This window comes from Escherichia sp. MOD1-EC5433 (assembly GCF_002966005.1).
In the GTDB taxonomy this organism is placed as follows: domain Bacteria; phylum Pseudomonadota; class Gammaproteobacteria; order Enterobacterales; family Enterobacteriaceae; genus Escherichia; species Escherichia ruysiae.
Genome location: NZ_PTRL01000001.1, coordinates 1 through 57,671, shown reverse-complemented (window position 1 = coordinate 57,671; position 57,671 = coordinate 1). Strand labels below are relative to the sequence as shown.

Sequence of the window (57,671 nt, the reverse complement as noted above, 5' to 3'; positions counted from 1 at the left end):
TCCAGTCGAGCATCGGGGCAATGGAGAAACGGTATGCGGGATAAGCGGTTTGTGATTCTGCTGACATGGCGTTTTTTTAAGCACCTGGTGAATTGGGGGCGCTACTATAGCATAACGAATATGCGATCAGGCAATACGGCAGCTATGACGCCCTGTTCTCGGCGTTTAAGTGAGAACTATGGTAAAGTAAGGACATTCTTAACCCCACTTTGAGGTGCCCAATGGAAAAGACCACAACGCAGGAGTTATTAGCGCAGGCTGAAAAACTCTGTGCGCAGCGTAATGTGCGCCTGACCCCGCAACGCCTTGAAGTGTTGCGCCTGATGAGTCTGCAGGAAGGAGCAATCAGCGCCTACGATCTGCTTGATTTACTCCGTGAAGCAGAGCCGCAGGCCAAGCCGCCAACGGTTTATCGCGCGCTCGATTTTCTGCTTGAACAAGGTTTTGTGCATAAAGTTGAGTCCACCAACAGCTATGTGCTCTGTCACCTGTTCGATCAACCAACGCATACTTCAGCGATGTTTATTTGCGATCGCTGCGGCGCAGTGAAAGAAGAGTGTGCGGAAGGTGTGGAAGACATCATGCATACGCTGGCGGCAAAAATGGGTTTTGCCCTGCGGCATAATGTGATTGAAGCGCATGGATTATGTTCAGCATGTGTAGAAGTAGAAGCGTGTCGTCATCCTGAACAGTGCCATCATGACCACTCTATTCAGGTGAAAAAGAAACCTCGTTAAGAGGGCGTACATCCTTGTACACGTCGGGCAGGAGGGATTAATTACCAGCGGTATTCATTGCGGGTTTCCCAGTCCACGACCTCTTTCTCTGCCTGATCTTTCTGGTAACCGTAACGTTCCTGGATTTTACCCACTAACTGATCACGTTTACCTTCAATGACCGTCATATCATCATCGGTCAGTTTGCCCCATTGCTCTTTCACTTTACCTTTGAACTGTTTCCAGTTACCGCCGACTTCGTCTTTATTCATATTCAAGTCCTCATCGTTAGGTGGTGAATGAGAGTACGCTCGCTTTTCTTCTGAACGTGGGATTAAGTGTAGTCAGGAATTTGGCTTAGGATTATTTATTCAGAATATTTAACCGTCACGCTCCGGCAAACCAGGTTCCGTTGCGCCAGTGACGCCGCCAGATAGCCGCCAGAGAAAGCCCGCGCAGCGCCAGAAAGACGGTTAACGCCAGCCACAAACCATGATTACCCAACCACGGCAGCGTGAGGAGCGTAAGAGCAAACCCTGCTGCTGCCACCGCCATACTGTTTCGCATTTCGGCGGCGCGCGTTGCACCTATAAACATGCCGTCCAGTAGATAACACCAGACACCAACCAGCGGTAAAATGACCTGCCAGATAAGATAGCCATCGGCCAGCTGCTGAATCTGGGTTAATGACGTCAGCAACGCAATAATGTGTTCCCCTGCCAGCAGATAACTCACAGAAAACAGCAACGCTACGATCCCCGACTGGCGGCACGCTGCGCGCCAGACATCCAGTAACTGGCTCCCGTCGCGCGCACCGTACGCCTGACCTGAATGCGCTTCAACCGCGTAGGCAAAACCATCCAGCGCATAGGCGGTAAAGGTGAGTAGCGTCATCAGAACCGCGTTAACGGCGATTATGTCACTCCCCAGTCGCGCGCCAAGTACCGTTATTGCACCAAAACAGAGTTGCAACAGCAGTGAGCGCAGCATGATGTCGCGGTTAAGCGCCAGCAAGCGACGGAAGTTCCCCCGCCAGGCTGTTTTCAGCATTTCGCCAGAAATTCCGCGTAGTTTGAGGATTTTACGCACCATTAGCAGACCGATCAGCAACGTCGCATATTCTGCGATGACCGTTGCCAGCGCCGCGCCCTGCACGTTCATATGCAGCCCCATCACCAGCCAGACATCCAGCACAATGTTGAGGATATTACCCACCACTAACAGGACAACCGGCGCACGGGCATATTGCACGCCGAGCAACCAGCCAAGTAATACCAGGTTTGCCAGTGACGCCGGTGCGCTTAGCCAGCGAATTTCAAGAAAGCGCCGCGCCTGTTCCAGCACGGCTTCGCTGCCACCAACAATATGCAGCGCCAGATCGATAATCGGTGTACGCAATAGCGCAATTAACGCCCCAGCCCCCAGCGCCAGCAGCAACGGCTGCACCAGCGCACGGGCTAATGCCTGAGGATTTTTGGCACCATACGCCTGCGCAGTAAGCCCGGTGGTGCTCATGCGCAAAAATAGCAACAGCATAAAGAGAAAGCTGGTCGCCGTTGCGCCAACCGCCACGCCGCCCAGATAAACCGGACTGTCAAGATGACCAATGACCGCCGTATCAACCAACCCCAGCAACGGAACGGTGATATTGGAGAAAATCATAGGTAAGGCGAGATGCCAGAGAGCTTTATCAGATGAAGTGAGGAATGCCATGCAGACAAGCCTGATGAAGAGAGATGAAAAACAAACCGCGACGCCAGGCGGCATCGCGGTATCAGAGATCTGTTACAGCCAGTCGCCGTTGCGAATAACCCCAACCGCCAGCCCTTCAATGGTGAAGCTCTGCTGACGAAGGTCAACGACAATCGGTTTAAACTCGCTGTTTTCTGGCAATAATTCGACTTTATTGCCCTGTTTTTTCAGACGTTTAACGGTAACTTCGTCATCAATACGTGCGACAACGACCTGACCATTACGTACATCCTGAGTTTTATGCACTGCCAGCAAGTCGCCATCCATAATGCCGATATCTTTCATCGACATTCCGCTGACGCGCAGCAGGAAATCGGCATTCGGCTTGAACAAGGAAGGATCAACCTGATAATGACCTTCAATATGCTGCTGCGCCAGAAGCGGTTCACCGGCAGCCACACGACCTACTAATGGCAACCCTTCTTCCTCTTCCTGCAACAGACGAATCCCACGCGATGCGCCGGAAACAATTTCAATCACGCCTTTGCGTGCCAACGCCTTCAGATGTTCTTCAGCCGCGTTTGGGGAACGGAACCCCAAACGCTGCGCGATTTCCGCACGCGTCGGCGGCATACCTGTCTGGCTGATGTGATCACGAATGAGATCAAACACCTCTTGTTGCCTGGCCGTTAACGCTTTCATTCCGCCCCCTGGGTGTATATACAGTTATGCTGTGAGTATATACAGCAAAAGGCGATTTTGGAACCATAAACTACACAATAAACCAGAGATTTATCGAATTCTGGAAGGGTTATCCAAAATGTGACCATAACAGAATGACCCAGGTTGCCACAGCGACGATAATCGCGATCAGCACCGCTGCGGAACCCATATCTTTTGCCCGCCCGGAAAGCTCGTGGTATTCAGAGCCAATACGATCAACCACCGCTTCGATGGCGCTATTGAGAATTTCCACAATCATCACCAGCATCACGGAGCTGATAAGCAGCACGCGGGTAATCGCGTCCACATCCAGCCAGCAAGCGATGACCACCGCCAACAATACCGCCACGCCTTCCTGACGGAATGCCGCTTCGTTGATCCATGCAGCGCGTAAACCTTTCCAGGAATAGCCAGCGGCTTTGATAATTCGAGTGAATCCAGTGGTATTATTGGCCATTGAAAGAACCTTTTTACATTATGAGCGTCAATATCAGTGTACCGTTGAATCCGATGATTCCGGTAGCGTAGCGCCGCGCGAAACATAAGCGGATACCACAGAATTTCCCATGACTTTCTGCTATCCTTCCCGCGCATTTGCATTATTAACCAGAGGCTTTACATCGTTTATGTCCGGCTGGCCACGAATTTACTACAAATTACTGAATTTACCATTAAGCATCCTGGTAAAAAGCAAGTCTATTCCGGCAGATCCTGCCCCGGAATTGGGGCTCGATACCTCTCGTCCAATTATGTACGTTTTACCGTACAACTCAAAAGCGGATTTGCTGACGTTGCGCGCCCAGTGTCTGGCGCATGACCTGCCTGATCCATTAGAGCCGCTGGAGGTAGACGGCACGCTACTGCCGCGCTATGTGTTTATTCATGGCGGGCCGCGTGTTTTCACCTATTACACGCCGAAAGAAGAGTCTATCAAGCTGTTCCACGACTATCTCGATCTGCACCGTAGCAACCCAAATCTGGATGTGCAGATGGTGCCGGTATCGGTGATGTTTGGTCGTGCGCCAGGACGTGAAAAAGGCGAAGTAAACCCGCCACTACGTATGCTCAACGGCGTACAGAAATTTTTCGCCGTACTGTGGCTTGGTCGCGATAGCTTTGTGCGTTTCTCGCCGTCAGTTTCGCTACGCCGCATGGCTGATGAACACGGCACAGATAAAACTATCGCCCAAAAACTGGCGCGTGTGGCGCGTATGCACTTTGCCCGTCAGCGTCTTGCTGCCGTGGGTCCACGCTTGCCTGCTCGTCAGGATTTGTTCAATAAGCTACTCGCCTCACGTGCAATTGCCAAAGCGGTAGAAGATGAAGCACGCAGCAAAAAAATCTCCCATGAAAAAGCGCAGCAGAACGCGATTGCGCTGATGGAAGAGATTGCGGCGAATTTCTCTTACGAGATGATCCGCCTGACTGACCGTATTCTGGGCTTCACCTGGAACCGGCTCTATCAGGGCATCAACGTCCATAATGCCGAACGCGTTCGCCAGCTGGCTCATGACGGTCATGAGCTGGTGTATGTGCCATGCCACCGTAGCCACATGGACTACCTGCTGCTCTCCTACGTGTTGTATCACCAGGGGCTGGTGCCACCGCATATCGCCGCCGGGATCAACCTGAACTTCTGGCCTGCCGGGCCGATTTTCCGCCGTCTGGGTGCGTTCTTTATTCGCCGTACTTTTAAAGGCAATAAACTCTACTCTACTGTCTTCCGTGAATATCTCGGCGAACTGTTCAGCCGTGGTTATTCCGTTGAGTACTTTGTGGAAGGCGGTCGTTCGCGTACAGGGCGTTTGCTTGATCCGAAAACCGGCACGCTGTCGATGACCATTCAGGCGATGCTGCGTGGCGGTACACGTCCGATTACGTTGATTCCGATCTACATCGGTTATGAGCACGTCATGGAAGTGGGTACTTACGCCAAAGAGCTGCGCGGCGCGACGAAAGAGAAAGAGAGCCTGCCGCAGATGCTGCGCGGTTTAAGCAAGCTGCGTAATCTCGGTCAGGGGTATGTCAACTTCGGTGAACCAATGCCGTTGATGACCTATCTCAACCAGCACGTGCCAGACTGGCGTGAATCTATTGATCCCATCGAAGCTGTACGCCCGGCCTGGTTAACGCCGACAGTCAATAACATTGCTGCCGATCTGATGGTGCGCATTAACAACGCAGGCGCGGCTAACGCCATGAACCTGTGCTGTACTGCGCTGCTGGCGTCACGTCAGCGTTCACTCACTCGCGAGCAATTGACTGAGCAGCTTAATTGTTATCTCGATTTGATGCGCAACGTGCCTTACTCCACGGACTCTACCGTTCCTTCAGCCAGCGCCGGTGAGCTGATTGATCACGCGCTGCAAATGAACAAGTTTGAAGTCGAGAAAGACACCATCGGCGACATTATTATCCTGCCGCGCGAGCAAGCGGTGCTGATGACCTACTATCGCAACAACATTGCGCATATGTTGGTTCTGCCTTCGCTGATGGCAGCAATTGTCACCCAGCATCGGCACATCTCCCGCGAAGTGTTGATGGAGCACGTCAATGTGCTTTACCCAATGCTAAAAGCGGAGCTGTTCCTGCGCTGGGAGCGTGACGAGTTGCCGGGCGTTATTGATGCGCTGGCGAATGAAATGCAACGCCAGGGGCTGATTACGCTGCAAGATGATGAGTTGCATATCAATCCGGCGCACTCCCGCACGCTTCAGTTGCTTGCCGCAGGTGCGCGCGAAACGCTGCAACGTTATGCGATTACTTTCTGGCTGTTGAGCGCCAACCCGTCGATCAATCGCGGTACGCTGGAGAAAGAGAGCCGCACTGTGGCCCAACGTCTTTCCGTACTGCACGGCATCAACGCGCCGGAGTTCTTCGACAAAGCGGTGTTCAGTTCTCTGGTGCTGACGCTGCGTGATGAAGGGTATATCAGCGACAGCGGCGATGCAGAACCGGCAGAAACGATGAAGGTTTATCAGTTGCTGGCGGAGTTGATTACGTCCGATGTGCGCTTAACGATTGAGAGTGCGACGCAGGGCGAAGGGTAACTGGTGAGCGTTGCCGGATGTATCCGGCCTACCATGGCCTGCAAATTCAATAAATTGCGATGTGTTATGTAGGCCTGACAAGCGCAGCGCATCAGGCAGCTTTTCCCAGAAAAAAGCCGGATGACCATGACCATCCGGCTTTTTTACATCATCAGAAATGCCAGTAACTCATTGCCAGCCCTAAAAACAGTACCAGGCCAACATAGTTATTATTCATAAACGCTTTAAAACAGGCTTCACGCTCGCGATTGGCAATCAGTTTTTGTTGATAAACAAACAGCGCGCCCGCGACCAGAATTGACCAGTAATATCCCCAGCCTAATCCATTTAACTCACCAATAATTGCCATCAGTACCAGTACGCCAACCTGCAAAATGCCAATAATCAATTTATCGTATTGACCAAACAGAATCGCAGTGGATTTAATGCCAATCTTCACGTCGTCGTCACGGTCAACCATCGCATACTGCGTGTCGTAAGCCACCGCCCACAGAATATTGGCGAGGAACATTAACCAGCAGCTTAACGGCACCGATTCACTCACAGCGGCAAAAGCCATTGGAATCGACCAACCAAACGCCGCCCCCAGCACTACTTGCGGTAGATGGGTGTAACGCTTCATAAACGGGTAAACCCACGCCAGCACCAGCGCGGCAATCGACAACAAAATAGTCATCGTATTCAGCGTCAGCACCAGTAAGAACGAAATTAGCACCAGCACGACAAACAGCGCGCGCGCCTCTTTCTCCGTCACCGCGCCACTGGGAAGCGGTCGGTTTGCCGTGCGCTTAACATGACCATCAAACTTACGGTCAGCATAGTCATTCACTACACAACCGGCGGCACGCATCAGCCAGACGCCAGCGACAAACACCGCCAGGATCCAGAGTTGAGGAACACCGGGGGTCGCCACCCATAGCGCCCATAAAGTTGGCCAGAGCAGCAGTAACGCACCAATTGGCTTATCCGTACGCATTAAGCGGTGAAACGCCAGCAGCTTATTTTGCGTCAGACTCCACTCCATATTTTTTTCCTCTTAGTACAACGGTGATGCCGGTAAAAACAGTTCGGTCAGCAGCAGCGGCTTACCGCTTAATCGCAGGCGGGAACGTCGCCCCCACAGTCCGGCATCACGGCCTATCTCAATAAAGTCCCGGGTTAATGTCGATGATGTGAACAGATAGCGACCTAACGGCGTTTTACCCAATTTTTGTAACGCCAGCTCAGGGCCGCTTAACGTTGACACAGGAACGACGGTACGCCCGGCGAGCCAGGGTTCTCCATCAGCGCATAACAAAATCTCACGTAACCAGTAACGGGATTCTTTCGGCAACAGCGGTAATTCTTCGGGGATTTCATTCTGCTCGACAAACCCTTCGCGGATCATCGTCACGCTCACCGTTTTTCCCTGCTGTTCAAAACGTTTGGTCATGGAATCTTCCAGCAACAACCAGTCGAGCAGTTGCGGTTCCAGCGCAGGGATCTCTGCAAAATAGCGCAGCGCACGCAGTTGCGTTAACGCGGGGTGTGACATGCCGAACTCTCCGTTACATAACGTAAAGGCATTGTATCGCAGAAAAGCGTTAACGGGAGATGTAAAGCATATTAAGTGATCTAATACGCAACAATAACGCAACAATCACAGGAAGGAGAGAAAAAAAGGTGCGCCCGAAGACGCACCAGTTGTTGCAAAATCAGCACTGTGGGGCGTAATTACCCCTTGCCTTTTACACTGCTGATAAAGGTGGAACGGGCAGATGTCGAGCCCAGGCGTTCAGCTTCATCAAGCAGTTTTAACGCCTTATCAACATCACCTTTCGCGACAGCGTTTTTAATCGCGGTATTAAAATAACTTTCCGTGTCGTTGAGCATAGGTTCACTTTTCTTCGCCGGTGCCGGAGCAGGTACGGCTGCGGCTGGTGCCGCCGTGTTGCCTACCGTAACCGGAGCCGGAGCGGAAGAACCAAATAGAGGCCCCACCAACACGCTGGAGCTGGAGTTGGTTTTCACTTTCAGTTTCAGCAGACCATCAGTGGTATGACGGGCAACCGGGTCTGGAATATCCGGCACCGAGTTACCGACGCCTTTGGCATAGGCTTTTGCCGGATCGAGCAGTTGCGTCGTCTGCTGGAGATCTTTTTCAGTGGTAAAGACCAGTACATAAAGTTTCTGCTGCCCCAACGCCGGTGTCAGGCGCATAACGCCTTCCAGACGATCTGCACTCATCACACCAGGTTCCTGGTAGGTGAAATAACTGCTGGGAAAGAAGGCCGATGGTGTCATGTTCTGATCAAGAATCAGCACGTTCGGTGCAAATACGCTGGTTTGTTTGTTCACTTCACTGGTCAGAGTCAGGGTCAGCTCGCCAATGTTTGCCGGGACGCTGTATGCGGCGACTGGACCGCTGATGCCAGGGACGTTCAGTTGTTGCCCGCCAGTCGCCAATTGGGTGGTCTGGGTTTTAGATTGATCGACTGGCGTCCAGGTTAATTGTTGCAGCGCGGCAGATGGAATGGCTGGCGCATCGCTGGTGTTTTGCGGCACGTAGTTAACATCGGCAAGGCTGATTCCAGGCGCGCTTGCCAGCAACCCTGCTGATAAACAGAGGGCGATGAGACTTTTATTCATTTTCATTGTTTTTACCTCAAAATCTGGAGTTCAGCGGTAGCCAGGCAATAGCGCGCTTAACCCGATAATCAGAGGGGCTTACGCCCCTTATAGATAATGACAACCTATTTTTATGCCGGATGCGGCGTGAACGCCTTATCCGGCCTACACATTGCTATTACCACCAGATTTCCATCTGGGCACCGAAGGTCCACTCATCGCTATCACCGCGACCGAAGCTACCGCCTTCGAAATTCGCCGGAACAGCTTTGCCGTAGTTCGGGTTGGAAGAGGAGCTACCGTTGTAGTCATAACCCCATTTCTCATCCCACTTGGCGTAGGTTGCGAAGACACGAATAGCCGGGCGTGACCAGATGCTGTCGCCAGCCTGCCATTGTTGTGCGAGGGTGATTTTGTACTGATTGTTCTTGTCGCCAGTACGCTGGGATTCGACGTTGTCGTAGCCCACTTCCAGCAAGGTACTCATGATAGGCGTCCACTTGTACATTGGACGAATACCGACGGTCCACCATTTGGTGCCGTTGTCGTTATCCCAGTTGATATCCTGGTACATACCCACGTACATCATGTCCCAGTTGTCGCCCATGGAGATCGCACCGTGATCGAGGATACGCAGCAGGTGACCGTTATTGTTGATATTGTAGGCAAATTTTTCGTTATCAAACGCAACGCCAGAACCCTGCGACAGACCTTTACCCTGCGAGGTCATCGAGTCAGTAGCGTACTGAACAACAAACTTGTTGAAGCCTTTCAGGATGCTCTGGGTATGCTCGGCAGTGAACATCCAGCCATCTTTCGATGCGCCATCAACCAGACGATAGTTATCACGCAGGTTAGCGCGACCGTAGTCAACACCCAGCTCCAGGGTGCCGCCGGGGTTAATTTCCATCTGCGCTAAACGCACGTCGAAGACGTCGTTCGCAGTCTCATTGGTATAGTCATAGATATTGTTGCTGGCGAAAGAAGAAGAACCGCCCGCTTCAGAAGAACGCGTTGCTGCCAGAGAAAGTTTACCGAAGCCAACGTCGATGTTTTCCAGACCGGCACCAGGACCAGAAATATCCCAGTAGTAGAAGTCGATCATATGAACGTCATGACGCTGATAGAAACGCTTACCGGCCCAAATGGTGGCACCAGGCAGCCATTCAATCAGGTTTTTCCCCTGCACGTTCGCTTCACGGAAGGCCGGATCGGTGGCTTCCCAGTCATTCTGTTGTGCTACGGAATAGGCCACGTTAGTGTCGAAATAGAAGCTCTTATCGCCCTCTTTCCACACTTCCTGACCCAATTTTAATTCAGCATAAGTTTCACATTCGTTACCAAGACGGTATTTACTTTGAGCGCCAGTGGTCTGGAAACACTGTTGTTCACCGCCGCTCCCTGTCCAGCCGATCCCGGAACGAGCGTAACCGTGGAAATCCACGGCCATTGCCTGAGCAGACATTACGCCTGCTGCGACGGCAACCGCCAGAGGAAGTTTGCGCAGAGTAATCATCATTCTATCTCCTGAGTCATTGCTTTTCTTTTTTCACATCGCCTGTTACAGGCTTTGTGTCTTTTGTAGGGGTGCTTAAACGCCCGGCTCCTGATGCAGTCGACGACATGCAGTGCCATCCTCACGGAACAGATGGCAACGCTCTGGCGGCAGGCCGATAGCGAATGTGGCACCTTCTTCTACCAACACCACGTCAGACTGGCGGTACACCAGGTTTTGACGAATGGAAGGGATCTGGATATGAATTTGCGTTTCGTTGCCGAGCTGCTCGACCACCTGAACTTCACCCTCAAGGATGACGTCGGCGATATCGCTTGGCAGTAAATGTTCTGGGCGAATGCCCAGCGACATGTTGGCGCCGACCTGAACGTTATGGCTTTCAACCGGCAGCCAGACCTGCTGGAGGTTTGGCATCGGCAGCTCAACCTGGACTTGATCGATTGCAACGGCGGTTACTTTCACCGGCAAAAAGTTCATCTTCGGTGAACCGATAAAACCGGCGACAAAGCGGTCGGCCGGATAGTGATACAACTCAAGCGGCTTCCCGACCTGCGCCACGCGACCGGCGTCCAGCACCACGATTTTGTCGGCCAACGTCATCGCTTCGACCTGATCGTGGGTGACGTAAATCATCGTGCGCCCCAGGCGTTTATGCAGACGGGAAATTTCGATACGCATCTGTACACGCAGCGCAGCATCGAGGTTGGAAAGCGGTTCATCGAGTAAAAACACGCTTGGCTCGGCCACCAGCGTACGACCAATCGCCACACGTTGACGCTGTCCGCCGGAGAGCGCCTTCGGTTTGCGATCCAGCAAATGCGCCAGTTGCAGCACTTCCGCCACCTGGTTAACACGCTGGTTGATGACCTCTTTCTTCGCGCCTGCCAGTTTCAGGCCAAAAGACATATTTTCTGCCACAGACAGATGGGGATAGAGCGCATAGGACTGGAACACCATGCCGACGCCGCGTTCTGCTGGCGGGGTGTCATTCATTCGTTTTTCATCGATGAACAGGTCGCCGCTGGTGATCGTCTCAAGACCGGCAATCATGCGCAGTAAAGTAGATTTACCGCAGCCAGATGGTCCGACAAACACCACGAACTCACCTTCGTGGATGTCGAGGTTGATATCTTTCGATACCACCACATCCCCCCAGGCCTTCGTTACATTTTGTAGCTGTACGCTCGCCATGCCCTTCTCCCTTCGTTACAACCTGTCATCGACAGCAACATTCATGATGCAGTGACTATGCGTCATCGGAAGATGGCTTAAATCCTCCACCCCCTGGCTTTTTTATGGGGGAGGAGGCGGGAGGATGAGAAGATGGGCTCTGCATACTAATCCGAGGGAAAGTAAGGAAATTCGTGATATTGCTTGCAAAAAACATGGCAATTTTGTGTGCGCCTTCCCGCAATACTGCTGTTTCTGCGATGCAGATCACATAAAACGAAGGTGGGGCGTAGGGGCAAGGAGGATGGAAAGAGGTTGCCGTATAAAGAAACTAGAGTCCGTTCAGGCGTTTTCACAAGCACTTCACCAACAAGGACCAGAGATTATGAAAATAAAAACAGGTGCACGCATCCTCGCATTATCTGTTTTGACGACGATGATGTTTTCCGCCTCGGCTCTCGCCAAAATCGAAGAAGGTAAACTGGTAATCTGGATCAACGGCGATAAAGGCTACAACGGCCTCGCAGAAGTGGGTAAGAAATTCGAGAAAGATACCGGAATTAAAGTCACCGTTGAGCACCCAGATAAGCTGGAAGAGAAATTCCCTCAGGTTGCGGCCACTGGCGATGGTCCGGACATTATTTTCTGGGCGCACGACCGCTTTGGCGGCTATGCCCAATCTGGCCTGTTGGCTGAAATCTCCCCAGACAAAGCGTTACAGGACAAGCTGTATCCGTTTACCTGGGACGCTGTACGTTATAACGGCAAACTGATTGCTTATCCGATTGCCGTTGAAGCATTATCGCTGATTTATAACAAAGACCTGCTGCCGAACCCGCCAAAAACCTGGGAAGAAATCCCGGCGCTGGATAAAGAACTGAAAGCGAAAGGTAAGAGCGCGCTGATGTTCAACCTGCAAGAACCGTACTTCACCTGGCCGCTGATTGCTGCCGACGGTGGTTATGCGTTCAAGTATGAAAACGACAAATACAATGTGAAAGACGTTGGTGTGGATAATGCTGGCGCGAAAGCGGGTCTGACCTTCCTGGTTGATCTGGTTAAAAACAAACACATGAATGCGGATACTGATTACTCCATCGCAGAGGCGGCCTTTAACAAAGGTGAAACGGCGATGACCATCAACGGTCCGTGGGCATGGTCCAACATTGACACCAGCAAAGTGAACTACGGTGTGACGCTGCTGCCGACCTTCAAGGGACAACCTTCCAAACCGTTCGTTGGCGTTCTGAGTGCAGGCATTAACGCTGCCAGCCCGAACAAAGAACTGGCGAAAGAGTTCCTCGAAAACTACCTGCTGACTGACGAAGGGCTGGAAGCGGTAAATAAAGATAAACCGCTGGGCGCCGTGGCGCTGAAGTCTTACCAGGATCAGCTGGCGAAAGATCAACGCATTGCCGCCACTATGGATAACGCCAAGAACGGTGAAATCATGCCGAACATCCCGCAGATGTCCGCCTTCTGGTATGCCGTGCGTACCGCAGTGATCAACGCCGCCAGCGGTCGTCAGACTGTTGATGCCGCGCTGAAAGATGCACAGGGTCGTATCACCAAGTAATGCTGCTAAATGCCGGATGCGGCGTGAACGCCTTATCCGGCCTACGAAACCGAAACATATGTAGACCTGATAAGACGCCTCAGCGTCGCATCAGGCGGTTATTGTCGGGTACGGCGTAAATGCTTCATCCGACATACAAAACTAAATGCCGGATGCGGCGTGAACGCCTTATCCGGCCTACGAAACCGAAACATATGTAGGCCTGATAAGACGCGTCAGCGTCGCATCAGGCGGTTGTTGTCGGAGCGGCGTAATGCTTCATCCGACCTGGAAAAACGAACTGTACGTAAGCCTGATAAGACGCGCCAGCGCCGCATCAGGCAGTTGTTGCCGGATGCGGTGTAATCATTTATCCGTCCAGGAATGAGGAAGAACCCCATGGATGTCATTAAAAAGAAACATTGGTGGCAAAGCGACGCACTGAAATGGTCAGTGTTAGGTCTGCTTGGCCTGCTGGTGGGTTACCTTGTTGTTTTAATGTACGCACAAGGGGAGTACCTGTTCGCCATTACCACGCTGATTTTAAGTTCTGCGGGACTGTATATTTTCGCCAACCGGAAAGCCTACGCCTGGCGCTATGTTTATCCGGGAATGGCAGGAATGGGGCTGTTCGTGCTCTTCCCTCTGGTGTGTACCATCGCCATTGCTTTTACCAACTACAGCAGCACTAACCAGCTAACTTTTGAACGCGCCCAGGAAGTTCTGTTAGATCGTTCCTGGCAAGCGGGCAAAACCTATAACTTCGGGCTTTATCCGGCAGGTGATGAGTGGCAACTGGCGCTCACCGATGGCGAAACCGGTAAGCATTATCTCTCCGACGCCTTTAAATTTGGCGGCGAGCAAAAGCTGCAACTGAAAGAAAGCGCCACACAGCCTGAAGGCAAGCGTGCAAATCTGCGCGTGATTACCCAAAATCGTCAGGCACTGAGCAACATTACCGCCATCCTCCCGGATGACAACAAAGTGATGATGAGCTCCCTGCGTCAGTTTTCTGGCACTCAACCGCTCTACACACTGGGCGATGACGGTACGCTGACCAATAACCAGAGTGGCGTAAAATATCGTCCGAATGACCAGATCGGCTTTTACCAGTCCATCACCGCCGATGGCAACTGGGGCGACGACAAACTCAGCCCGGGTTATACCGTGACTACCGGCTGGAAAAACTTTACCCGCGTCTTCACCGACGAAGGCATTCAGAAACCGTTCCTCGCGATTTTCGTCTGGACCGTGATGTTCTCACTGATCACTGTCTTTTTAACGGTTGCAGTCGGCATGGTGCTGGCCTGTCTGGTGCAATGGGAAGCGTTGCGCGGCAAAGCTATCTACCGCGTACTGCTGATTCTGCCCTACGCGGTGCCATCGTTTATTTCAATTTTGATTTTCAAAGGATTGTTCAACCAGAGCTTCGGTGAAATCAACATGATGCTGAGCGCGCTGTTTGGCGTGAAGCCCGCCTGGTTCAGCGACCCGACTACCGCACGGACGATGCTGATTATCGTCAACACCTGGCTGGGTTATCCGTACATGATGATCCTCTGCATGGGCTTGCTGAAAGCGATTCCTGACGATCTGTATGAAGCCTCAGCGATGGATGGCGCAGGTCCATTCCAGAACTTCTTTAAAATCACGCTGCCGTTGCTGATCAAGCCGCTGACGCCGCTGATGATCGCCAGCTTCGCCTTTAACTTTAACAACTTCGTACTGATCCAACTGTTGACCAACGGTGGCCCGGATCGCCTTGGCACCACCACGCCAGCCGGTTATACCGACCTGCTCGTTAACTACACCTACCGTATCGCCTTTGAAGGCGGCGGAGGTCAGGACTTCGGTCTGGCGGCAGCAATTGCCACGCTGATCTTCCTGCTGGTAGGCGCGCTGGCGATAGTGAACCTGAAAGCCACGCGAATGAAGTTTGATTAAGGGAGATAACAAAAATGGCAATGGTCCAACCGAAATCACAAAAAGCACGTTTGTTTATTACTCACCTGCTACTGCTACTTTTTATCGCGGCGATTATGTTCCCGCTGCTGATGGTCGTCGCAATCTCGCTGCGCCAGGGGAACTTCGCGACAGGCAGCCTGATCCCGGAACAAATCTCGTGGGATCACTGGAAACTGGCGTTAGGCTTTAGCGTTGAACAGGCCGATGGTCGCATTACGCCACCGCCATTCCCGGTACTGCTGTGGCTGTGGAACTCGGTAAAGGTCGCCGGGATTTCCGCGATTGGTATCGTGGCGCTCTCCACCACCTGCGCCTACGCCTTCGCCCGTATGCGCTTCCCTGGCAAAGCGACGCTGCTGAAAGGAATGCTGATTTTCCAGATGTTCCCGGCGGTACTCTCACTGGTGGCGTTGTATGCGTTGTTTGACCGTCTGGGTGAGTACATTCCGTTTATCGGTCTGAATACCCACGGCGGCGTTATCTTTGCTTACCTGGGCGGGATTGCGCTGCACGTCTGGACGATTAAAGGTTATTTCGAAACGATCGACGGCTCGCTGGAAGAAGCGGCGGCGCTGGACGGTGCGACACCGTGGCAGGCCTTCCGCCTCGTACTGCTGCCGCTGTCAGTACCGATTCTGGCGGTGGTGTTCATCCTGTCGTTTATCGCTGCCATTACTGAAGTTCCGGTCGCATCGTTGTTACTGCGTGACGTGAACAGCTACACCCTGGCCGTGGGAATGCAGCAATACCTCAACCCGCAAAACTACCTGTGGGGCGATTTTGCCGCCGCTGCCGTAATGTCTGCATTACCGATCACCATCGTCTTCTTGCTGGCTCAACGCTGGCTGGTCAACGGCCTGACGGCAGGTGGTGTGAAAGGTTAAAGATGTTGTTCTGCCAATGTTATGCCGCTGCACCCTCAACTTACGTTATCCCAACTTGTGACTGTTATTCGGCGCTCCCTGGAGCGCCTTTTTTTACTCCCGCTTCAGCCGTTTCGAATTACACAACCACAGGGTGATCACCAGTAGCAGGATCGCTGCCGAGTAGATCAACACATCCAGTGGCGATTTATGATCGACGATGATCAAGCGCACAATGGCGGTGATCCCGATATAGACAAAGTAACGTAGCGGGAAGTGAAAACCGGACTGGAAGTACTTCACAATCAGGGCGATAAATTCGAAATAGAGAAAGTAAACCACCAGCCCTTCCACCAGCTCATATTTGCTGGTGTGTTCTGGCGCGAACAGCACATCAGCCAGATGCACCGTTTCTTTGCCGAGGAAGACAACCAGAATCAGGCCGAGGCACAACAGGCCAAGATTGAGTACGGTCTGCAAAATGGTGGAGATAAACTCCACGCGCGGACGAGATAACGACGTCATAACAGCTCTCCAACTCAGTGGCGAGCTTCCTGTATAACGCAAAAATGTGACGGGGATCTATATTTTTTGTGTATGTTTTGTTCAACCTGGTGTTAGGACGCCCCCACCAACATCGGATGTGCCTACCCGTAGGCTGGATAAGCCGCGCCTGGCGGCGCATCCGGCAAGACAAACCGCACCATAGCCTGTACTGCAAAAATCACCCATTCTGGTGATTCCCAGCCACCAGCAATACGCGAAAAATCGACAATGTTCCTCTGGAACAAATGAAACGTAACCTGATAAAGGTGGTAAAAATGAAGCCTTATTTTGCTGCTTTGTTGTTATCAGCCTCTGTTCTTCCTGCTTTTGCCGGTCCGCTCGGTACTGCTGATAAAGCCGACCTACCGCAAAGCAATGTCTCCAGCCCAATGATGGCCCAGTCGCTCAGGCAACCAGACCTGCAACCAATATCGACGGACAGGAAGACAGAATGTTTTCGCCTTTACACACCAGATCGCAAACCGGGGGTGAACTGCGTTCCTGATGGCTCGACAGGCCATTAAGAATAAAGGTGCCAGTGAGTGCGAAAACTGGCACCTTTCCCATGACTTAGCGGAAATTGACGCTACGGTCGCTGGTCATGTCATACAACTGGAACTTACGCCCAAGTTGCTGACCACCGTCACGCGTCAGCGGCGTCCAGCCAATTGCCGCACGGCTGCGTGTCGGGCCAGACGAGAAGAGATCCAACGGTATAGAGACATACACGCCTTTGGTGAAGTCCCCTTCGCCGTACTCCTCTTTCGAAACATTCGTGATCGTGGCATAGCCACCCACCACCACGCCGCTATCAAAGCGTTTGGCGATCTCCAGCGTGCCGCCTTTATCCCCTGCCAGATACTGCCCGACGCTGGCTTTCACTAACACATCCTGAGCGAAAGATGGCGTCCAGTATGCGGTCAGATGTCCGGTTTTCACGCTGTAATCAGTAAACTTCATCATATCTTTCGCACTACGCCAGTCGCGCTGTTTAACGTAGTTGGCATCCAGACCAAACGCCCAGTTGCTGTCCAGCGGGCGATACAATACTTCTGCCCCCGCACCGCCAAACATGGTTTCGAGATAACCGCCATAAACCTGCCCGTAGAAGCCGTTGCCCAGATGCTGGAAGTAGTTGGCTTGCAGGTTATTCACATAGACATCGTTCTGCACATACTCGCGCACATGGGTACGAACGCGCGGTAAGTGTGAGTCCTGCGGTGGATTGGTGTAGTTAAACTTGTCGTAATTGTTGGCAAGGTTAGCAAACAGGCTGCCGGTGGTGAGCAGATGGTCCGTCAGCCACAAATCCGCCGTTCCCATCACGCCCAGTTGGTACATGTAAAAGTTTTCCGGGCCACCGACTGACTGGTTCAGCACAGGATCGATATGGAAATCAAAGCGCGATTTGTCGATATACCAGCCCTGCTCGGTGGACTGCGGAACCACCGGCTCGACACGTTTTTGCGCCAGCTTCGTTTCATGCCCAAGCGGCTCGCCGGCGAGATGGTTTTTCAGGCTGGCGACATCGGTTTCCGTCGTCACCTGCGGCATGTTAAGGCGATTTTCCGTAATGCGGATCGTTTTGATCCCATCCGGCAGATCGTTCATCACGATCCGATTAGCACGGATGATCCCTTCGCGCGAATCACGATATTTCACCTGCTCGCCGGTAACATACAGCGTATCGCCTTTCGCCTGGATCTGCGGATCGGCAAGTCCGGCGTTATATTTCAACAGCGTTAACTGATTCGCCACCACCGAATGCTGCAAAATGGCATCCTGCGGCTGCGGTTGATATTGCGGTCGGGCGTTATCGTTGTACGAAGGACGTAGATCGTTAAAGTTGGTGCGCAGCGTAACGCCAAACATAAAGGTGTTACCGCGTTCATAGCTAAGGTTAACGTCGGCCCAATCGGTAACGCGATAAATCGCCCCGACGTTAAACTTACTTTTTTGCTCCAGCTTCCCGGCAAAATCCTGCTGATAATTATTGCCTTCATACTCCAGTTTCAGGCGCAGCGGCTGCCAGGGGGTCTGGTATTCCACGCCGCCAAACAGTGAGGCTGGGCCGTGGAACATCTGGCTGCCGTCGATAGATCCCGCCTGTTTATAGCTGTTATCGCGATAGCAATATTTATCACTGGCTGAACAGAGCGGATTTTTCACATTACCGCTGGTGCCCAGATATCCCCAGCCCAGGCCGAGTGTAAAATCGAACGGCCCCCAGGCTTTGCTGGCGACCAGATATTCCGCATCAAACAGCCCCGTACCGCCGATATCCCGCGCACCAACCGCCACTTGCGGCAGCCAATAACTCTCTTCCCACAAACGCAGTTTGAGATCGAAGGCTTTATCTTTATATGTTTGATCACCAGAGAACGCTTCGACGCTGCTGTACTGCCGGGTGCGCACGTCGGTGTAGCGCAGCGTTGTTTCCAGCCACGGGAAGAGTTGCACTGAAGCAGAGTAATAACGGTACTGATCGTTATCACGATAGTTCAAACTCAACTCCCCTTCCCGCGCCATACGGGCGGTAGGCGTTTGTAACAGACCGACGCCGCCGAAGTCCGATTGCGATGGGCCAATAGGCGCAGGATACGTTTCGCCGTAGCAGGCCGTGCTAATGCCCAGCGCCAGTAAGCTAAGCAGATGTCTTTTTTTCATTATTGCGGTATCCGCTGCGTCAGGGTCTGAAGAATGTCGGCGTTCAGGGCATCAGGCGTCTTACTCCAGGCGGAGTCCGCCAGGCCAACATAAATAATGCTGCCGGGCATCGGCTCTACGTGACGCTTGTTCCAGTAAGCCACCGGCGCTTTTTGCGTGCGTCCATCCGGGTAAACCACCCACGCGTAGCTGCGATCTGCACTGCTAAGCAGCTTCTGACCGGAGAGATAGCTCGCCACATCGCGACCTGGAGTGAATGGCTGCTTGCCAGGACGGCTGATAAGCCCGAACAACGTGACCGTGGACGGCGCGGAACCCACCCACAGCGTGTAATTACCCTGCAACGGCGGGTTGCCGCGTTCGGCAACGCGGACGATATCGGGATCAAGATTGATTTTTTGCCTGCCCGTCACTTTCAACGCCTGAATTTGCTGGCGTAAGGCGTTGATCGCGGCTGCATCGTCGGCGCTGGAATCTGCGGCCTGTTCTGCCAGCCGCGTCAACAACGCCTGCTGCTGCCGCAATGCTGCCGCCGTTGCCCGCTCTTCGCTAATCACCGCACCAGGCCACCAGCTATTCGCCAGCCGTGGTTGGCCTACCAGATCGATTAAATGCTCCGCGCCCGTCAGCGTTTTGGCCTCACTACTACCATTGCTGAACACCTTGACGGTGCCTGCCGCAAAGACCGATGACGCTCCCACGCTCAAAAGCAACGCGACAATAGTTTGTTTAATCATTGTTTTGCCGCCTTGATGAGAGTGGTTTTCACCGGGAAGTAATCCGCGCCGAGATACTGTTCCGACTGGCGAATTTGCCCTTCGCTGTCGATCCAGTAGCGGTTATGCCATCGCGCCTGGTCGGTGGAGACTTCTTCGTCCAGCACGCGAACCGGGGTTTCATCGCTGCCGACTTTGACGGTATCGGTGCCAGCCCATTTGAAGACCGAGCGTGCGGTGGCGTAGCGCACCTGCTGGTACTCGGTCCAGCCCATCGTGCGCGTCCAGGTTGCGCCATCAACGATTTGTGCAGGTTTGAGCAGCGGATCGGCAGCAAGGTTATTCACCTCAATCAGGTTGTCGCCGCCGAGCAGAGTCTTCACCAGACGGCCATGTTGGGTAACGAGAGTGGCCTGATCCTGAGTGACCCATTTTTGTTGTCCGTTTTCAGCGAAGGCCAGCACCACAAATAACTGCGGCCCGCCATTAAGCTGCATGTACTGGCTGGCGTAGGGCATATTTTGAATATCATCGTCAGTCAGCTGTACGCCTGGCGTGCCGAACAGACTGTCCCACAGTGAATTGCCCAGCTCTTTAGTCGTGGCTGAACACGCCTGTAATAACAGGCAGATAAGAATGAGTGCAGGTCGCTTCACGACTCTTCTCCAGAGGGGCAGAATAACCACACCGGAGTGTGGTTATGGTAAATCCCTTCATACTTCAAGCCACAGATGCAATGACTCGAATTATTTTGGGGATACATACGTTATTACTGGGTACTGGTGGTCGTGGTTGTGGTGGTCCCGGTATTAGAACCATCGCCGCCACCGGTTGCCGCGAGCGCGACACCCACCGCCGAGCTTACGGTGCTGACGCTGGTCGCGGAGGAACTACCCGCCGAAACCGACGTTGCTGCCGACCCTGCCGCTTCGCCCACCTGTACAGGTGCAGCCCACGCAGAAGTCGCCGCAAGCGCAGATATGGCAAAAATGCCATACAGAACTTTTTTCATAACAATTTCCCTTCATTGAATGAATGGAGATTTACCCAAAAACATTTCGGGCGGAATCGAGTATACACAACTAAAGCATGTGGATTACGGCGTGGGGAATTAGTTATGGGGTTTTAGGATAATTGGAATGAATAGCAATTATATATTTTTTATTATATATAAATAATCATGTTAATCATGAGGTTAAAATAAATACAAAAGCGATTAACCTGCGTATATTCCGAAATGATTACAGACTGAAAATCTATTTTAGGATTAACCTCACGGTATGATTTTCGTTAAATCACAGACAAGAGGATTTATCTGATAAAACAATGCCGACTTATAGTCGGCATTGTTATTAAGGTTATTTAATCAATCGTGCTATGTATTAATTGCCGAATACGATGTACATATCGGCATCGACCTGTAGGCCTGATAAGACGCGACCGCGTCGCATCAGGCACCGGTTGCCGGATGCGGCGTAAACGCCTTATCCGGCCTACGTAGCGACATCAGGTATGCACGATGATTAACCGCGCCACGCTTTATAGCGGTTAATCAGACCATTGGTCGAGCTATCGTGGCTGCTGATTTCTTTGTCATCTTTCAGCTCCGGCAGAATGCGGTTAGCCAGCTGTTTACCCAGCTCCACGCCCCACTGGTCAAAGGTGAAGATGTTCAGGATCACGCCCTGAGTAAAGATTTTGTGCTCATACAGCGCAATCAACGCCCCCAGGCTGAACGGGGTGATTTCGCGCAGCAGGATGGAGTTGGTCGGACGGTTACCTTCGAACACTTTAAACGGCACTACATAGTCGAGCGTCGCCGGATCTTTACCCTGATCGCGATATTCCTGCTCTACCACTTCGCGGGATTTACCAAAGGCCAGAGCTTCGGTCTGAGCGAAGAAGTTAGACAGCAGTTTCTGGTGGTGATCAGAGAGCGGGTTATGGGTGATAGCTGGCGCGATGAAATCGCATGGCACCATTTTGGTTCCCTGGTGGATCAGCTGGTAGAACGCGTGCTGACCGTTAGTACCTGGCTCACCCCAGATAATCGGGCCAGTCTGGTAATCCACGACGTTACCGTTACGGTCAACGTACTTACCATTAGACTCCATATTGCCCTGCTGGAAGTACGCCGCAAAACGGTGCATATACTGGTCATACGGCAGAATCGCTTCAGTTTCTGCGCCAAAGAAATTGTTGTACCAGATGCCAATCAGCGCCAGCAATACAGGCAGGTTTTTCTCTGCTGGAGTAGTGGAGAAATGCTTGTCCATGGCATGTGCGCCGGAAAGCAGTTCAACGAAGTTATCAAAGCCGATGGAGAGAACAATCGACAGGCCAATCGCTGACCACAAAGAGTAACGACCGCCGACCCAGTCCCAGAACTCGAACATGTTGGCGGTATCAATACCAAACTCGCCAACGGCTTTCGCATTGGTGGAAAGCGCCGCAAAGTGTTTCGCAACGTGCTTCTCATCACCTGCCGCTTTCAGGAACCAGTCACGTGCGCTATGGGCATTGGTCATGGTTTCCTGAGTGGTGAAGGTTTTAGACGCCACCAGGAACAGCGTCGTTTCTGGGTTCACTTTTTTCAGCACTTCTGCGATGTGAGTTCCGTCAACGTTAGAAACAAAGTGCATGTTCAGGTGATTTTTGTACGGACGCAGTGCCTCAGTCACCATGTACGGGCCGAGGTCAGAACCGCCGATACCGATGTTCACCACGTCGGTGATTGCTTTGCCGGTATAACCCTTCCACTCACCGGAAATAATCGCTTGCGAGAAGGTTTTCATCTTCTCCAGCACCGCGTTGACTTCCGGCATTACGTCTTTGCCATCAACCAGAATCGGCGTATTGCTACGGTTACGCAGTGCCACGTGCAGCACGGCACGGTTTTCGGTGCGGTTGATCTTCTCGCCAGAGAACATCGACTTAATCGCGCCCGCCAGATCGCACTCTTTCGCCAGATCCTGCAATTTCGCCAGCGTTTCTTCGGTGATGCGGTTTTTGGAGTAATCCACCAGCATCTGATCGTCGAAGGTTGCGGAGAACTTAGAAAAACGATCGCCATCTTTAGCAAAAAGATCGGCGATCGTAACGTCTTTCATTTCATCGAAGTGTTTCTGTAGTGCCTGCCAGGCAGCGGTCTGCGTTGGATTGATGTTTTTCATTAGCAATACTCTTCTGATATTGAGAATTGTGACTGTGGAAGATTGTAGCGCCAGTCACAGAAAAATGTGATGGTTTTAGTGCCGTTAGCTCAGCTAACTACTGAAGAGGATAAAAAGTATAGACGTTATAAGCACAATTTCTGACCACGCCCGCTGCATGAATAATCCGCATAATCCCAGCGTTGACACACTCCCCTACACCTTTTATTTATAAATACGGTCTGCGCCTGCACCGGTTTCTATTTTGCCTTTGTGCCAAGGTCGCTTCTTTCATTCCCTGACACGAGGTTGTTATGCCCGATATTGTTGTCTCCAAATTTGGTGGTACTAGCGTGGCTGATTTCGACGCCATGAACCGCAGCGCCGACATTGTGCTTTCTGATGTGAATGTTCGTTTGGTTGTGCTTTCTGCTTCTGCGGGGATTACTAACCTCCTTGTCGCACTGGCTGAAGGTCTGGAACCGGTTGAGCGTTTCGAAAAACTCGATGCTATTCGCAATATTCAGTTCGCCATTCTGGAGCGTCTGCGTTACCCGAACGTCATCCGTGAAGAGATTGAACGTTTGTTGGAGAACATTACTGTTCTGGCCGAAGCGGCGGCACTGGCAACATCTCCGGCACTGACGGATGAACTGGTCAGCCACGGCGAACTGATGTCTACTCTGCTGTTTGTTGAAATCCTGCGCGAACGCGATGTCCAGGCGCAGTGGTTTGATGTGCGTAAAGTGATGCGTACCAACGACCGTTTTGGTCGTGCGGAGCCAGATGTTGTTGCACTGGCGGAACTGGCTGCGTTGCATCTGACTCCACGGCTCAGTGAAGGTTTAGTCATCACCCAGGGCTTTATTGGTAGCGAAAGTAAAGGGCGTACAACAACACTTGGACGTGGCGGCAGCGATTATACGGCAGCCTTGTTGGCGGAAGCCTTACACGCATCTCGCGTTGATATCTGGACTGACGTCCCTGGCATCTACACTACCGATCCACGCGTGGTGCCGGCAGCAAAACGCATTGATAGAATCGCTTTTGAAGAGGCCGCTGAAATGGCGACCTTTGGCGCGAAAGTGCTGCATCCAGCGACGTTGCTGCCCGCAGTGCGCAGCGATATTCCGGTGTTTGTCGGTTCCAGCAAAGACCCACGTGCTGGCGGTACGTTGGTGTGTAATAAAACCGAAAATCCACCGCTGTTCCGTGCACTGGCTCTGCGCCGTAAACAAACGCTATTAACCCTGCACAGCCTGAATATGCTGCATTCCCGTGGCTTCCTCGCGGAAGTTTTCGGTATCCTCGCGCGGCATAATATTTCGGTGGATTTAATTACTACGTCCGAAGTGAGCGTGGCATTAACTCTTGATACTACTGGTTCAACTTCTACCGGCGATACATTGTTGACGCAATCACTGCTGATGGAGCTTTCAGCACTGTGCCGTGTAGAAGTGGAAGAAGGCCTGGCACTGGTGGCGCTGATTGGTAATGACCTATCCAAAGCCTGCGGCGTCGGCAAAGAAGTATTTGGCGTACTGGAACCGTTCAACATCCGCATGATTTGCTACGGCGCTTCCAGCAATAACCTGTGCTTCCTGGTGCCAGGTGCTGATGCAGAGCAGGTAGTGCAGAAATTGCATAGTAATTTGTTTGAGTAAACGACCAGTACAGGTGAATAGCGACCCACGTCGCTATTCACCATGCCGGATCAATTACGAATTACTACGGCGCTGTTGCTTTTCCGCATGTACGCGTTTCACTATCTTATAAATCCATTGCAACGTCAGATTATATTTCTTCGCTAATTCGGCGTAGTTGCGACCATCGCACTCGCTATAGATTTGGTAGTCACGCTCCGACGCCCGTCCGGAGATCCCTTTCGGGAAATAAATGCTTTGCCCACCCCAGTTACGCATCATTCGGTCGGCAATGGCAAAGCCCACATTTTCCGCCGATGAACTGTCGAGATTGATGCTCTCAATCAGAACTTGCGATGCATGAAACGCCAGGTCGTTAATGATCTCCGGTGTCCGGGCCATCTCTTTTGATTTTCGTATCATTTTTCATCTCCATATATCTTGCATCCTGTATAAGACCCGATGCGTGTAAAACCACGGATATACGCTAAGCAGTTGTCATTACTGCTACTCAATACATTCAACAAACAAATAAACAATCACCAAAAATATAAATTTTTAATATCAATGAACGTCATAAATTCACAAAATAAATATATTGTTTGCGTTATGTTTCTTGTCAACTGGAGTATCATTTTACACGATACTGTATGTGCATACAGTATTATTTTTACCTGTAGTGTAAAAAGATCGTTTCCCTCACAGTCGCTGACTTTCTTAAACAAACTTTAAAAATCAAATGACTATGGGCTATTCCTACGATTCACCATCCTCTTTTCCCTGCATAATGACGCGCTTATTCTCCAGGACACCTTTTGCTCTTTTATTAATGGGTGGATTTATTAGCAAGCATGTTCATTTATAGAGGATCTATTTTTTAAAGTTATTTATTAAAGCTTTTTTCATTCTTCACTGGAGGGATCTGGCAACACTAAACGCTCACTTATCAGGAGATATCGTATGAAAAAAGTCACTTTTCCCCGTCTTTCCGGCTGGCTGGTCGCTTCCGTCGCGCTGTTTGTCGCGATCGGCTGGACATCTTCCGCACAGATCCCGGTTGTCATTTATAAACTAAGTCTGGTTTCGCTCGCCGCTGTGCTGGGATACTGGCTCGATCGCAGTCTGTTTCCCTGGGCGCGGCCTGACTCATTTTGCCCCTGGGAAGAGGCGCGATGCTGCGCGGCGGCAATGATTCGTCGGGCTATCATCGTTGCAGCCGTCTGCCTTTCCGTCGCGTTAGGACTTTAGTGATGCAGGTAAAATTTCTCGCGCTAATTACTCTGTTCGCGTTCTTCCCGCTTAACGCATCTGAACCGCCGCGAGCATCTCTGGCATGGCGAAACGAACTGATTCGAACTGCACGAGAAGTCTGGGGACTGAACGCCCCGGTGGCAGACTTCGCCGGGCAGTTGCACCAGGAATCAGCCTGGCAGCCAATGGCGCGTTCCCCCGTCGGCGCACAGGGTATGGCGCAATTTATGCCTGCCACAGCGACATGGATAAGCCAGTTGTATCCACAGCTACGTGAAAACAAGCCCTATAACCCAACCTGGGCGATTCGCGCATTGGTGCAATATGACCAGCATTTGTGGAAAAACATCTCGGCGAAAAATGGCTGCCAGCGTATGGCGTTTACCCTAAGCGCCTATAACGGTGGTCAGGGATGGGTTAATCGGGATAAAAAACTGGCCGCATCCAAAGGGTTAGATGCCACCATCTGGTTTGGTCATGTTGAGCACGTCAACGCCGGGCGTAGTGCCGCAAACTGGCGAGAAAATCGTCACTATCCGAAGATGATCCTCTATCAACATGCCGCCCGCTACTTACTCTGGGGGCAGGCAAGCTGTCTTCACTAATCAGAGGGGCCGATGAAACTCAGTATCGATTTTTGGGAAGTGATCTCCCTTATGCTTTCCTTCGTTGGATTAATGTTTGCTGCCGGAAAATTGCTGTTAGCGCAAATTGAAAAAAGACTTAATGAGCGTTTTGAATCTCTGGAAAACGCGCGCCGGGAATCAGAAACAAGCTGGTCGAAACTGGAAAGAGAATTTCTCGAATTTCGTGCCGAGCTTCCGCTGCATTATGTCCGCAGAGAAGATTATCTTCGTGGCCAGGCAGTATTAGAAGCAAAGCTGGATGCCTTATATAGCAAAATAGAGCTATTACAACGTGGCAGCTATTAAATACATCCCCACCTTTACGTAAGTGTGGGGATTTTTATAGCCATTCAATTTTTTCTCTAAATCACATTAAAAGATTCTTCACCTTCACTGCTTCAGAATACATTTCAACGATAACGAAGTGAGCAGTAATTAAGGAACACCCTATATGGAAATTTTATCTGTAATTAATTCTGTTGTGACCAGATTACGTGAACAGAATCCCGAAATGGACGTATTTATTTCATCGGTTGATGCCAATAAATATATTCCGCAGACGCAGCAAGTTACAGTGATTATTAATTATAGCGGTTCTCTATTTGCCATGCCTGAAAGCAGTGATGCCCTCGTGCAACAGCAAACGCTCCGTTTAACTGCCACCGTTATTGTTGGCAAAAATTGTGGCGCGTTAAACGCACTGGATCGCATACGCAGCGCATTGGGGGGGATCCAGCTTCCTGATTGCGAGCGTCTTCTTTGGCTTGAAACAGAAATCAATGCAGGCGAGAGCGGTGGTTTCTGCCGCTACATCATGGAAATGGCGACCAGATCGCTGTTTATCGCAAAACGGGAAAGCACGGACCTTACCCTGCTTACTGAAGTTAATTACGAGGAAACTGAATGAAATACATCTACAACGGCCCGGCAAGCGGCGTCACCCTTGCCGACGGACAAGAAATCTTATTGTGGCCGAACAGTGAAATTGATCTGCCAGAAGAAAACGAGTGGGTTATGACCATGATTGCCCGCAATCACCTGACTCCTGTCATCACTCAGGAAGAACAAAATAACGGAGAGGAAATTGTACATGGCAGCTAATTACCTGCACGGTGTAGAAACCATTGAAATTGAAACCGGTCCGCGCCCGGTTAAAGCGGTAAAATCCGCTGTAATCGCTTTAATCGGTAGTGCACCATGCGGTCCGGTAAACAAACCAACATTGTGCCTTTCTGAAAGCGATGCCGCGCAGTTTGGCTCGACTCAGGCTAACTTTACTATCCCGCAGGCGCTGAAGGCGATTTATGACCACGGCGCCGGTACGGTGGTGGTGATTAACGTACTGGATCCGGCAAAACATGGCTCCAGCATCAGCAATGAGAGTATCACTTTTGATTCCAACAACCAGGCAAAACTGGCTCATCGTGCGGTGCGCAATGTCGTCCTGAAACCCTCTTCAACATCAGCCACTACGTATAGCAGCGCAGCGTTTCATGTTGATGAACAAACAGGAATAATCACTCGTGCAGAAACTGAGATCCCTGCCGGAGCGAAAGTTTGCGCCTATTACTCATGGGCCGATCCAACAAAAGTTACCGCAGCCGATATTATTGGCGCCGTTAATACCGCAGGCGATCGCACGGGGATGAAACTGCTACAGGATACCTATAACCTGTATGGTTTCTACGCCAAAATCCTGCTTGCTCCCGTTTTCTGTACGCAAAAATCGGTCACCACCGAACTGATTGCTCAGGCGGAAAAACTCGGTGCTATCGCCTACATTGACGCCCCAATCGGTACTACATTCCAGCAGGTACTGGCTGGTCGCGGCTCGAAAGGCGCAATCAACTTCAACACCAGTTCTGACCGTGCGCGTTTGTGCTATCCGCACGTCAAAGTTTATGACGGCTCAACCAACCAAGAAGTTCTCGAACCGCTATCTTCACGCGCTGCCGGACTGCGTGCCAAAGTAGACCTGGAGAAAGGTTTCTGGTGGAGCAACTCAAACCAGGAAATTCAGGGCATTATCGGTATCGAACGTTCACTTTCCGCAATGGTTGATGACCCGCAAAGTGAAGTGAATCAGCTCAACGAAAACGGCATTACCACAGTTTTCAATAGTTACGGCTCTGGTCTGCGTTTATGGGGCAACCGCACTGCGGCATGGCCAACCGTGACCCATATGCGTAACTTTGAAAACGTTCGCCGCACGGGTGATGTGATTAACGAGTCGATCCGTTATTTCAGCCAGCAGTATATCGATATGCCGATTAATCAGGCGCTAATTGATGCCCTGACCGAGTCGGTAAATACCTGGGGCCGTAAGCTGATTGCCGACGGCGCACTGCTTGGCTTTGAGTGCTGGTACGATCCGGCGCGAAATTCACCGACCGAACTCAGTGCCGGGCATTTATTGCTGAGCTATAAATTCACCCCGCCACCGCCGCTGGAACGTCTGACGTTTGAAACTGAAATTACCTCTGAATATTTAGTCTCTCTGGAGAGCAATAGCTAATGGCTGGAAAAATTCAAATTAACCGTATTACCAATGCCAATATTTATCTCGATGGTAATAACCTTTTAGGTCGTGCAACCGAAATTAAATTACCGGATGTCAGTTTAATTATGCAGGAGCATAAAGCACTGGGCATGGTCGGCAAAATCGAACTCCCGGCAGGTTTCGATAAACTGGAAGGGGAAATTAAATGGAACTCCTTTTATCAGGACGTCATGCGTAAAACGGCAAACCCGTGGCAGGCGGTAGCATTACAGTGCCGCTCCAGTATTGATTGCTATAACTCCCAGGGGAAAGCGAATCAATTAGCGTTAGTCACTCATTTGACTGTCATGTTTAAAAAGAATCCATTGGGAACATTTAAACAGAATGAAAACCCGGAATTCAGCAGCGCCTTTGGTTGTACCTATATTAAACAGGTGGTCGATGGTGAAACGCTGCTGGAACTGGATTACCTGGCGAATATTTTCCGCGTTAACGGCGTGGATCAATTAAGTACCTATCGCAATAACATCGGTGGCTAAGTTATTCGGGGCTACGGCCCCGATTTCCGCATGACCAATAAGGATACAAAATGAAAGAACATTATACCTTACAGTTCCCGTTTACTTCAGCGGCGGGAGACGTAATTAACACTCTGCAATTACGTCGCCTGAAAGTAAAAGATATGCGCAACGCGCGCCGGATCAGCGAAAAACCAGAAGAATGGGATGAACCGCTAATGGCTGCAATGACCGGACTGGTGCCAGAAGATTTAGCTGAAATGGATTTGCTGGATTACCAGGCATTGCAGAAACGATTTCAATCCATGCTTAGCGTGGCTACAGAATCCGCCACTGTTATGGCAAGCGATGGCGTTACTGGCGAGATGGTTTCGCTTTCCGCCCAGTGAGATAGACGCCCTTACCGTCGATGACTTTAGCAACTGGCTGGATGAAGCCAACGCCCAAATAAAAATCGAATATGACTCGCAGACCTGATGTCTGCGAGTTTCCCAAGCCCGTCAGGTTTATTTCTTCCCTGCCCCTTTTTTTTAGAAAAATAACCAGCGGGCCATTATCAATATTTAAAGAGAAACAATTTTGGCCAACGATATTATTACCCAGCTTCAGGCGCGTAATGAGACGTTGACGCAGGCAATAGCCCGTTACGGCTCACTCAACGCCAGAACATTGTTAACTCTCTCTACTCAGCAAGCGACAGTTATCAAACTAACGCAGCGACTTGCCGATTCCGCTCTCCGCCTGGAGGAAAATAGCCGCAGCCGCGCTAATCTGATGGAGAAAACCCAAACATTTGCCGGGCAATTTAGCAAAGTATTCAATGTTGAAGCCCCCGACTGGAAGTTGCCGTATGAGTTTCAGGACAATATGGTCAATATGGCGACCAAAGGTGGGATGAGTGATGCCACTCGCGAGACGCTCAGCCTGAATCTGCGCGACTGGAGTATGGATTTTAACCAGCAGCAGACCACGTTACAGTCCGCCGCTCTGACCTTAGTTGAAGGCAACATATCGTCCTTGCAGGATCTCAACCGCTATATGCCGGAGATCGCCAAAGCCGCCACCGCCACGCGCGACAGCGCCGAAACATGGGCGAAAGCCGCGCTCGCGACTCATGATCGACTGAATATTGCCCCGGAAAATTTCCACACTGCGCAAAACATGATGTACAGCGTTACCAAAAGCGGTGGGCCTGCCATTGCCGAACAAACGCAGTGGATAGAGAAATTTGCAGGTAAAACCGGCGCTCAGGGTCTGGAAGGTATGGCTGAACTGACCGCCACCATGCAGATCGCCATGAAAAACGGTGCCAGCGCCAGTGCAGCGGCGGAGAATTTCGACCATTTTCTACAAACCACCTTTTCGAAAAAAACCGATAGCTGGTTCGCCAGCCAGGGCGTCGATCTGCAAGGTTCTCTGCTTGAGCATCAGCAAAACGGTATGGGTGTTAGCGAAGCTATGACTCATATCGTGCAAATGCAGCTTGAGAAGATGAATCCGGCGATCCTCGATACCTTCAAACGCACCATGCAGATTGAAGATTTATCTGCCCGCAGCACTGCGCTGCAATCGATGGTGACGCAGTTTAATCTGGGCGAAATGTTCGGCGATGCGCAAACGGTGGAATTCCTGGCCCCTATGCTGGCGAATATGGAAGAGTATCGCCAGCTAAAAGCCTCTGCCATGCAAGCCACCAGCAAGAATCTGATTGATGCCGACTTTTCTGCGCAAATGGCTTCGCCCATTGAACAGACTAAAGCGTTACAACTGGCGTTAAATGATTTATGGCTCAGCATTGGCTTGCAGCTTATGCCGGCGATTGGCGAGCTGGCGCAAAGCCTTGCGCCGGTTATTCGCCAGTTCAGCGCCTGGCTACGCGAACACCCGGCACTAGTGCAAAACATTGCGAAAATCGTCGGGGCGATTTGGCTGTTTAACGGTGCGCTGAATGTTTTAAAGCTGGGCGCGAACTTCATCGCCTCGCCGTTTATTCGTCTGGTCGATATCTTCCTGAAAGTCAGGGCAAGTCTGGCGCCCGGAGGCGCAGCGAGTAAGGTGCTATCGGCGGTTAAGTCATTGGGTGGCGGCGCAAAATGGCTAACGCAACTGCTTGGTCGTGGCCTGAGCGGAGCATTGAAACTGGTTGGTCGGACCGTTCTCTCACTAGGCCGGGTGCTACTGATGAATCCCATTGGTCTGGTCATCACTGCGATTGCGGGCGCGGCTTATCTGATTTATCGCAACTGGGAACCTATCACCAGGTTCTTTTCCGCCATCTGGAAACGTATTACCACGGCCTTTGACGGTGGCATTGCAGGTATTAGCCGGTTGATTCTCGACTGGTCGCCACTGGGGCTGTTCTACAGCGCCTTTTCCGGTGTGATGAATTGGTTTGGTGTTGAGATGCCTGCGAGTTTTAGCGAGTTCGGCAGCAATATACTGGGTAGCCTGGCCGACGGCATAATGAATGCTTTCCCCGCTCTGAAAGGCATTATTGATCAGGTCAAAAACGCCATGCCAGACTGGCTAAAAGCCACAATGGGGATCGGCACAGAAGCATCGGCTGCGACTGTTACAGGCACGACTAATACCGCATCAGTCTCCCCCGCGACCGTTGTTCCAGGCGTTGCCGGTGCGCTTTTAACGCCGCCTGTGGGCAAACAACTCGCGCCATCCAGCAAAACGACAACGCCGTCATCGGCGCCAGTGGCAAAACCCGCGTCGGCCTCTTTACCAGGTAAATCCGTAACCAAACCGGCGACGCTACCCTCCCGTTCCCCAGGAAAAGTCCAGGTGAATTTTTCGCCACAAATTACCGTGCAGGGTAACGGACAAAACACCACTAAAGACATTCAGAACGTATTGACGATGAGTAAACGCGAACTGGAAAGAATGATTAACGACGTAATGGCGCAGCAACAGCGCCGGGGGTATGCCTGATGTATGCCGTTTTAGGTGAGATTGAATTTAAAGTTGTCACATTCTGGGATGGCTTTAAAAGCACAATGGGCGTGGATTACGCCACACATGCCCGTATTGAAGGCAAACCTGGCGTGCAGTTTATTGGCGATAAGCTGGACATGCTGGCGCTGGAATTTTTCCTGCACAGCCAGTTTTGCCAACCCACAACAGAGCTGAATCGACTGCGTGAAGCCATGCTTGCCCACAAAGCAATGGCGCTGGTGTTTGGCAACGGTGATTATCGCGGCTGGTTTGTAATTACAGAGTTAACCGCCACTCACCAGCACACCGATCCCTGGGGCAATGTGATTGCCCAAAGCGGAACAATGTCGCTCCAGGAGTATACCGGCGATCCGAAAAACCCACTCCTGCCCCCGGCGATTACCACCCAGGAGCCTAATATTGACGAAAAGGCGAGCGATTTTCCGGACAAGGTGGAGTCCTGGTTGGATCAGATATTGAACGCCATTGAAGAAGGTATGCGCAAAGCCAAAGAGATGCTCGATGAACTGGCGCAATCCATTGAAGATATTAAAAAAACAGTGGCAAAGGTCAAAGCACTGATTAAAGAGGCCAAAGCGTTAAAAGAAAAGTGTGAAAAGATAATTAAGTCGTTGAAAAAGACTATCGATGCCATCGAAACCCTGTTTAAACAGCCGATGGATCTGCAAACGCTGGCAGGATTACCAAAAGCGTTGTCGGCGCAGATTAAAGCATTGCTGGGTAGCCTGCCGGGTATCCGCGACTGCGCCAAAGACGCCGGGACACTGGTTGACCATGCACAAGAACTGTTTGGCAGCATCACCAGCGCCATCGCCGAAGCAACTTTCGATAAAGCCACAACGTTGGTTGAGCAGGCGCGTACAACGGTACAGCAAACCACTCCCGCAGTGACTCAGCTCGCTGCCGCGACCATTACGAGGAGCTGGTAATGCGATACCTTGAACATATCACCACCGACGGCGAACGCTGGGATAACCTGGCATGGCATTACTACGGTGATGCACTGGCTTATGAACGCATTATCGCCGCCAATCCACATGTCGCCATTTACCCGGTACTGCCTGCCGGTATTCAGCTCATTATTCCGGTCATTACCGTCAACAAGACCGTATCGGAGATCCCACCATGGCTGAGATAAGCGTAACTGGCGGCGTCTTTGCCACGCTCGCGCCCATTTTTACCCTGTGGTATGGGCATAAAGATATCACTTATGACATCACGCCTTATGTCACCAGCATCAGTTACCAGGACAGTATTAAAAACGAGTCGGATACCATCGCGATCACACTGGATGACACCGATGGACGCTGGATAAAAGAGTGGTATCCCGGCAAAGGCGATACGCTGGCGCTACATATGGGTTATCAGGGGGAAAAACTGCTCGATTGTGGTCAATATATCATTGATAAAATTGACATTTCAGCACCACCTTCCACGGTAAATATTGATGGCATCGCCACTTCCGTCAATCAGGCGCTGCGCACCCGTAACAGTCAGGGCTTTGAAGAGACAACGCTTTCAGCCATCGCCAGCCGTATCGCGCAAACTCACGGCCTGACGCTGGTGGGCAAAATCGAGCCGCTGACGATTGACCGGGTGACACAGTACGGCGAAACCGATGTCGGATTTCTCAAGCGCCTGGCCAGCGAATATGGCTATGCGGTAAAGGTGACCACCAAAGAACTGATTTTTTCGCATTTACCCACGCTGCGCTGCCTGGCGCCGGTGAAAAAGATCGACCGCAAAGACGTTTCGCATTTCACCTTCAAAGATACCATTAACCGCATCTACAAAAACGCCACCGTACAGCATCAAAATAGTAAGAAAAAAGAACTGGTTATCTACACTCACGACAGCCAGCAAAAGCCGTCTGCCCGTGGAGTCGGCACCAGTGCCGACACGCTGAAACTGAACAGTCGGGCGCCGGACGTTGGCGCGGCACAGGCAAAGGCCAACGCCGCGCTCGACAGCCACAACGAATATCAACAAACCGGAACGCTCAGGATGATGGGCTGCCCGGAACTGACGGCAGGCAATAAAATCGAGCTAACCGATTTTGGTGTGCTTTCCGGTCAGTGGCTGATTGATAAATCTACTCACAGTTTTGTGCGCAGCGGCTATACCACTGAAATCGACGTTTCACGCGGGCCAGCGACCAGCCAGTAAGGAGGCAATATGAAAGGAGTAACCCGGCAAACGGGGATTATCAGCGATATTGACGAAACCAGCGTTCGGGTGCGGGTCACGCTACCAGAGTGTGACAATCTGAAGAGTAACTGGCTTGCGGTGCTGCAGCGCAATTCTCAGGACAATAAGGATTACTGGCTACCGGATATGGGCGAACAGGTGGAAGTTCTGCTGGATGATAACGGTGAAGATGGCGTGGTGCTGGGCGCAGTATATTCAACGGTAGATACCGCGCCAGTAGCATCGCGCGACAAACGCTATGTCCAGTTTTCTGATGGCGCAGCGTTTGAATATGACCGCAGCACCCACCAGCTTACGATTAATGGTGGCATCGAAAAAATCGTGATTGAGGTTATTGACCGTACCAGCCTGACATCGCCCAACGTTGAGGTTAAAGCCCAACACGTCACCGTGACTTCCGACACTGTTGATGTGAAAGCCACCGATGTCAGCATTGAAGCCAGTAAGGTCGATGTTAAAGCGGCAGCAGTGACGGTAGATGCGCCCATGAGCACCTTTACCGGCAACGTCACGGTGATGAAAAAACTCACCTGGCTTGGTGGCATGGCAGGAAGTGGAGGCATCGGCAACGCCGCCACGATAACTGGCAATGTTAATGTGATTGGTAACGTTCAGGCCAGCGGCACATTGCAGGACAGCGGTGGCAACTCCAACCACCATTCACACTGACGTTTAACCCGCCTGATGGCGGGTTTTCTCTTTTTAATCAATCAGTTTTTTAAATCGCTTTAATATCCCCGCCGCCTGTTCAGGGCGAAAATACCCTCATGAACACGACAACACGCCCCTCTACGCTGCACTGGCAACCAGCCTTGCAGCGGCCTGAAGAATACGTCTGCGGACTGGATGATATTCACCAGGCAATACACATCATTCTGCGCACACCGCGCGGCAGTGATCCCCACAGACCGCTGTTTGGCAGCAACTTGTGGCACTACATCGATTATCCCATCGAGCGGGCGATTCCGCATGTGGTAAGGGAGTCGGTAGAGGCCATCCGCCAGTGGGAACCGCGCTGCCGGTTGCTGAAGGTGACACCGGTAATCGACGGGGAACATCTGACGTTACGTGTGCAATGGCGCGCCGCTGACGGCGTAATCAACTCAACGGAGGTGTTATGGCGATAGCCGAACCCGATTTTATTGACCGCGATCCTGCGCAAATTACCAGCGAGATGATTGCGCAGTATGAAGATGCCAGCGGCAAAAAGCTCTACCCGGCACAGGCCGAGCGGTTGCTGATTGACCTTTTTGCCTATCGTGAAAACCTTGTACGCATCGCCATTCAGGAAGCGGCGAAACAGAATCTGGTCGCGTATTCCCGCGCGCCAATGCTGGATTATTTAGGTGAGCTGGTGGGCGTTCACCGCTTACCTGCACAACCGGCAAAAACCACGTTGCTGTTTTCGGTAGCCAGTAAGAATCGAAATAACATTCTAATTCCACAAGGAACACGTGCCAGCGCCTCTGACAGCGTGATGTTTGCTACCGATGAAGATGTTCTGATTCCGGCGGGAAGTTTGCATATCGCCGTTCCCGCCACCAGTCTGGCAACAGGCGAAGCGGGCAATGGCTGGCAGCCTGCACAGATTAGCGCCCTTGTTGACAGGATTGGTTATTACGATATCAGCGTGACCAACCTGACGGCCTCAACCGGCGGCTGCGGTGAAGAGAGTGATGACGCACTACGCCAGCGGATCCAACTGGCGCCGGAAAGTTTCAGCAATGCGGGCAGCTATGGTGCCTACCGCTTTCATACGCTTTCCGTAAGCCAGTCGATTATTGACGTCGCGGTACTGGGGCCGGACGAAGGATTGCCAGAAGGCTGCGTGGAGATCTACCCGCTAACGCTGAATGGTCTGCCGGGCGTGGAACTGCTCGCGCAAATTGAACTGGAGGTTAGCAAGGAGAAAAAACGTCCGCTGACCGACAAAGTAAGTGCGAAATGCGCCGTTAGGGTGCCGTATGAAATCCGTGCGCAGCTCACACTGTTTACCACTGCCGATCAGGAGACAACGCTGGCTGCGGCGCGTAAAGCGATTAGCCTCTGGACGCAACAGCGGCAGAAACATCTGGGACGGGACATTGTGCCAAACCAGATAATCAAAGTGTTACAAGTCGATGGTGTCTATGACGTTGCGCTGAATATGCCTACAAAACGTATTTTGCAGGCGCATGAGTGGGCGGAATGCACCGCGATAGACGTCACGATTGCCGGAGTCAGCGATGGATAAATTGCTGCCGCCACCGCCGCTTGCCAGCGATGAGCGTTTTTCAACTCTGGCAAATATCGCTGCCGAGCGTTTTGCCCAACTCGATCTGACAGCGTTGATGGTTTATCTGGTAGACCTGGTTGATGCTTCGGCATTACCTGCCCTTGCAGAACAATTTCACGTTCAGGGGCTGGAAGGTTGGTTATTTACCACTGATGAACGGGAGAAGCGCGAGTTAATTAAGCAAGCCATTGAGCTGCATAAATATAAAGGAACGATTTGGGCGGTACGGCGGGTGCTGGAAATACTTTCGCTACCAGGAACTATTTCAGAATGGTTTGAATATGGGGGGAAGGCTTATTTTTTTAAGGTTGATATAGAGCTGGTGGATAAAGGCATGGATGAAAACCTTTTCAATAATCTGGTAGAACTCATTCATGAATATAAAAACACACGTTCAAAACTGGAAGCATTAATTGTCTGGATCATTAACCAAAGTGCTATTCCTGTTATTGGCTGTGCACTTTATGGTGGTGAACTGACGACGGTTTTACCTTTCCAGATACGGGAAGTACAGCAAAACACATCAATCTATTACGGAACAGGGCAATGGAGCCTTGAAATTACATCTATTTACCCGGAGTAATTATGGATAATGAGTTTTATACTCTACTCACCGACAGAGGGATGGCAAAAATTGCTAATGCTCTGGCGGATAAAAAACAGCTTCATCTACAAAAAATGGCTGTTGGCGACAGCGGAGGGCAATATTATGAACCCACCGTCAGCCAAACTAAATTACGTCATGAAGTCTGGCGAGGTGATTTAAATACATTAACAGTTGCGCCCAATAATCCTAACTGGTTAATTGCGGAACTTGTACTGCCCGAAAATATCGGCGGCTGGTATGTACGTGAAGTCGGTGTTTTTGATACTGACGGTGAACTCATTGCTATCGGTAAATTCCCGGAGTCGTATAAACCGCTATTACCCGGCGGCAGCGGTAAGCAAGTTTGCATTCGTCTCATTATGGAAGTTTCCAACACGGCAGCGGTAACACTCACCGTTGACCCCAGTATTGTGCTGGCAACACGAGATTATGTTGATTCGCAACTGGATGAACATGAACGTTCGACTAATCACCCTGATGCTACGTTATCGCAAAAAGGCTTTACGCAGTTAAGTAATGCCACTGACAGTGATGACGAAACCAAAGCGGCTACGCCAAAAGCGGTGAAAGCGGCGATGATTGAGGCACGAAATCATCGTCATACCTGGAGTCAGATTACTGATATTCCGGATGGTACGCTGACGCAAAAAGGGATTGTGAAGCTTAGTAACGCGATTGATAGCACCAGCACGACAGAGGCGGCAACACCGAGCGCGGTGAAGGCGGCGTATGACCTGGCGAATAGTAAGGCTGCGGGAAACCATACTCACCCATGGGGACAGATTACGGGTGTTCCAGACGGCACCCTGTCGCAAAAAGGGATTGTGAAGCTTAATAATGCGACGGATAGCAACAGTACGACGGAGGCGGCTACGCCGAGTGCGGTGAAAGCGGCGTATGATAAGGCTGGTGCTGCATATAGTAGGTCAACGAATTCTCACATCCAGTTCTTTACCACCAATGGAACGTTTACTGTTCCTGATGGGGTGTCCTTACTTTTTATAGAAATGCTCGGTGGCGGTGGCGGTGGCGGTGGCGGTGGATACGCAAAAGGAAACTCTGGTTTTCCATATAGTACACAGGGTTTTGGCGGTCAATGCGGAGAAACAAAATTATCAATAGTCACAGTCATTCCAGGAACAAATTACGCTGTCACTGTCGGAGCGGGAGGTGTAGGTGGTCAAGGGGGAAAATTAGAATCAAAGATGGGATCAACTGGAGGTATTCTTTGGAATGTTCATGGCTCAGATGGCATGCAAGGCGGGAACTCATCATTTGCTGACAGCGTAGCTTACGGGGGAACAGGTGGAAACGGTAGTGGGAATACCATGGTTGACCAACACTCTGCTCCTGGTGGGAATGGAATGAATTCACTATATGGCCTAGGGGGGATTGGTTTAGCCCTTTCTAACGGAGGTAATGCCGTTGGTTATGGTGCCGGTGGTGCTGGTGGTAGTGCAGCAAATAATCAAACATCAGCATCTTTTTCCGGCGGACGCGGCTCAGATGGCTTTGTAAAAATATCATGGTGAAAATATGGCACGATATGCGTATTACCATCCAGTAACTTTTGAAGTTATTGACTGGATAGATGATTCTTTATTAAATGTTGTGTTACCGAACTCGGTAATACCAGTAAATGATGAACAATGGAAATTAAAGGATAATATCTGCTGGATATGTCTTGACCCATTCAAAATTATCACCACACCACCGCCGGGTGATTTTTACATCTTAGAGAATGATAAATGGGTATATGACAAAACATTATTTACCATTGCACTTGAGAATACCAAGGCACAGGTTACACAGGAAATAAAAAATCGACGTGATGAAATAACGGTAGATTACATCATCATCAACAACCATCACTTCCACAGTGATACAAGCAGCCGTATCCAACAGCTTTCACTCACTAAAATGGGAGCGGAGAAAAAAATCCCTCCAGGTTTAATGTGGAAAACTAAAAATAACGGTCTGATTGAGTTAACCAACGAAATCGCCGCTCAGTTTGAATCGGTAACAATGGATCACGATATGCGCCTGTTCGCCAACGCTCAGCGCCATATCGCGGCGGTGAAAGCACTGGACGATATTCAGGCGGTGCTCGACTACGATTACTCCACAGGCTGGCAACCATGAGTAAAACCACTGTCTGGCTCGCTTGTTATAAGGGCCGAACAGAACACCTTGGTATTGCCCGACTGGCTGACTGGCTTACCCGTAAAATCACACGCGGTAGTTATTCCCACTGTGAATTAGCCGTTAAGCATGGTGAAAAGAGTTACCTTTGTTACTCTGCATCACTGCGCGATCGCGGTGTACGCGGAAAGATAATGCCGTTACCTGCGGATAAGTGGGATATGCTGCCGCTCCAGGCCAGCCTTCAGGATGTGGAAACTTTTTTCCGTAAACATGATGGCAAGAAATATGACTGGCGCGGAGCATTAGGAATTATTACCGGTAATAAAGAACAGCGCGATCGCCTGTTTTGCAGTGAATTTTGTGCTGAATTTCTGCAACTGAAGGAAAGCTGGCGCTATTCTCCAAACCACTTGTACGCTTTAGTCAGCAGTTGGCAATACCAGCAATAAATCACGCCGGGCTTTATGCCCGGCGCAATACTGTTTGATACAGCAAATTATCTAGCTCCCGAACATCGCCGTCTCTGCTGTCCGGTAAAATCGGTGGAATTTCTCCACGCACCAGTTCTGCACGAATAAACGCATGTAGCAATGGACGGCGCGGACCATATTCCGCTTCTCCTGCGCGCTGTTTACGTTCCAGCAATTCGTCTATTTCTGCGCGTAACGGCGCATCAAGTTCGCTTCCCGCCAGTAGCTCGGCAAAGCGCATTGGCGGCACACCTTTACCCGATTCGACCCAGCGCACAGCCAATAGCGGGCGCAGTACGTAAAAGTATTTTTTCAGCCGAACTTCGTCGCCCTGCAAATAACCGCGAAAGTTTTTTCGCGCCATCGAATAATAATGCCAGCGCGCACGTAGCGGAGAAAACCACTTCGGCGTCATCGCTTTTAGCGCCGTTATCGTTTCTTCGTCTTGCTGATAGACCACCGGTGAGTCCAGCCATTCAATCAGCGTCGGGTTCGCGCCTTTCAATAATCCCAGCGCCTTACGCCACTCCCAGCCTGAAACATCCAACTCGTCGTCGATGGGCAGTTCGATAACATCGCGCGGCGACTCCACCCGCAGATACCATTCCAGCGGATGAACATACAAAAAACGCACATCATAATCGCTGTCTGGCGAAGCAAAACCCCAGCCGCGACTCCCTGATTCGCAGGCGTACAGCACTTTCACACCATACCGCCGTTCAATTTCCTTTAACTGCTGCGATACCCGTTCACGCATCGCAGCACTGACTCCATTTAAGGACATTTTCCTCATCCTTTGATATTGACTAACCCGTGCAGAACCTGGTTAAGACCACCAAATACAGAGATGTAATCGATCCACTCAGCCACTCTCTCCAGCGTTTCCAGCTCTTTTAAGCGCAACGCCACCGGGTTGTTTTCCATGACTTTGGCGGTGTTCAGCAACGAACGCGTGGCGGCGGTTTCTTCACGCCGACGAATCACATTTGCCTGCGCGGATTTCTCCGCTTCAACCAGTTGCGCAAGAATATGTCAGTATCGCATCTCGGCCTTTAATAGCCCCTTTGCGCCGTGGCTGCAATACCGTGTTCATCACATCCGTTTGTATCTGGACTTGCTGCGTATTCATCCGTATCAGCGCCAAATCTGGTGTGCCAACGGGGTTAAATCCCCTGTATCATTCAGTATCAACGCGAAAGTTTTTTGCTAAAAGTGTGCCAAAAGTGAAATTACACACTTAATTAATTGAATGATAAAGATTTAATTAAATTAGTTAACTTGCTGGATAATAATTTCCGTTAAATTTTTATCTGCATTTATCACTAATTATCGAGAGAGATAAATATTTAAGAGACGGCAAAATGAATATTATCAGTTCTGCTCGCAAATGAATTCCCGTACACTGAACCCTCTGGCTCAATGAGGGCACCATCATGGCACTCCCCCGTATTACACAAAAAGAGATGACTGAGCGTGAACAGCGCGAATTAAAGACGTTACTGGATCGGGCGCGTATTGCGCATGGTCGCGTGTTGACCAATGCCGAAACCAACAGCATTAAAAAAGAGTACATTGATAAGCTGATGGTTGAGCGTGAGGCTGAAGCGAAAAAAGCCCGCCAGTTGAAGAAAAAGCAGGCTTATAAACCGGACCCCGAAGCGTCATTCAGTTGGTCGGCAAATACATCGACGCGCGGCAAACGCTGATTAGCGCCCTTTTTTCTTCCGCCCCGGCGAGGTGAAACGCTTACCGTTTGATGCCGGGCGACTACCTTTTTCCGCCGCCTTTTCCATCTTCACCACCGGGCGCTTGATACCCGCCGTTTTCGGTTTGGCCTTCGCTTTGGGTTTTGCCTCGGAAGAGGAATTTTCAATGAGCTTAAAGAGGTCGATTAACTCATCATCAGTTAAATCGCGCCACTCCCCCAGCGGAATGCCGCTTAAGCTGACGTTCATAATCCGTGTACGTTCCAGCTTCTTCACTTCGTAGCCAAAGTGCTCGCACATGCGACGAATCTGTCGGTTCAGCCCCTGCACCAGGGTAATGCGAAAGACAAATGGCGCTTCTTTTTTGACTTTGCATTTTTTGGTCACCGTCCCGAGGATCGGCACACCTGCGCCCATGCCACGAATAAATTCATCGGTAATCGGTTTATCCACCGTCACCAGATACTCTTTCTCATGGTCATTACCCGCACGGAGGATCTTATTCACCAGATCGCCGTGATTGGTGAGGAAAATCAGCCCCTGGGAGTCTTTATCAAGGCGACCAATCGGGAATACGCGTTTACTGTGGTTAACGAAATCGACAATGTTGTCGCGCTCACCATCTTCCGTGGTACTGACAATCCCCACTGGCTTATTCAGGGCGATAAGCACTAAATCTTCGGCTTCCCGAGGCTCAATCAACTGACCGTTTACTTTCACAACGTCGCCGGGTTTCACCTGATCGCCAATGGTGGCACGCTTGCCATTAAGGAACACATTGCCTTGCTCGATATAGCGATCCGCTTCGCGGCGTGAGCAAATTCCGCTTTCGCTGATGTATTTATTTAAACGGACTGATGAGTCGGGCAGCATAAATTCTCCTGTAAAACGCGGAATATACCGTACCTCTTCCTCCCAAAAAACAGGATTTATGCGGGATGCGATAAGTTACGCGTCTGCATTAATAGCCGTTTAATAGAAAATCGATAGCATCACGCAGTACGATTCGCTGTTGACTAACGTTCTCCCAACTCTTTTAGCGATATTCCTGTCATCATGTGTGCCATTACCATGTGATCCAGGCCTGCAATTGAAACCACCGGACAAACTTTTACCGGCGATCAAGCCTGACCGCCGGAGCAACAATGGTATGCTTTAATACATTGGCGACAGGATGCTGGAGATTGATGAGATAAGGATAAACGTGCCGCCCACTCCCCAGGTTCTCATAAGCACAATATTGATCCATTAGAATGACCTTTGGTAATCGCTAAATGAACCGTTCTCATCCACCCACTGATTAACAGCGTCGACAGATTCTTTGTTTTCTCGCAACCAGGTTTCTCTCTGATTCTGACGGATTTTTTCCAGTAACGCTTCGGTTAATACCGCCGAGAGATTGAGTTTGAGTTTACGAGCTTCTTCCAGAATCTCTGGTGGCAGCGAGGCATTAACAGATTTTTTCACCTTCGATATTGTGCGCATAATTCCCTCCATCATGATGCGCATACTCTGTCTAAAAGTAGCGTAATTAGCGAGCATTTTTCCTCCAGTTCCCTTAGAAATTTGTCGAAAAATACATCTACTACGAATACCTGTCACGCCTGATCATTCAAACTTGCGAGGCGCTTTCCAGAAGCAATACGCGACATCGTGAGCCATGTCAGTAAGCAGTTAAAATCACAGTGGTAGCATGGCTCCCGTGATTTCTTACTAACCGGAGAAGTAATGGAACTGCTTTTATTGAGTAACTCGACGCTGCCGGGAAAAGCCTGGCTGGAACATGCGCTGCCGCTGATTGCTGAACAGTTGCAGGGGCGCCGTTCAGCGGTGTTTATTCCTTTCGCTGGCGTAACGCAAACCTGGGATAATTACACCGCCAAAACGGCTGCGGTTCTCGCTCCGCTGGGTGTTTCTGTCACCGGTATTCATAGCGTTGCCGATCCTGTTGCCGCAATTGAAAATGCGGAAATCGTGATTGTCGGCGGTGGCAACACTTTCCAGTTACTGAAGGAATGCCGTGTGCGCGGTCTGCTGGCACCAATTGTTGACGTGGTGAAACGCGGCGCGCTGTACATTGGCTGGAGTGCAGGCGCTAACCTCGCTTGCCCAACTATCCGCACCACCAACGATATGCCAATTGTCGATCCACAAGGTTTCGATGCGCTGAATCTGTTCCCGCTGCAAATCAACCCGCACTTCACCAACGCGCTGCCGGAAGGCCATAAAGGTGAAACGCGCGAGCAGCGTATTCGCGAACTGCTGGTGGTTGCGCCAGAGTTGACGATTATTGGTCTGCCGGAAGGTAACTGGATCACGGTGAGTAAAGGTCACGCTACACTGGGCGGCCCGAATACCACCTATGTGTTTAAGGCTGGTGAAGAAGCGGTTCCGCTGGAAGCCGGGCACCGTTTTTAAGTGAATTGCCGGGGGCAGCGCCGCCCGGCATCCCATGCACAATATTAATACTCGTCCCGCCCCTCATCTTCATCTGGTTGTTCCAGCACGCTGTAAGCGACTGAACAAAACAGCGAGTTCAGACGCTGCATATCTCCCAGCAAGCCTAAATGTAGCGAACTGGTTTCAATACTCTGCACGTTCTGCTGATGCAGGCGATCTACGTGAGCGTGGGAATAACGGCGATTAAGAATACGAAAACGATGCTTGCTGCGGCGCAAACGACGGGCGCTGGTGACATCGCCAGAGAAGAAAACCGACATCGCCAGTTTTAAATTGCTGAGCAATTGCTCATAGAGCGCATCCAGTTCTTTCAACCCATCAATCGAAAATGCCCGCCGCGCTGCCAGCGATTTGTCAGCAATTTCACTACCCATACGCTCAACGATATCGGAGGCCTGTTCCAGATTGAGCGCCATTTCAATGATTTCCGCCCAGCGTCGAGACTCTTCTTCTGCCAGCTCCTCTTTTGGCATCCGCGCAAGGTAAAGTTTAATCGCGGTATACAACACGTTGATATCATCCGCCAGCTTGCGCAGCTCTTTCTCTTCACGAGGCGCGCCGTGCATCACTTTATTCAGCCCTTCCATCATCTGTTCCATTGCGTCACCGATGCGCAATGTTTCGCGCGCCGCATTGGCCAAGGCGAGCGTTGGCGTATCCAGCGCGCTAACGTCCAGATGTTTTGGTTTCAGATGGGCATCCAATTCGGGTTCATCGCGAATAATCGTTTTGCAAAACCGCGCCATCGGGTCAACAAATGGCAGCATTACCAGACAGCGCACAAGGTTGTAGAAGACGTGGAAATAGATTACCAGTTCCGCTTTCGGCAAAGGCAGTTTATCCATGGATTCAGCCAGAACATGGACAAACGGCAGGATAATCAGGCTTCCCACCAGCTTAAACAGCAGGCTACCCAGCGCCACACGGCGGGCTGCGGCATTGGCGGCACTGTTGTTAAGCATCGCCAGCAGGCCGGAGCCAAGGTTAGCACCAATCACCAGACACAGTGCCACCGGGAAGGAGATTATGCCTGCGGCGGTCAGAGTGGCGGTCAGCAGTACGGCGGCAAGACTGGAGTAGCTGATAATGGCGAACATCGCGCCAATCAGCGCATCCAGCAGAATGTCACCCGTCAGCGAGGCAAAGATCACCTGAACGCCGTTTGCCTGGGTGATCGGCGTTACGGCCTGCACAATCAATTCCAGCGCCAGTAAAATCAGCCCAAGACCAATACCGACGCGGCCCAGTTGCCCGGCGCGTGACTGTTTGCGTCCGAGGAAAAAAATCACGCCGATAAAAATAAGTAACGGTGACAGCCAGGATAAGTCGAAGGTGAGAATACGCGCCATTAGCGCCGTCCCGACATCTGCACCCAGCACAATCACCAGAGCCGGTGCGAGAGCAACCAGATCCTGGGCGACAAACGAGGTCACCAGCATGGTGGTGGCATTACTGCTCTGCACCAGTGCGGTAACGCCGATCCCCGCGCAAAAGGCAAGCGGCTTCTTTTCGACGCTTCGGCTAAGAACAGTACGCAGACGCGCGCCGAAGACGCGCATTACGCCTGTTCGAACAATATGCGTCCCCCAGACCAGCAGGGCGACGGCAGAAAGCAGGTGAAGCAGTGTTAACACGAGTTCAGGTTCTCCTTATCGTTATATGCTCCTGAAACAGATACCGAAGGGGGCGAGCTGCGCTTTTCCGGTCTGATATAAGACCAGTATAAGTGTTTCATATTAATAAAGAGACAGGGCACTCATTGAGCGCCCTGTTTGTTGTAAGGAAAAGTGACAGATTTGTGAATCAGTCCGCGTCATACCCCAGATTCGGCGCCAGCCAGCGTTCAACATCAGCAACGCTCATTCCTTTACGGCGAGCATAGTCTTCGACCTGGTCGCGCTGAATTTGCGCCACGGCGTAATACTTGCTATCCGGGTGGCTGAAATACCAACCCGAAACCGAAGCTCCAGGCCACATCGCGAAAGATTCCGTGAGTTTCATGCCGGTGTGTTTTTCCACTTCCAGCAGCTCCCAGATGGTGGCTTTTTCCGTATGTTCCGGGCAGGCCGGGTAGCCGGGTGCCGGGCGGATACCCTGATAGTTTTCGCGGATCAGCTCTTCATTGCTGAGATTCTCGTTCGGCGCATAGCCCCAGTAGACTTTACGCACACGCTCATGGAGATACTCCGCAAAGGCTTCAGCCAGACGGTCGGCAAGGGCTTTCACCATGATTTTGTTGTAATCATCGTGCTGCGCTTCGAATGCATCAGCCAGCGCGTCTTCTTCCAGCCCGCCAGTCACGGCAAATGCGCCGATGTAATCCGCCTTGCCGGAGAGCTTCGGTGCCACGAAATCCGCAAGGCAGTAGTTGGCGAAGCCGGTTTTTTCCGTCTGTTGGCGTAGATGGTGGCTGACGTTGATCACATGGGTGCGCGTTTCGTCGCGGTAGATTTCAATGTCGTCGCCCACACGGTTTGCCGGGAACAGACCAACCACACCGCGTGGATTCAGTGTTTTCTCGGCGCTTAATTTATCCAGCATGTCATTGGCGTCTTTAAACAGGCGTTTCGCCTCAACGCCTACCACTTCATCTTCCAGAATGCGCGGATACTTCCCGGCCAGCGACCAGGTCATAAAGAACGGCGTCCAGTCGATGTAATTACGCAGGGTTTCGATGCTGGCTTCGACTTCCTGCACGCCGAGACGGTGCGCCACCGGCGGCGTGTAAGCCTGCCAGTCAAAAGCGAAGTCGTTATCACGCGCCGCTTCCAGCGTGACCGGCGGTGTGCGCGGTTTCTTGCGCCCGTGCTGAATACGCACGGTTTCGTACTCTTTGCGGGTACGAGCGACAAAGTCGTCACGCTGAGTGTCGGAAAGCAGCGCCGCCACAACGCCAACGGTGCGCGAGGCGTTTTGTACATACACCGTCGGGCCACTGTAGTTCTGCTCTATTTTCACCGCCGTGTGCGCTTTTGAGGTGGTCGCACCGCCAATCAATAGCGGAATGGTGAAGCCCTGACGCTCCATCTCTTTCGCCACGTTAACCATTTCGTCCAGCGACGGCGTGATCAGCCCCGAAAGGCCAATCAAATCGGCATTCACTTCTTTGGCGGTGCGGAGAATTTTTTCCGCAGGCACCATAACGCCGAGATCGACAATTTCGTAGTTATTACATTGCAGCACTACGCCAACGATATTTTTACCGATATCGTGCACATCGCCCTTCACGGTGGCGATCACCATCTTGCCGTTGGTTTTGCCCTGCTCTTTGCTGGCTTCGATAAACGGTTCGAGATATGCCACCGCCTGCTTCATAACGCGCGCCGATTTCACTACCTGCGGCAGGAACATTTTCCCTTCGCCAAACAGATCGCCGACCACGTTCATGCCGTCCATCAGCGGGCCTTCAATCACTTCAATCGGGCGCGTAGCCTGCTGGCGCGCTTCTTCGGTGTCTTGTTCGATAAATTCAGTAATGCCTTTAACCAGCGAGTACTCCAGGCGTTTTTTCACATCCCATGAGCGCCACTCTGCCTGCTGGGCGTTAGCGGTGTCGTCTGTTTTACTACCGCGATATTTCTCGGCAAGTTCCAGTAAACGCTCGGTGCCATCGTCGCGCCGGTTGAGGATCACATCTTCCACCGCGTCGCGCAGTTCAGCGGGCAAGTCGTCGTAAATCGCCAGTTGCCCGGCGTTGACGATCCCCATATCCATACCGTTACGAATAGCGTAGTAGAGGAACACCGCGTGAATGGCTTCGCGCACCGGATCGTTGCCACGGAACGAGAAGGAAACGTTGGAAACGCCGCCGGAGATCAGCGCGTGCGGCAGTTCGCGTTTGATGTCTTCACACGCGCCGATAAAGTCCTGCGCGTAGTTATTGTGCTCTTCAATGCCAGTTGCGACCGCGAAGATGTTCGGGTCAAAGATGATATCTTCCGGCGGAAAGCCAACCTCTTCGGTGAGGATTTTGTACGCCCGACGGCAAATCTCGATTTTCCGTGCACGGGTATCGGCCTGGCCCTGTTCGTCAAAGGCCATAACCACCACTGCCGCACCGTAACGACGCAACAGTTTTGCGTGATGGATAAAGGCATCGACCCCCTCTTTCATCGAGATGGAGTTAACAATGCCTTTGCCCTGAATACACTTCAGCCCTTTTTCAATGACGTCCCATTTTGAAGAGTCGATCATAATCGGCACGCGGGCAATATCCGGTTCACCCGCAATCAGGCTGAGGAAACGCACCATCGCCGCTTCGGCGTCGAGCATTCCTTCATCCATATTGATATCGATAATCTGCGCGCCGTTTTCCACCTGCTGACGCGCCACATCCAGCGCCTCGCTGTATTTCTCTTCTTTGATCAGGCGTTTGAATTTGGCAGAACCGGTGACGTTAGTCCGCTCGCCGACGTTCACAAACAGGCTATCGTCGCCAATATTCAGCGGCTCCAGGCCGGATAAACGGCAGGCTATGGGGATCTCAGGCAATTTGCGCGGCGCTAATCCTTCCACTGCACGGCTCATAGCCGCAATATGTTGTGGCGTGGTGCCGCAGCAACCGCCGACGATATTCAGGAAGCCCGCTTCCGCCCATTCGCGAATCTGTTTTGCCATCGTGTCGGCGTCGAGATCGTATTCACCAAAGGCGTTAGGCAGCCCGGCATTCGGGTGAGCGGTGACGTAGCATTCTGCTATTCGCGACAGCTCCTGCACATACTGGCGCAGTTCATCTGGCCCCAGCGCACAGTTGAGGCCGAAAGTCAGGGCTTCGGCATGGCGCAGAGAGTTGTAAAACGCTTCGGTGGTTTGCCCGGAGAGCGTGCGGCCGGAGGCGTCGGTGATGGTGCCGGAGATCATAATCGGCAATTCCACGCCCAGGGCTTCAAACTCCGTTTTCACCGCAAAGACCGCCGCTTTAGCGTTGAGGGTGTCGAAGACAGTTTCAATCAGAATCAGGTCTACACCGCCTTCCACCAGTGCTTTAGTGGATTCGCGATAGGCTGCCACCAGCTGATCAAAGGTAATGTTACGGAATGCCGGGTCGTTTACGTCCGGAGAAATAGATGCCGTGCGGTTGGTTGGGCCGAGAACACCAGCAACGTAGCGCGGTTTCTCTGGCGTGCGGGCGCTCCATTCGTCGGCACAGGCACGCGCCAGTTTCGCCGCCGCAAAGTTGATTTCCGCTGACAGGGATTCCATCTGGTAATCCGCCATCGCAATGGTCGTGGAGTTGAAGGTGTTGGTTTCGATGATATCCGCGCCCGCTTCAAAGTAAGCGTTGTGGATAGCAGCAATCACGCCCGGTTTACTGAGCACCAGCAGGTCATTGTTGCCTTTGAGATCGCACGGCCAGTCGGCAAAGCGTTCACCACGAAAATCGGCTTCGTTCAGTCGATAACTCTGGATCATGGTGCCCATTCCGCCGTCCAGCACCAGAATACGTTCATTTAACTGCGCACGCAGTTGTTCCACTTTGCTGCTCACACTTGCTCCCGACACGCTCAACCCAGATTTAATAAAAATTCAACAAACCATACTGGCATAAACGCATCTGTGGTAAAAGCGACCACTACGCAACATGAGATTTGTTCAACATTAACTCATCGGATCAGTGCAGCAGCTATTGCATTAGTTAACAATAAAAATGAAAATGATTTCCACGATACAGAAAAAGGAGGCTGTCATGGTCGCACCCATTCCCGCAAAACGCGGCAGAAAACCCGCCGTTGCCACCGCACCTGCGACCGGACAGGTTCAGTCTTTAACGCGTGGCCTGAAATTACTGGAGTGGATTGCCGAATCCAATGGCAGCGTAGCGTTAACCGAACTGGCGCAACAAGCCGGATTACCCAACTCTACCACCCACCGACTGCTAACCACGATGCAACAGCAGGGCTTCGTCCGTCAGGTTGGCGAACTGGGTCACTGGGCGATCGGCGCACATGCCTTTATGGTCGGCAGCAGCTTTCTCCAGAGCCGTAATTTGTTAGCCATTGTCCATCCTATTCTGCGCAACCTGATGGAAGAGTCTGGCGAAACGGTCAATATGGCGGTGCTGGATCAAAGCGATCACGAAGCGATTATTATCGACCAGGTACAGTGTACGCATCTGATGCGTATGTCCGCTCCTATCGGCGGTAAATTACCGATGCACGCTTCCGGTGCCGGTAAAGCCTTTTTAGCCCAACTGAGCGAAGAACAGGTGACGAAACTGCTGCATCGTAAAGGTTTACATGCCTATACCCACGCAACGCTGGTTTCTCCTGTGCATTTAAAAGAAGACCTCGCACAAACGCGCAAACGAGGTTATTCATTTGACGATGAGGAACATGCGCTGGGACTGCGTTGTCTCGCGGCGTGTATTTTCGATGAGCATCGCGAACCGTTTGCCGCAATTTCGATTTCCGGGCCGATTTCACGTATTACCGATGACCGCGTAACCGAGTTTGGCGCGATGGTGATTAAAGCGGCGAAAGAAGTCACGCTGGCGTATGGTGGAATGCGGTAACTTTTCGCCTCCGATTTATACAAACCGCACGCTAAACCGCTGCCTGCGCCGATACGCATAGACATCTTCCACATGCCCTTCACGGATACGGTTTTGTAGCGCGCGCCAGTAGTCGGCGCGGAACAGGTCAGCGTGCATTTCTTCAAACAGCGGGCCAATGCGCGGGTCAGCGCATAGCCAGTGACGGAACTCTTCCGGGAAAACATCGCCGGGCGAGACGCTGTACCAGGGTTCGCTGGCGAGCTCGTCTTCCGGGTAGCGCGGTGGCGGTATGTCGCGGAAATTCACTTCCGTCATGTAGCAAATTTCATCGTAATCATAAAACACCACGCGCCCGTGACGGGTGACGCCAAAGTTTTTAAATAACATATCCCCAGGGAAGATATTGGCAGCGGCAAGCTGGCGAATGGCGTTGCCATACTCTTCAATAGCGTCGCGCAGTTGCTGCCCTTCAACTTGCTCAAGCCAGATATTGAGCGGCACCATTCGCCGTTCGATATAGAGATGGCGAATCACAATCTGTTCGCCGAGATCGGTAATTTTTTCCGGTGCTTCCTGGAGCAGTAATTCCATTAATGCCGGGGAAATATGCCGCTTCTCCAGTACAAAGTTTTCAAACTCCTGGGTATCTGCCATTCGCCCTACGCGATCGTGTTCCTTAACCAGTTGATAGCAGGCGCGGACGTGAGCAGCAGACATCTCTTTCTGCGGCGCGAACTTGTCTTTGATCACTTTGAATACTCGATCAAAACCCGGCAGCGTGAACACCAGCATCACCATTCCACGAATGCCCGGCGCTTCAATAAACTGTTCATTACAGCCCTGTAGATAAACGAGATATTCGCGGTAACTTTCGGTTTTAGCGTGTTTCTGGCAGCCGATAGCCATATACAGTTCTGCGGTGGTTTTGCCCGGCAGAATTTCCCGTAACCACTCGACCAGCGCAGCTGGCAGCGGCGCGTAAACCATAAAATAGGATCGCGCAAAGCCAAAGACGATGCTCGCTTCGGCGGTCGTCGTCAGGCAGGTATCAATAAATAACTCGCCATTGTCCGTCTGATGGATCGGCAGCAAAAAGGGCAACGTGCCGGAAGGCGTGATCAGTTTGCCCACCAGCCAGGCGGCTTTATTGCGGTAAAACAATTCGTTCGCCACCTGTAAATGACTTTCGGCGAGGTTGTCTGTCCCCAGCGTCTCCGTCAGATGGCGAATGATGTAGTTGATATCGCGGCTTTTATTCTGCCAGCGCAGACGCAGCGGCAGGTCGCTGAGAACGCGCATCAGCAGAGATTCCCAGCCATGATCGGGATAAAAATCTTTTGCCAGCGGGCGCGGAATAGTACGAAAGCGGCGCTCCGGCTGGGAGCTAAAGATAAAAAGCCGCTCGGGAGTAAGCGAGCGGTGGTCAAATAACCGGCAGTATACGGAGTTGAAAAAACTCTCCGCAATCTCGAAGCGCGGGTAATCCGGCAACAGCCGGGTGTAATGTTCTTTGACGTGTAGTAAAAATGCGGCATCCGTGCTTTGACCGTTGGTAATGCAGCGCAGTTGCTCCACTACCAGCCCCACGTGATGATCGTAAAGATGGATACGGTTTTTCATCGCCTGCTGGACAGCGTGCCAGTCGGCTTGTTCGAAACGCTGCTGCGCCCCGGAAGTCACTTCGAGGAATCGACCATACTGGGCGTCGAAACCTTGTAAAATGGTTTGTGCAATCAGTAATTCCAGGCCACGCGGCATTTGTTGCCCTCATCAGGAGCAGAGAATTGCCGGAAAAGACGCGTCAGCGTCGCATCAGGCGCTGATTGCCGGATGCGGCGTGAACGCCTTATCCGGCCTACAGTCAGCAACGTTTATAGGTTGCTTAGAACTGCGATTCTTCGGTGGAGCCAGTCAGCGCAGTAACTGACGACGTGCCGCCCTGAATAATGGTTGTCACTTTATCGAAGTAACCCGTACCCACTTCCTGCTGATGAGAAACGAAGGTATAGCCATCTTTCGCAGCAGCAAATTCTGGCTGTTGCACTTTCTCAACATAATGCTTCATACCCTCGCCCTGTGCATAGGCGTTTGCCAGGTCGAACATGTTAAACCACATGCTGTGGATCCCCGCCAGGGTGATGAACTGGAATTTGTAGCCCATATCCGACAGCTGCTGCTGGAAGCTGGCGATAGTTTTGTCGTCGAGATTTTTCTGCCAGTTGAACGATGGCGAGCAGTTATAGGCCAACAGTTTGCCCGGGTATTTCGCGTGGATAGCTTCCGCAAAGCGACGTGCCAGTTCCAGATCCGGTGTAGAAGTTTCACACCAAACCAGGTCGGCATACGGCGCATACGCCAGGCCACGGCTGATCGCTTGTTCAATGCCTGCGTGAGTACGGAAGAAGCCTTCGCTGGTACGCTCGCCGGTAATAAATTCGCTGTCATACGGATCGCAATCAGAGGTGATCAGGTCTGCTGCATCAGCATCGGTACGTGCAACCAGCAGAGTTGGAACGCCCGTCACGTCGGCTGCCAGACGCGCTGCGACCAGTTTCTGAATAGCTTCCTGAGTTGGCACCAGCACTTTGCCACCCATGTGACCACATTTCTTCACGGACGCGAGCTGATCTTCGAAGTGAACTGCCGCTGCACCGGCTTCAATCATCGCTTTCATCAGTTCAAAGGCATTCAAAACACCGCCAAAACCGGCTTCCGCATCGGCGACGATCGGCAGGAAGTAATCGACATAACGCGGATCGCCCGGTTCAATACCAGCAGACCACTGGATCTGATCGGCACGACGGAAGGTGTTGTTGATCCGTTCCACCACGGCTGGCACCGAGTTTGCCGGGTAGAGAGACTGATCCGGATACATGCTGGCCGCGAGGTTAGCGTCTGCCGCGACCTGCCAGCCAGACAAGTAAACCGCTTCAATACCCGCTTTCGCCTGTTGCAGTGCCTGACCGCCAGTCAGTGCACCGAGGCTGTTGATGTAGCCTTTTTTCGATTCACCATGCAGCAGGCGCCACATTTTCGCCGCGCCCAGCTGCGCCAGCGTACATTCCGGATTGACCGAACCGCGTAATTTCACCACATCTTCCGCGCTGTACGGGCGAGTAATGCCTTCCCAACGCGGTTGAGTCCACTCTTTCTGTAATTCTTCAATTTGTTGTGTACGGGTTTTCATGTGCAGATGCTCCATAGTTATGTGGTGGTTTACGCTAACAGGCGGTAGCCTGGCAGGGTCAGGAAATCAATTAGTTCATCGGATGTAGTGATCTGTTCCATCAGGCGTGCGGCGTCGTCAAAACGCCCCTGGGAGAAACGTTCTTCGCCCAGTTCGCTGGCAATGACTTTCATCTCTTCGCCCAGCATCTGACGGAACAAGGCTTTGGTCACCGGTTTGCCATTACTCAACGTTTTTTGATGATGGATCCACTGCCAGATGGAGGTACGGGAAATTTCAGCCGTCGCCGCATCTTCCATCAGGCCATAAATCGGCACACAACCGTTGCCAGAGATCCACGCTTCGATGTACTGCACAGCCACGCGAATGTTGGCGCGCATACCTTCTTCGGTGCGTTCACCGTCACAAGGTGCCAGCAGCTGATCGGCAGTAATCGGCGCGTCTTGTTCGCGCATCACCTCAAGCTGATTTTTACGGGAACCGAGGATGTCGTTGAAAACCGCCATTGCCGTGTCAGCAAGGCCAGGATGGGCGATCCATGTGCCATCGTGACCGTTATTGGCTTCCAGCGATTTATCCGCTTTCACTTTGTTGAGCACCTGGTTATTGCGCTCTTCATCTTTGCTCGGAATAAACGCCGCCATGCCGCCCATCGCAAATGCGCCGCGTTTATGGCAGGTTTTGATTAACAGGCGTGAGTAGGCATTAAGGAACGGTTTGTCCATTGTCACAGCCTGGCGGTCTGGCAGGACACGGTCGGGATAATTTTTCAACGTTTTGATATAGCTGAAGATATAATCCCAGCGACCGCAGTTCAGACCAACAATATGGTCGCGCAACGCGTGAAGGATTTCGTCCATCTGGAACACAGCGGGCAGCGTTTCGATCAGCAACGTCGCCTTGATAGTGCCGCGCGGCAGATTAAAGCGATCTTCGGCATAGCTGAAAACTTCGCTCCACCATGCTGCTTCCTGCCAGGACTGGGTTTTCGGCAGATAGAAATAAGGGCCGCTGCCTTTTGCCAATAGGGCCTGGTAGTTGTGGAAAAAGTAGAGTGCAAAATCAAACAGGCTGCCAGGGATGGCTTCACCGCGCCAGGTGACATGTTTTTCCGGCAAGTGCAGACCGCGTACCCGACAAATCAAAACCGCCGGATTGGGTTTGAGTTGATAAATTTTGCCGGCTTCGTTGGTGTAACTGATGGTGCCGTTAACCGCATCGCGCAGATTAATTTGCCCGTCGATCACTTTGTTCCAGCCCGGAGCCAGTGAATCCTCAAAGTCAGCCATAAAGACTTTCACATTGGCGTTGAGCGCGTTGATCACCATCTTGCGCTCAACCGGCCCGGTAATCTCTACGCGGCGATCTTCTAAGTCCGCAGGAATCCCGCGAATTTTCCAATTGCCATCACGAATGGAAGCTGTTTCCGAAATAAAATCAGGCAACGTTCCGTTATCAATATCCTGCTGTTGCTGAATGCGCGCTGCCAGAAGTTTATTGCGTTGTGGCGTAAAATGCGTCACCAGTTCAGTCAGAAATTCTACCGCTTCGGCAGTAAGAATTTGCTTCTCCTGCTCGCCATACGGCCTTGTGAAAACCAGTTCATCGGTTGTTGTTGCCTGTTCAGTCATCGTGCTGCTCCTCGTCATGGATCCGAAAACTTCCCCACTGTGAACGAAGGATCGTTGTGCGCTTTTCGTTCAGCACAACTAAGACTACTCATTTAAAATGCAAAATCAAAAACAATTTCCATTTTTAATTTAAATTTAATTTAACTTATTGATAACAATGGGGATAAAATTTATTCACCTGTTGAGGTGTGTTTCGGAAATAAAAAAGGCACCCGAAGGTGCCTGATTCAAGGTGCTGAAACGCTTAACGATCCTTTGCCGCAGACGATTAATCCAGCGTTGGATTCATATGGCGTAGATCGTATGGAGTGATCTGATAGACGTAATAGTTGAGCCAGTTGGTAAATAGCAAGTTGCCGTGGCTGCGCCAGCTCGCTCGCGGTTTGTTTTGCGGATCGTTGTGCGGGAAATAGTTATACGGTACATCCGGGTTTAGCCCGGCTTCAACATCACGGAAATATTCCTGCGCCAGCGTTTGCGCATCGTATTCCGGATGCCCCGTTACAAAGGCAATACGCTTATCTTTGCTGGCAAACAGATATGCGTCCCCTTCTTCCGTCTCTGCCAGAATTTCCAGATCTGTGTAATCACGAATCAACGCTGCCGGAAAGTCAGCATAGCGCGAATGCGGTGCCAGGAATGAATCATCAAAGCCACGCGTCAGAAGCGCATGAGGATGGAGAATGTGATGCTCGTAAACGCCAGAGAGTTTGTCCGTGCGAGTTTGCTTAGGAATGCCGTAAAGAATATTGAGTGCGGCCTGAACCGCCCAACAGACAAACAGCGTTGAGGTGACGTGATCTTTCGACCACTCCAGCACCTGTTTGATCTGCGGCCAGTAAGCGACGTCATTAAACTCCACCAGACCCAGTGGCGCGCCAGTTACAATCAGACCATCGAAGTTCTGCTCCTGAATGTCTTCAAAGTTGCAGTAGAAGTTGTTCAGATGCTCTGCGGGCGTGTTGCGCGACTCGCGGGAATCGATGCGCAACAGCTGAATATCGACCTGTAAGGGCGAGTTTGAAAGCAGACGCAGAAACTGATTTTCAGTTTCGATCTTCTTCGGCATCAGGTTAAGGATCAGAACCTTAAGCGGACGAATTTCCTGACCAGACGCGCGAGAAGTTGTCATCACAAAGACGTTTTCTTCACGCAAGAAATTGACGGCGGGCAGCTCGTCCGGCACACGAATCGGCATAACCTGATTACCTCTTTATATACGCTTATACGTTTAGACATCCAGATAGCTGAAGATAACCAGAAAATTTGCCAATGTCGAGCCTGCATGTTGAAGGTGAGAAAGTTTCAAGGAAAAGATTGCGTTAGGATATAAGCACCAATAAAAGGAGAGAAAATGGTTATTAGTATTCGCCGCTCACGGCATGAGGAAGGGGAAGAGTTGGTTGCGATTTGGTGTCGTTCTGTCGATGCCACCCATGATTTTTTATCAGCAGAGTATCGGGCTGAACTGGAAGAGCTGGTACGTTCGTTTCTGCCGGAAGCGCCATTGTGGGTCGCGGTTAATGAGCGGGATCGGCCGGTTGGGTTTATGTTGCTAAGCGGGCAGCATATGGATGCGCTGTTTATCGATCCTTATGTGCGTGGCGCTGGCGTGGGTCGAATGCTGGTGAAACATGCGCTCTCAATGGCACCGGAACTGACAACCAACGTTAATGAGCAAAATACGCAGGCGGTTGGGTTCTATAAGAAGATGGGGTTTAAGGTTACAGGACGCTCTGAGGTGGACGATTTGGGGAAACCGTATCCGTTGCTGAATCTGGCGTATGTGGGGGAATAATGCGCTGTTGCCCCCTACCGTAACTCTGCGTAGGACGGATAAGACGCGCCAGCGTCGCATCCGGCATTTATTCCGCACCAGCAACGCAAAAAGGCCATCCTTCCGGATGGCCTTTCGCTTTATCTGATGCCTGGCAGTTCCCTACTCTCGCATGGGGAGACCCCACACTACCATCGGCGCTACGGCGTTTCACTTCTGAGTTCGGCATGGGGTCAGGTGGGACCACCGCGCTACGGCCGCCAGGCAAATTC

Annotated in this window: 57 protein-coding genes, 1 rRNA gene and 1 pseudogene (1 of these 59 running past the window's edge); 30 read left to right on the top strand and 29 right to left on the bottom strand. The window is 51.5% G+C overall.

The annotated features are described in order from the left end of the window. A protein-coding gene (gene dusA / locus C3D30_RS00300; protein ID WP_001272043.1) for a tRNA dihydrouridine(20/20a) synthase DusA crosses the window boundary here: on the bottom strand, positions 1-67 show its 5' portion. It extends 929 nt beyond the left edge of the window; 67 of the gene's 996 nt are visible here — the first part of the coding sequence; its start codon is at positions 65-67; the stop codon falls past the left edge of the window. A gap of 154 nt (positions 68-221) precedes the next feature. On the opposite strand from dusA, the gene zur reads away from it, so the two are divergent. After that, entirely contained in the window at positions 222-737 is a 516-nt protein-coding gene (zur, locus tag C3D30_RS00295; protein WP_000416266.1) for a zinc uptake transcriptional repressor Zur, read from the top strand. A 41-nt stretch (positions 738-778) separates the two neighbouring features. Here zur and C3D30_RS00290 read toward each other — a convergent pair whose 3' ends face one another. The 4 genes from C3D30_RS00290 to dgkA form a co-directional block, all read right to left on the bottom strand. Continuing rightward, complete coding sequence (locus C3D30_RS00290) at positions 779-988, bottom strand: CsbD family protein (RefSeq protein WP_001030603.1); 210 nt, start codon at positions 986-988, stop codon at positions 779-781. Between the two features lie 115 nt (positions 989-1,103). Beyond that, complete coding sequence (gene dinF / locus C3D30_RS00285) at positions 1,104-2,429, bottom strand: MATE family efflux transporter DinF (protein ID WP_000874977.1); 1,326 nt, start codon at positions 2,427-2,429, stop codon at positions 1,104-1,106. Between the two features lie 72 nt (positions 2,430-2,501). After that, positions 2,502-3,110 carry a transcriptional repressor LexA gene (gene lexA / locus C3D30_RS00280; RefSeq protein WP_000646078.1) on the bottom strand — a complete coding sequence of 203 codons (609 nt, stop codon included), beginning with the start codon at positions 3,108-3,110 and terminating at the stop codon, positions 2,502-2,504. A 109-nt stretch (positions 3,111-3,219) separates the two neighbouring features. Beyond that, on the bottom strand, positions 3,220-3,588 hold the full coding sequence (dgkA, locus tag C3D30_RS00275; RefSeq protein WP_000002906.1) for a diacylglycerol kinase: 369 nt from the start codon (positions 3,586-3,588) through the stop codon (positions 3,220-3,222). A gap of 169 nt (positions 3,589-3,757) precedes the next feature. On the opposite strand from dgkA, the gene plsB reads away from it, so the two are divergent. Further along, complete coding sequence (gene plsB, locus C3D30_RS00270; protein WP_016159874.1) at positions 3,758-6,181, top strand: glycerol-3-phosphate 1-O-acyltransferase PlsB; 2,424 nt, start codon at positions 3,758-3,760, stop codon at positions 6,179-6,181. A gap of 151 nt (positions 6,182-6,332) precedes the next feature. Here plsB and ubiA read toward each other — a convergent pair whose 3' ends face one another. The 5 genes from ubiA to malK form a co-directional block, all read right to left on the bottom strand. Next, positions 6,333-7,205 carry a 4-hydroxybenzoate octaprenyltransferase gene (gene ubiA, locus C3D30_RS00265; RefSeq protein WP_000455232.1) on the bottom strand — a complete coding sequence of 291 codons (873 nt, stop codon included), beginning with the start codon at positions 7,203-7,205 and terminating at the stop codon, positions 6,333-6,335. A gap of 12 nt (positions 7,206-7,217) precedes the next feature. After that, entirely contained in the window at positions 7,218-7,715 is a 498-nt protein-coding gene (gene ubiC, locus C3D30_RS00260; RefSeq protein WP_000019214.1) for a chorismate lyase, read from the bottom strand. 179 nt (positions 7,716-7,894) lie between these two features. Next, positions 7,895-8,815, bottom strand: coding sequence for a maltose operon protein MalM (gene malM / locus C3D30_RS00255; protein WP_105282698.1), 921 nt, complete (start codon positions 8,813-8,815; stop codon positions 7,895-7,897). A gap of 151 nt (positions 8,816-8,966) precedes the next feature. Next, positions 8,967-10,307, bottom strand: coding sequence for a maltoporin LamB (lamB, locus tag C3D30_RS00250; protein WP_000973648.1), 1,341 nt, complete (start codon positions 10,305-10,307; stop codon positions 8,967-8,969). 72 nt (positions 10,308-10,379) lie between these two features. Further along, positions 10,380-11,495, bottom strand: coding sequence for a maltose/maltodextrin ABC transporter ATP-binding protein MalK (malK, locus tag C3D30_RS00245; protein ID WP_000179159.1), 1,116 nt, complete (start codon positions 11,493-11,495; stop codon positions 10,380-10,382). Positions 11,496-11,859: 364 nt separating this feature from the next. Here malK and malE point away from each other — a divergent pair, with 364 nt between their 5' ends. The 3 genes from malE to malG all read left to right on the top strand — a co-directional run bounded on the left by malE (position 11,860) and on the right by malG (position 15,878). Beyond that, the gene (gene malE, locus C3D30_RS00240; RefSeq protein WP_000695404.1) at positions 11,860-13,050 is read left to right on the top strand and encodes a maltose/maltodextrin ABC transporter substrate-binding protein MalE; all 1,191 of its coding nucleotides are present in this window, start codon (positions 11,860-11,862) and stop codon (positions 13,048-13,050) included. A 378-nt stretch (positions 13,051-13,428) separates the two neighbouring features. Beyond that, positions 13,429-14,973: a maltose ABC transporter permease MalF gene (gene malF / locus C3D30_RS00235; protein WP_105286304.1), complete on the top strand. Its 1,545-nt coding sequence runs from the start codon at positions 13,429-13,431 to the stop codon at positions 14,971-14,973. Between the two features lie 14 nt (positions 14,974-14,987). Further along, positions 14,988-15,878: a maltose ABC transporter permease MalG gene (malG, locus tag C3D30_RS00230; RefSeq protein WP_001252052.1), complete on the top strand. Its 891-nt coding sequence runs from the start codon at positions 14,988-14,990 to the stop codon at positions 15,876-15,878. A 93-nt stretch (positions 15,879-15,971) separates the two neighbouring features. Here malG and psiE read toward each other — a convergent pair whose 3' ends face one another. Together psiE and C3D30_RS20450 are read right to left on the bottom strand one after the other, a co-directional pair. Beyond that, complete coding sequence (gene psiE / locus C3D30_RS00225; RefSeq protein ID WP_105286303.1) at positions 15,972-16,382, bottom strand: phosphate-starvation-inducible protein PsiE; 411 nt, start codon at positions 16,380-16,382, stop codon at positions 15,972-15,974. 122 nt (positions 16,383-16,504) lie between these two features. After that, positions 16,505-16,648 (bottom strand): hypothetical protein, encoded by a 144-nt coding sequence (locus C3D30_RS20450; RefSeq protein ID WP_000487762.1) that lies wholly within the window; start codon positions 16,646-16,648, stop codon positions 16,505-16,507. On the opposite strand from C3D30_RS20450, the gene C3D30_RS00220 reads away from it, so the two are divergent. Further along, entirely contained in the window at positions 16,649-16,927 is a 279-nt protein-coding gene (locus C3D30_RS00220) for a hypothetical protein (RefSeq protein ID WP_105286302.1), read from the top strand. Positions 16,928-16,973: 46 nt separating this feature from the next. Here the strand turns inward: C3D30_RS00220 and C3D30_RS00215 are convergent, their stop codons facing one another. The 5 genes from C3D30_RS00215 to pgi form a co-directional block, all read right to left on the bottom strand. Then, positions 16,974-19,070, bottom strand: a complete 2,097-nt coding sequence (locus C3D30_RS00215; RefSeq protein ID WP_105286301.1) for a YjbH domain-containing protein — start codon at positions 19,068-19,070, stop codon at positions 16,974-16,976. Then, positions 19,070-19,807, bottom strand: a complete 738-nt coding sequence (locus C3D30_RS00210; RefSeq protein ID WP_105285607.1) for a capsule biosynthesis GfcC family protein — start codon at positions 19,805-19,807, stop codon at positions 19,070-19,072. Before C3D30_RS00210 ends, C3D30_RS00215 begins: the two co-directional genes overlap by 1 nt. Further along, entirely contained in the window at positions 19,804-20,442 is a 639-nt protein-coding gene (locus C3D30_RS00205; protein WP_105286300.1) for a YjbF family lipoprotein, read from the bottom strand. The genes C3D30_RS00210 and C3D30_RS00205 overlap by 4 nt, the downstream gene beginning before the upstream one ends. A gap of 113 nt (positions 20,443-20,555) precedes the next feature. Then, positions 20,556-20,798, bottom strand: coding sequence for an exopolysaccharide production protein YjbE (gene yjbE, locus C3D30_RS00200; RefSeq protein ID WP_000757333.1), 243 nt, complete (start codon positions 20,796-20,798; stop codon positions 20,556-20,558). A 511-nt stretch (positions 20,799-21,309) separates the two neighbouring features. After that, complete coding sequence (gene pgi / locus C3D30_RS00195; protein ID WP_000789996.1) at positions 21,310-22,959, bottom strand: glucose-6-phosphate isomerase; 1,650 nt, start codon at positions 22,957-22,959, stop codon at positions 21,310-21,312. Between the two features lie 293 nt (positions 22,960-23,252). On the opposite strand from pgi, the gene lysC reads away from it, so the two are divergent. Continuing rightward, on the top strand, positions 23,253-24,602 hold the full coding sequence (gene lysC / locus C3D30_RS00190; RefSeq protein ID WP_001112918.1) for a lysine-sensitive aspartokinase 3: 1,350 nt from the start codon (positions 23,253-23,255) through the stop codon (positions 24,600-24,602). A 54-nt stretch (positions 24,603-24,656) separates the two neighbouring features. On the opposite strand, the gene C3D30_RS00185 is transcribed toward lysC, so the two are convergent. Next, entirely contained in the window at positions 24,657-25,004 is a 348-nt protein-coding gene (locus tag C3D30_RS00185) for a Mor transcription activator family protein (RefSeq protein ID WP_000619864.1), read from the bottom strand. Positions 25,005-25,541: 537 nt separating this feature from the next. Between C3D30_RS00185 and C3D30_RS00180 the strand changes: the two genes are divergently transcribed. From C3D30_RS00180 to C3D30_RS00085, 19 genes are all read left to right on the top strand, one after another. Further along, positions 25,542-25,829, top strand: a complete 288-nt coding sequence (locus tag C3D30_RS00180) for a putative holin (RefSeq protein WP_016159867.1) — start codon at positions 25,542-25,544, stop codon at positions 25,827-25,829. A 2-nt stretch (positions 25,830-25,831) separates the two neighbouring features. Continuing rightward, positions 25,832-26,437 (top strand): transglycosylase SLT domain-containing protein, encoded by a 606-nt coding sequence (locus C3D30_RS00175; RefSeq protein ID WP_016159866.1) that lies wholly within the window; start codon positions 25,832-25,834, stop codon positions 26,435-26,437. Positions 26,438-26,449: 12 nt separating this feature from the next. Then, on the top strand, positions 26,450-26,764 hold the full coding sequence (locus C3D30_RS00170; protein ID WP_000777272.1) for a membrane protein: 315 nt from the start codon (positions 26,450-26,452) through the stop codon (positions 26,762-26,764). A gap of 145 nt (positions 26,765-26,909) precedes the next feature. Further along, complete coding sequence (locus tag C3D30_RS00165; protein ID WP_105286299.1) at positions 26,910-27,365, top strand: Gp37 family protein; 456 nt, start codon at positions 26,910-26,912, stop codon at positions 27,363-27,365. Continuing rightward, positions 27,362-27,559 carry a hypothetical protein gene (locus C3D30_RS00160; RefSeq protein ID WP_016159864.1) on the top strand — a complete coding sequence of 66 codons (198 nt, stop codon included), beginning with the start codon at positions 27,362-27,364 and terminating at the stop codon, positions 27,557-27,559. The genes C3D30_RS00165 and C3D30_RS00160 overlap by 4 nt, the downstream gene beginning before the upstream one ends. Next, entirely contained in the window at positions 27,549-28,973 is a 1,425-nt protein-coding gene (locus C3D30_RS00155) for a phage tail sheath subtilisin-like domain-containing protein (protein ID WP_016159863.1), read from the top strand. The genes C3D30_RS00160 and C3D30_RS00155 overlap by 11 nt, the downstream gene beginning before the upstream one ends. After that, entirely contained in the window at positions 28,973-29,497 is a 525-nt protein-coding gene (locus C3D30_RS00150) for a phage major tail tube protein (RefSeq protein WP_000907501.1), read from the top strand. The genes C3D30_RS00155 and C3D30_RS00150 overlap by 1 nt, the downstream gene beginning before the upstream one ends. Positions 29,498-29,547: 50 nt before the next feature. Then, complete coding sequence (locus C3D30_RS00145) at positions 29,548-29,865, top strand: phage tail assembly protein (RefSeq protein WP_016159862.1); 318 nt, start codon at positions 29,548-29,550, stop codon at positions 29,863-29,865. 190 nt (positions 29,866-30,055) lie between these two features. Then, positions 30,056-32,416 carry a phage tail tape measure protein gene (locus C3D30_RS00135; RefSeq protein WP_105286298.1) on the top strand — a complete coding sequence of 787 codons (2,361 nt, stop codon included), beginning with the start codon at positions 30,056-30,058 and terminating at the stop codon, positions 32,414-32,416. Then, entirely contained in the window at positions 32,416-33,369 is a 954-nt protein-coding gene (locus C3D30_RS00130; RefSeq protein WP_105286297.1) for a phage tail protein, read from the top strand. Before C3D30_RS00135 ends, C3D30_RS00130 begins: the two co-directional genes overlap by 1 nt. Continuing rightward, the gene (locus C3D30_RS00125) at positions 33,369-33,578 is read left to right on the top strand and encodes a tail protein X (protein WP_016159859.1); all 210 of its coding nucleotides are present in this window, start codon (positions 33,369-33,371) and stop codon (positions 33,576-33,578) included. The genes C3D30_RS00130 and C3D30_RS00125 overlap by 1 nt, the downstream gene beginning before the upstream one ends. Next, positions 33,566-34,606 carry a phage late control D family protein gene (locus C3D30_RS00120; protein WP_105286296.1) on the top strand — a complete coding sequence of 347 codons (1,041 nt, stop codon included), beginning with the start codon at positions 33,566-33,568 and terminating at the stop codon, positions 34,604-34,606. The genes C3D30_RS00125 and C3D30_RS00120 overlap by 13 nt, the downstream gene beginning before the upstream one ends. A 9-nt stretch (positions 34,607-34,615) precedes the next feature. Next, on the top strand, positions 34,616-35,317 hold the full coding sequence (locus C3D30_RS00115; protein ID WP_016159857.1) for a phage baseplate assembly protein V: 702 nt from the start codon (positions 34,616-34,618) through the stop codon (positions 35,315-35,317). A gap of 98 nt (positions 35,318-35,415) precedes the next feature. Beyond that, positions 35,416-35,775 carry a GPW/gp25 family protein gene (locus tag C3D30_RS00110; RefSeq protein WP_105285597.1) on the top strand — a complete coding sequence of 120 codons (360 nt, stop codon included), beginning with the start codon at positions 35,416-35,418 and terminating at the stop codon, positions 35,773-35,775. Then, positions 35,766-36,881, top strand: a complete 1,116-nt coding sequence (locus C3D30_RS00105; protein WP_105286295.1) for a baseplate assembly protein — start codon at positions 35,766-35,768, stop codon at positions 36,879-36,881. Before C3D30_RS00110 ends, C3D30_RS00105 begins: the two co-directional genes overlap by 10 nt. Beyond that, a complete protein-coding gene (locus C3D30_RS00100; RefSeq protein WP_105286294.1) occupies positions 36,874-37,506 on the top strand; it encodes a phage tail protein I in 633 nt (210 codons plus the stop codon). Before C3D30_RS00105 ends, C3D30_RS00100 begins: the two co-directional genes overlap by 8 nt. 2 nt (positions 37,507-37,508) lie before the next feature. Next, complete coding sequence (locus tag C3D30_RS00095; RefSeq protein WP_105286293.1) at positions 37,509-39,062, top strand: phage tail-collar fiber domain-containing protein; 1,554 nt, start codon at positions 37,509-37,511, stop codon at positions 39,060-39,062. Positions 39,063-39,066: 4 nt separating this feature from the next. Beyond that, entirely contained in the window at positions 39,067-39,672 is a 606-nt protein-coding gene (locus C3D30_RS00090) for a DUF4376 domain-containing protein (protein ID WP_105286292.1), read from the top strand. Then, positions 39,669-40,124 carry a hypothetical protein gene (locus tag C3D30_RS00085; RefSeq protein ID WP_105286291.1) on the top strand — a complete coding sequence of 152 codons (456 nt, stop codon included), beginning with the start codon at positions 39,669-39,671 and terminating at the stop codon, positions 40,122-40,124. The genes C3D30_RS00090 and C3D30_RS00085 overlap by 4 nt, the downstream gene beginning before the upstream one ends. Positions 40,125-40,137: 13 nt before the next feature. On the opposite strand, the gene C3D30_RS00080 is transcribed toward C3D30_RS00085, so the two are convergent. Both C3D30_RS00080 and C3D30_RS00075 read right to left on the bottom strand, forming a co-directional pair. Further along, positions 40,138-40,929, bottom strand: a complete 792-nt coding sequence (locus C3D30_RS00080) for a nucleotidyltransferase domain-containing protein (RefSeq protein ID WP_105286290.1) — start codon at positions 40,927-40,929, stop codon at positions 40,138-40,140. Positions 40,930-40,934: 5 nt separating this feature from the next. Then, positions 40,935-41,177, bottom strand: a pseudogene (locus C3D30_RS00075) (slipin family protein); the annotation flags it as partial. 401 nt (positions 41,178-41,578) lie between these two features. Between C3D30_RS00075 and C3D30_RS00070 the strand changes: the two are divergent. Then, positions 41,579-41,851 carry a YjbD family protein gene (locus C3D30_RS00070; RefSeq protein WP_001207629.1) on the top strand — a complete coding sequence of 91 codons (273 nt, stop codon included), beginning with the start codon at positions 41,579-41,581 and terminating at the stop codon, positions 41,849-41,851. Here the strand turns inward: C3D30_RS00070 and rluF are convergent, their stop codons facing one another. Then, complete coding sequence (gene rluF / locus C3D30_RS00065; RefSeq protein ID WP_021551591.1) at positions 41,852-42,724, bottom strand: 23S rRNA pseudouridine(2604) synthase RluF; 873 nt, start codon at positions 42,722-42,724, stop codon at positions 41,852-41,854. It abuts the gene before it with no gap. Between the two features lie 375 nt (positions 42,725-43,099). Further along, the gene (locus C3D30_RS00055) at positions 43,100-43,393 is read right to left on the bottom strand and encodes a type II toxin-antitoxin system CcdA family antitoxin (RefSeq protein ID WP_105285590.1); all 294 of its coding nucleotides are present in this window, start codon (positions 43,391-43,393) and stop codon (positions 43,100-43,102) included. A gap of 186 nt (positions 43,394-43,579) precedes the next feature. On the opposite strand from C3D30_RS00055, the gene pepE reads away from it, so the two are divergent. Next, positions 43,580-44,269, top strand: coding sequence for a dipeptidase PepE (pepE, locus tag C3D30_RS00050; protein ID WP_105286289.1), 690 nt, complete (start codon positions 43,580-43,582; stop codon positions 44,267-44,269). Between the two features lie 44 nt (positions 44,270-44,313). Here pepE and C3D30_RS00045 read toward each other — a convergent pair whose 3' ends face one another. Both C3D30_RS00045 and metH read right to left on the bottom strand, forming a co-directional pair. Next, positions 44,314-45,945 (bottom strand): Na/Pi cotransporter family protein, encoded by a 1,632-nt coding sequence (locus tag C3D30_RS00045; RefSeq protein ID WP_000956836.1) that lies wholly within the window; start codon positions 45,943-45,945, stop codon positions 44,314-44,316. Between the two features lie 169 nt (positions 45,946-46,114). Then, complete coding sequence (gene metH / locus C3D30_RS00040) at positions 46,115-49,798, bottom strand: methionine synthase (protein ID WP_105286288.1); 3,684 nt, start codon at positions 49,796-49,798, stop codon at positions 46,115-46,117. Between the two features lie 199 nt (positions 49,799-49,997). On the opposite strand from metH, the gene iclR reads away from it, so the two are divergent. After that, positions 49,998-50,822 carry a glyoxylate bypass operon transcriptional repressor IclR gene (gene iclR, locus C3D30_RS00035; RefSeq protein ID WP_000226403.1) on the top strand — a complete coding sequence of 275 codons (825 nt, stop codon included), beginning with the start codon at positions 49,998-50,000 and terminating at the stop codon, positions 50,820-50,822. A 15-nt stretch (positions 50,823-50,837) separates the two neighbouring features. Here iclR and aceK read toward each other — a convergent pair whose 3' ends face one another. The 4 genes from aceK to metA form a co-directional block, all read right to left on the bottom strand. Next, on the bottom strand, positions 50,838-52,562 hold the full coding sequence (aceK, locus tag C3D30_RS00030; RefSeq protein ID WP_105285587.1) for a bifunctional isocitrate dehydrogenase kinase/phosphatase: 1,725 nt from the start codon (positions 52,560-52,562) through the stop codon (positions 50,838-50,840). A gap of 124 nt (positions 52,563-52,686) precedes the next feature. After that, positions 52,687-53,991: an isocitrate lyase gene (gene aceA / locus C3D30_RS00025; RefSeq protein ID WP_000857853.1), complete on the bottom strand. Its 1,305-nt coding sequence runs from the start codon at positions 53,989-53,991 to the stop codon at positions 52,687-52,689. A 29-nt stretch (positions 53,992-54,020) separates the two neighbouring features. Beyond that, complete coding sequence (gene aceB, locus C3D30_RS00020; RefSeq protein ID WP_000138923.1) at positions 54,021-55,622, bottom strand: malate synthase A; 1,602 nt, start codon at positions 55,620-55,622, stop codon at positions 54,021-54,023. A 268-nt stretch (positions 55,623-55,890) separates the two neighbouring features. Then, positions 55,891-56,820 (bottom strand): homoserine O-acetyltransferase MetA, encoded by a 930-nt coding sequence (gene metA / locus C3D30_RS00015; RefSeq protein WP_001122790.1) that lies wholly within the window; start codon positions 56,818-56,820, stop codon positions 55,891-55,893. Positions 56,821-56,976: 156 nt separating this feature from the next. Here metA and C3D30_RS00010 point away from each other — a divergent pair, with 156 nt between their 5' ends. After that, complete coding sequence (locus C3D30_RS00010) at positions 56,977-57,420, top strand: acetyltransferase (RefSeq protein ID WP_000236992.1); 444 nt, start codon at positions 56,977-56,979, stop codon at positions 57,418-57,420. 128 nt (positions 57,421-57,548) lie between these two features. On the opposite strand, the gene rrf is transcribed toward C3D30_RS00010, so the two are convergent. Continuing rightward, positions 57,549-57,664, bottom strand: a 5S ribosomal RNA gene (gene rrf, locus C3D30_RS00005). Positions 57,665-57,671: the final 7 nt, after the last annotated feature.

Coding starts and splice junctions, on each gene's coding strand:
- zur (WP_000416266.1), top strand. CDS start 222: ATGGAAAAGACCACAACGCAGGAGTTATTAGCGCAGGCTGAAAAACTC.
- C3D30_RS00290 (WP_001030603.1), bottom strand. CDS start 988: ATGAATAAAGACGAAGTCGGCGGTAACTGGAAACAGTTCAAAGGTAAA.
- dinF (WP_000874977.1), bottom strand. CDS start 2,429: ATGGCATTCCTCACTTCATCTGATAAAGCTCTCTGGCATCTCGCCTTA.
- lexA (WP_000646078.1), bottom strand. CDS start 3,110: ATGAAAGCGTTAACGGCCAGGCAACAAGAGGTGTTTGATCTCATTCGT.
- dgkA (WP_000002906.1), bottom strand. CDS start 3,588: ATGGCCAATAATACCACTGGATTCACTCGAATTATCAAAGCCGCTGGC.
- plsB (WP_016159874.1), top strand. CDS start 3,758: ATGTCCGGCTGGCCACGAATTTACTACAAATTACTGAATTTACCATTA.
- ubiA (WP_000455232.1), bottom strand. CDS start 7,205: ATGGAGTGGAGTCTGACGCAAAATAAGCTGCTGGCGTTTCACCGCTTA.
- ubiC (WP_000019214.1), bottom strand. CDS start 7,715: ATGTCACACCCCGCGTTAACGCAACTGCGTGCGCTGCGCTATTTTGCA.
- malM (WP_105282698.1), bottom strand. CDS start 8,815: ATGAAAATGAATAAAAGTCTCATCGCCCTCTGTTTATCAGCAGGGTTG.
- lamB (WP_000973648.1), bottom strand. CDS start 10,307: ATGATGATTACTCTGCGCAAACTTCCTCTGGCGGTTGCCGTCGCAGCA.
- malK (WP_000179159.1), bottom strand. CDS start 11,495: ATGGCGAGCGTACAGCTACAAAATGTAACGAAGGCCTGGGGGGATGTG.
- malE (WP_000695404.1), top strand. CDS start 11,860: ATGAAAATAAAAACAGGTGCACGCATCCTCGCATTATCTGTTTTGACG.
- malF (WP_105286304.1), top strand. CDS start 13,429: ATGGATGTCATTAAAAAGAAACATTGGTGGCAAAGCGACGCACTGAAA.
- malG (WP_001252052.1), top strand. CDS start 14,988: ATGGCAATGGTCCAACCGAAATCACAAAAAGCACGTTTGTTTATTACT.
- psiE (WP_105286303.1), bottom strand. CDS start 16,382: ATGACGTCGTTATCTCGTCCGCGCGTGGAGTTTATCTCCACCATTTTG.
- C3D30_RS00220 (WP_105286302.1), top strand. CDS start 16,649: ATGAAACGTAACCTGATAAAGGTGGTAAAAATGAAGCCTTATTTTGCT.
- C3D30_RS00215 (WP_105286301.1), bottom strand. CDS start 19,070: ATGAAAAAAAGACATCTGCTTAGCTTACTGGCGCTGGGCATTAGCACG.
- C3D30_RS00210 (WP_105285607.1), bottom strand. CDS start 19,807: ATGATTAAACAAACTATTGTCGCGTTGCTTTTGAGCGTGGGAGCGTCA.
- yjbE (WP_000757333.1), bottom strand. CDS start 20,798: ATGAAAAAAGTTCTGTATGGCATTTTTGCCATATCTGCGCTTGCGGCG.
- pgi (WP_000789996.1), bottom strand. CDS start 22,959: ATGAAAAACATCAATCCAACGCAGACCGCTGCCTGGCAGGCACTACAG.
- lysC (WP_001112918.1), top strand. CDS start 23,253: ATGCCCGATATTGTTGTCTCCAAATTTGGTGGTACTAGCGTGGCTGAT.
- C3D30_RS00185 (WP_000619864.1), bottom strand. CDS start 25,004: ATGATACGAAAATCAAAAGAGATGGCCCGGACACCGGAGATCATTAAC.
- C3D30_RS00180 (WP_016159867.1), top strand. CDS start 25,542: ATGAAAAAAGTCACTTTTCCCCGTCTTTCCGGCTGGCTGGTCGCTTCC.
- C3D30_RS00175 (WP_016159866.1), top strand. CDS start 25,832: ATGCAGGTAAAATTTCTCGCGCTAATTACTCTGTTCGCGTTCTTCCCG.
- C3D30_RS00170 (WP_000777272.1), top strand. CDS start 26,450: ATGAAACTCAGTATCGATTTTTGGGAAGTGATCTCCCTTATGCTTTCC.
- C3D30_RS00165 (WP_105286299.1), top strand. CDS start 26,910: ATGGAAATTTTATCTGTAATTAATTCTGTTGTGACCAGATTACGTGAA.
- C3D30_RS00160 (WP_016159864.1), top strand. CDS start 27,362: ATGAAATACATCTACAACGGCCCGGCAAGCGGCGTCACCCTTGCCGAC.
- C3D30_RS00155 (WP_016159863.1), top strand. CDS start 27,549: ATGGCAGCTAATTACCTGCACGGTGTAGAAACCATTGAAATTGAAACC.
- C3D30_RS00150 (WP_000907501.1), top strand. CDS start 28,973: ATGGCTGGAAAAATTCAAATTAACCGTATTACCAATGCCAATATTTAT.
- C3D30_RS00145 (WP_016159862.1), top strand. CDS start 29,548: ATGAAAGAACATTATACCTTACAGTTCCCGTTTACTTCAGCGGCGGGA.
- C3D30_RS00130 (WP_105286297.1), top strand. CDS start 32,416: ATGTATGCCGTTTTAGGTGAGATTGAATTTAAAGTTGTCACATTCTGG.
- C3D30_RS00125 (WP_016159859.1), top strand. CDS start 33,369: ATGCGATACCTTGAACATATCACCACCGACGGCGAACGCTGGGATAAC.
- C3D30_RS00120 (WP_105286296.1), top strand. CDS start 33,566: ATGGCTGAGATAAGCGTAACTGGCGGCGTCTTTGCCACGCTCGCGCCC.
- C3D30_RS00115 (WP_016159857.1), top strand. CDS start 34,616: ATGAAAGGAGTAACCCGGCAAACGGGGATTATCAGCGATATTGACGAA.
- C3D30_RS00110 (WP_105285597.1), top strand. CDS start 35,416: ATGAACACGACAACACGCCCCTCTACGCTGCACTGGCAACCAGCCTTG.
- C3D30_RS00105 (WP_105286295.1), top strand. CDS start 35,766: ATGGCGATAGCCGAACCCGATTTTATTGACCGCGATCCTGCGCAAATT.
- C3D30_RS00100 (WP_105286294.1), top strand. CDS start 36,874: ATGGATAAATTGCTGCCGCCACCGCCGCTTGCCAGCGATGAGCGTTTT.
- C3D30_RS00095 (WP_105286293.1), top strand. CDS start 37,509: ATGGATAATGAGTTTTATACTCTACTCACCGACAGAGGGATGGCAAAA.
- C3D30_RS00090 (WP_105286292.1), top strand. CDS start 39,067: ATGGCACGATATGCGTATTACCATCCAGTAACTTTTGAAGTTATTGAC.
- C3D30_RS00085 (WP_105286291.1), top strand. CDS start 39,669: ATGAGTAAAACCACTGTCTGGCTCGCTTGTTATAAGGGCCGAACAGAA.
- C3D30_RS00080 (WP_105286290.1), bottom strand. CDS start 40,929: ATGTCCTTAAATGGAGTCAGTGCTGCGATGCGTGAACGGGTATCGCAG.
- C3D30_RS00070 (WP_001207629.1), top strand. CDS start 41,579: ATGGCACTCCCCCGTATTACACAAAAAGAGATGACTGAGCGTGAACAG.
- rluF (WP_021551591.1), bottom strand. CDS start 42,724: ATGCTGCCCGACTCATCAGTCCGTTTAAATAAATACATCAGCGAAAGC.
- C3D30_RS00055 (WP_105285590.1), bottom strand. CDS start 43,393: ATGCTCGCTAATTACGCTACTTTTAGACAGAGTATGCGCATCATGATG.
- pepE (WP_105286289.1), top strand. CDS start 43,580: ATGGAACTGCTTTTATTGAGTAACTCGACGCTGCCGGGAAAAGCCTGG.
- iclR (WP_000226403.1), top strand. CDS start 49,998: ATGGTCGCACCCATTCCCGCAAAACGCGGCAGAAAACCCGCCGTTGCC.
- aceK (WP_105285587.1), bottom strand. CDS start 52,562: ATGCCGCGTGGCCTGGAATTACTGATTGCACAAACCATTTTACAAGGT.
- aceA (WP_000857853.1), bottom strand. CDS start 53,991: ATGAAAACCCGTACACAACAAATTGAAGAATTACAGAAAGAGTGGACT.
- aceB (WP_000138923.1), bottom strand. CDS start 55,622: ATGACTGAACAGGCAACAACAACCGATGAACTGGTTTTCACAAGGCCG.
- metA (WP_001122790.1), bottom strand. CDS start 56,820: ATGCCGATTCGTGTGCCGGACGAGCTGCCCGCCGTCAATTTCTTGCGT.
- C3D30_RS00010 (WP_000236992.1), top strand. CDS start 56,977: ATGGTTATTAGTATTCGCCGCTCACGGCATGAGGAAGGGGAAGAGTTG.